Source organism: Arthrobacter sp. MDT1-48-3 (assembly GCF_054511015.1).
This window is the reverse complement of the sequence record NZ_JBTNDL010000002.1, coordinates 56968-112150: the sequence shown is the minus strand read 5'-3', so window position 1 is coordinate 112150 and position 55183 is coordinate 56968. Positions and strand designations below refer to the sequence as shown.

General features: G+C 66.7%; 61 protein-coding genes and 1 pseudogene (2 of these 62 running past the window's edge). 34 read left to right on the top strand and 28 right to left on the bottom strand.

Going from position 1 to position 55183, the window contains the following annotated elements:
- Together ACX80L_RS05535 and ACX80L_RS05530 are read left to right on the top strand one after the other, a co-directional pair.
- On the top strand, positions 1-779 hold the 3' portion of the coding sequence (locus ACX80L_RS05535) for a serine/threonine protein kinase (protein ID WP_459288230.1). Its footprint begins 595 nt before the window's first position; only the last 779 of its 1374 coding nucleotides appear in the window; its start codon lies beyond the left edge, outside the window; its stop codon occupies positions 777-779.
- Positions 776-1477 (top strand): hypothetical protein, encoded by a 702-nt coding sequence (locus tag ACX80L_RS05530; RefSeq protein WP_459288228.1) that lies wholly within the window; start codon positions 776-778, stop codon positions 1475-1477. Before ACX80L_RS05535 ends, ACX80L_RS05530 begins: the two co-directional genes overlap by 4 nt.
- 42 nt (positions 1478-1519) lie before the next feature.
- Here ACX80L_RS05530 and ACX80L_RS05525 read toward each other — a convergent pair whose 3' ends face one another.
- The 4 genes from ACX80L_RS05525 to ACX80L_RS05510 all read right to left on the bottom strand — a co-directional run bounded on the left by ACX80L_RS05525 (position 1520) and on the right by ACX80L_RS05510 (position 6645).
- Positions 1520-3352: an acetyl/propionyl/methylcrotonyl-CoA carboxylase subunit alpha gene (locus ACX80L_RS05525; RefSeq protein WP_459269267.1), complete on the bottom strand. Its 1833-nt coding sequence runs from the start codon at positions 3350-3352 to the stop codon at positions 1520-1522.
- A 108-nt stretch (positions 3353-3460) separates the two neighbouring features.
- A complete protein-coding gene (locus tag ACX80L_RS05520) occupies positions 3461-4093 on the bottom strand; it encodes a Maf family protein (protein ID WP_459288226.1) in 633 nt (210 codons plus the stop codon).
- 94 nt (positions 4094-4187) lie between these two features.
- Positions 4188-4745, bottom strand: a complete 558-nt coding sequence (locus ACX80L_RS05515; protein WP_208740707.1) for an AMIN-like domain-containing (lipo)protein — start codon at positions 4743-4745, stop codon at positions 4188-4190.
- Positions 4746-4923: 178 nt separating this feature from the next.
- Positions 4924-6645, bottom strand: coding sequence for a DUF885 domain-containing protein (locus tag ACX80L_RS05510; RefSeq protein WP_459288224.1), 1722 nt, complete (start codon positions 6643-6645; stop codon positions 4924-4926).
- A gap of 245 nt (positions 6646-6890) precedes the next feature.
- On the opposite strand from ACX80L_RS05510, the gene ACX80L_RS05505 reads away from it, so the two are divergent.
- Together ACX80L_RS05505 and ACX80L_RS05500 are read left to right on the top strand one after the other, a co-directional pair.
- Positions 6891-7313 (top strand): hotdog fold thioesterase, encoded by a 423-nt coding sequence (locus ACX80L_RS05505; protein ID WP_459269271.1) that lies wholly within the window; start codon positions 6891-6893, stop codon positions 7311-7313.
- Between the two features lie 107 nt (positions 7314-7420).
- Positions 7421-8602 carry a serpin family protein gene (locus tag ACX80L_RS05500; protein ID WP_459288222.1) on the top strand — a complete coding sequence of 394 codons (1182 nt, stop codon included), beginning with the start codon at positions 7421-7423 and terminating at the stop codon, positions 8600-8602.
- Between the two features lie 18 nt (positions 8603-8620).
- On the opposite strand, the gene ACX80L_RS05495 is transcribed toward ACX80L_RS05500, so the two are convergent.
- Positions 8621-8860, bottom strand: a complete 240-nt coding sequence (locus ACX80L_RS05495; RefSeq protein WP_459288220.1) for an acyl-CoA carboxylase subunit epsilon — start codon at positions 8858-8860, stop codon at positions 8621-8623.
- Positions 8857-10440 carry an acyl-CoA carboxylase subunit beta gene (locus ACX80L_RS05490; protein ID WP_133082280.1) on the bottom strand — a complete coding sequence of 528 codons (1584 nt, stop codon included), beginning with the start codon at positions 10438-10440 and terminating at the stop codon, positions 8857-8859. The genes ACX80L_RS05495 and ACX80L_RS05490 overlap by 4 nt, the downstream gene beginning before the upstream one ends.
- Before the next feature lie 237 nt (positions 10441-10677).
- Here ACX80L_RS05490 and ACX80L_RS05485 point away from each other — a divergent pair, with 237 nt between their 5' ends.
- The 11 genes from ACX80L_RS05485 (at position 10678) to ACX80L_RS05435 (ending at position 23160) form a co-directional block, all read left to right on the top strand.
- Positions 10678-11556 (top strand): SDR family oxidoreductase, encoded by an 879-nt coding sequence (locus ACX80L_RS05485; RefSeq protein WP_459288218.1) that lies wholly within the window; start codon positions 10678-10680, stop codon positions 11554-11556.
- Between the two features lie 49 nt (positions 11557-11605).
- The gene (locus ACX80L_RS05480; protein ID WP_133082078.1) at positions 11606-12487 is read left to right on the top strand and encodes a biotin--[acetyl-CoA-carboxylase] ligase; all 882 of its coding nucleotides are present in this window, start codon (positions 11606-11608) and stop codon (positions 12485-12487) included.
- Positions 12488-12489: 2 nt separating this feature from the next.
- Complete coding sequence (locus ACX80L_RS05475; RefSeq protein WP_459288216.1) at positions 12490-13086, top strand: PH domain-containing protein; 597 nt, start codon at positions 12490-12492, stop codon at positions 13084-13086.
- Complete coding sequence (locus ACX80L_RS05470) at positions 13065-14315, top strand: adenylate/guanylate cyclase domain-containing protein (RefSeq protein WP_459288214.1); 1251 nt, start codon at positions 13065-13067, stop codon at positions 14313-14315. Before ACX80L_RS05475 ends, ACX80L_RS05470 begins: the two co-directional genes overlap by 22 nt.
- A 152-nt stretch (positions 14316-14467) precedes the next feature.
- Positions 14468-15385 carry a PP2C family protein-serine/threonine phosphatase gene (locus ACX80L_RS05465; protein WP_459288212.1) on the top strand — a complete coding sequence of 306 codons (918 nt, stop codon included), beginning with the start codon at positions 14468-14470 and terminating at the stop codon, positions 15383-15385.
- Between the two features lie 61 nt (positions 15386-15446).
- A complete protein-coding gene (locus tag ACX80L_RS05460) occupies positions 15447-16619 on the top strand; it encodes an SseB family protein (RefSeq protein ID WP_459288210.1) in 1173 nt (390 codons plus the stop codon).
- A 118-nt stretch (positions 16620-16737) separates the two neighbouring features.
- On the top strand, positions 16738-18018 hold the full coding sequence (locus ACX80L_RS05455) for an AAA family ATPase (RefSeq protein ID WP_459288208.1): 1281 nt from the start codon (positions 16738-16740) through the stop codon (positions 18016-18018).
- Positions 18015-19484 carry a hypothetical protein gene (locus ACX80L_RS05450; RefSeq protein WP_459288206.1) on the top strand — a complete coding sequence of 490 codons (1470 nt, stop codon included), beginning with the start codon at positions 18015-18017 and terminating at the stop codon, positions 19482-19484. Before ACX80L_RS05455 ends, ACX80L_RS05450 begins: the two co-directional genes overlap by 4 nt.
- 42 nt (positions 19485-19526) lie before the next feature.
- Positions 19527-21809, top strand: coding sequence for an NAD-dependent DNA ligase LigA (gene ligA / locus ACX80L_RS05445; protein WP_459288204.1), 2283 nt, complete (start codon positions 19527-19529; stop codon positions 21807-21809).
- Positions 21806-22699 carry an inositol monophosphatase family protein gene (locus ACX80L_RS05440; RefSeq protein WP_459288202.1) on the top strand — a complete coding sequence of 298 codons (894 nt, stop codon included), beginning with the start codon at positions 21806-21808 and terminating at the stop codon, positions 22697-22699. The genes ligA and ACX80L_RS05440 overlap by 4 nt, the downstream gene beginning before the upstream one ends.
- The gene (locus ACX80L_RS05435; protein WP_133082086.1) at positions 22696-23160 is read left to right on the top strand and encodes a DUF2087 domain-containing protein; all 465 of its coding nucleotides are present in this window, start codon (positions 22696-22698) and stop codon (positions 23158-23160) included. The genes ACX80L_RS05440 and ACX80L_RS05435 overlap by 4 nt, the downstream gene beginning before the upstream one ends.
- A 185-nt stretch (positions 23161-23345) precedes the next feature.
- Here ACX80L_RS05435 and ACX80L_RS05430 read toward each other — a convergent pair whose 3' ends face one another.
- Together ACX80L_RS05430 and ACX80L_RS05425 are read right to left on the bottom strand one after the other, a co-directional pair.
- Entirely contained in the window at positions 23346-24056 is a 711-nt protein-coding gene (locus ACX80L_RS05430) for a fasciclin domain-containing protein (RefSeq protein WP_459288200.1), read from the bottom strand.
- Between the two features lie 263 nt (positions 24057-24319).
- Positions 24320-25045 carry an SDR family oxidoreductase gene (locus ACX80L_RS05425; RefSeq protein ID WP_459288198.1) on the bottom strand — a complete coding sequence of 242 codons (726 nt, stop codon included), beginning with the start codon at positions 25043-25045 and terminating at the stop codon, positions 24320-24322.
- Between the two features lie 128 nt (positions 25046-25173).
- Here ACX80L_RS05425 and ACX80L_RS05420 point away from each other — a divergent pair, with 128 nt between their 5' ends.
- The gene (locus tag ACX80L_RS05420) at positions 25174-25566 is read left to right on the top strand and encodes a MerR family transcriptional regulator (RefSeq protein ID WP_459288196.1); all 393 of its coding nucleotides are present in this window, start codon (positions 25174-25176) and stop codon (positions 25564-25566) included.
- Positions 25567-25676: 110 nt separating this feature from the next.
- Here the strand turns inward: ACX80L_RS05420 and ACX80L_RS05415 are convergent, their stop codons facing one another.
- The 3 genes from ACX80L_RS05415 to ACX80L_RS05405 form a co-directional block, all read right to left on the bottom strand.
- Positions 25677-26564 (bottom strand): AraC family transcriptional regulator, encoded by an 888-nt coding sequence (locus ACX80L_RS05415; RefSeq protein WP_459288194.1) that lies wholly within the window; start codon positions 26562-26564, stop codon positions 25677-25679.
- A gap of 204 nt (positions 26565-26768) precedes the next feature.
- Positions 26769-27137, bottom strand: a complete 369-nt coding sequence (locus tag ACX80L_RS05410) for an SdpI family protein (RefSeq protein ID WP_459288192.1) — start codon at positions 27135-27137, stop codon at positions 26769-26771.
- Between the two features lie 199 nt (positions 27138-27336).
- Positions 27337-27687, bottom strand: coding sequence for a hypothetical protein (locus ACX80L_RS05405; RefSeq protein ID WP_459269192.1), 351 nt, complete (start codon positions 27685-27687; stop codon positions 27337-27339).
- A gap of 145 nt (positions 27688-27832) precedes the next feature.
- On the opposite strand from ACX80L_RS05405, the gene ACX80L_RS05400 reads away from it, so the two are divergent.
- Entirely contained in the window at positions 27833-28441 is a 609-nt protein-coding gene (locus tag ACX80L_RS05400; protein WP_459288190.1) for a DUF1349 domain-containing protein, read from the top strand.
- 181 nt (positions 28442-28622) lie between these two features.
- On the opposite strand, the gene ACX80L_RS05395 is transcribed toward ACX80L_RS05400, so the two are convergent.
- Entirely contained in the window at positions 28623-29492 is an 870-nt protein-coding gene (locus ACX80L_RS05395) for an EamA family transporter (RefSeq protein ID WP_459288188.1), read from the bottom strand.
- Between the two features lie 92 nt (positions 29493-29584).
- Between ACX80L_RS05395 and ACX80L_RS05390 the strand changes: the two genes are divergently transcribed.
- Complete coding sequence (locus ACX80L_RS05390) at positions 29585-30439, top strand: LysR family transcriptional regulator (protein ID WP_459288186.1); 855 nt, start codon at positions 29585-29587, stop codon at positions 30437-30439.
- 30 nt (positions 30440-30469) lie between these two features.
- Here ACX80L_RS05390 and ACX80L_RS05385 read toward each other — a convergent pair whose 3' ends face one another.
- Positions 30470-30766, bottom strand: a complete 297-nt coding sequence (locus tag ACX80L_RS05385) for a hypothetical protein (RefSeq protein WP_459288184.1) — start codon at positions 30764-30766, stop codon at positions 30470-30472.
- 39 nt (positions 30767-30805) lie between these two features.
- On the opposite strand from ACX80L_RS05385, the gene ACX80L_RS05380 reads away from it, so the two are divergent.
- Positions 30806-31216 (top strand): hypothetical protein, encoded by a 411-nt coding sequence (locus tag ACX80L_RS05380; RefSeq protein WP_459288182.1) that lies wholly within the window; start codon positions 30806-30808, stop codon positions 31214-31216.
- A 365-nt stretch (positions 31217-31581) separates the two neighbouring features.
- On the opposite strand, the gene ACX80L_RS05375 is transcribed toward ACX80L_RS05380, so the two are convergent.
- From ACX80L_RS05375 to ACX80L_RS05365, 3 genes are all read right to left on the bottom strand, one after another.
- A complete protein-coding gene (locus ACX80L_RS05375; RefSeq protein ID WP_133082098.1) occupies positions 31582-32019 on the bottom strand; it encodes a hypothetical protein in 438 nt (145 codons plus the stop codon).
- 137 nt (positions 32020-32156) lie between these two features.
- The gene (locus ACX80L_RS05370; RefSeq protein ID WP_459288180.1) at positions 32157-32633 is read right to left on the bottom strand and encodes a GNAT family N-acetyltransferase; all 477 of its coding nucleotides are present in this window, start codon (positions 32631-32633) and stop codon (positions 32157-32159) included.
- A gap of 112 nt (positions 32634-32745) precedes the next feature.
- Positions 32746-32955, bottom strand: coding sequence for a DUF4177 domain-containing protein (locus ACX80L_RS05365; RefSeq protein WP_459269200.1), 210 nt, complete (start codon positions 32953-32955; stop codon positions 32746-32748).
- A gap of 184 nt (positions 32956-33139) precedes the next feature.
- Here ACX80L_RS05365 and ACX80L_RS05360 point away from each other — a divergent pair, with 184 nt between their 5' ends.
- Complete coding sequence (locus ACX80L_RS05360; protein WP_459288178.1) at positions 33140-33463, top strand: hypothetical protein; 324 nt, start codon at positions 33140-33142, stop codon at positions 33461-33463.
- 143 nt (positions 33464-33606) lie between these two features.
- The gene (locus ACX80L_RS05355; RefSeq protein ID WP_459288176.1) at positions 33607-34263 is read left to right on the top strand and encodes a hypothetical protein; all 657 of its coding nucleotides are present in this window, start codon (positions 33607-33609) and stop codon (positions 34261-34263) included.
- Between the two features lie 636 nt (positions 34264-34899).
- Here ACX80L_RS05355 and ACX80L_RS05350 read toward each other — a convergent pair.
- Positions 34900-35217, bottom strand: a complete 318-nt coding sequence (locus ACX80L_RS05350; RefSeq protein WP_459288174.1) for a hypothetical protein — start codon at positions 35215-35217, stop codon at positions 34900-34902.
- Positions 35218-35739: 522 nt separating this feature from the next.
- Between ACX80L_RS05350 and ACX80L_RS05345 the strand changes: the two genes are divergently transcribed.
- Together ACX80L_RS05345 and ACX80L_RS05340 are read left to right on the top strand one after the other, a co-directional pair.
- Entirely contained in the window at positions 35740-36090 is a 351-nt protein-coding gene (locus ACX80L_RS05345; RefSeq protein WP_459288172.1) for a hypothetical protein, read from the top strand.
- A 149-nt stretch (positions 36091-36239) separates the two neighbouring features.
- A complete protein-coding gene (locus ACX80L_RS05340; protein WP_133082104.1) occupies positions 36240-36902 on the top strand; it encodes a hypothetical protein in 663 nt (220 codons plus the stop codon).
- Between the two features lie 62 nt (positions 36903-36964).
- On the opposite strand, the gene ACX80L_RS05335 is transcribed toward ACX80L_RS05340, so the two are convergent.
- The 6 genes from ACX80L_RS05335 to ACX80L_RS05310 all read right to left on the bottom strand — a co-directional run bounded on the left by ACX80L_RS05335 (position 36965) and on the right by ACX80L_RS05310 (position 40410).
- Positions 36965-37414 carry a hypothetical protein gene (locus ACX80L_RS05335; protein ID WP_133082105.1) on the bottom strand — a complete coding sequence of 150 codons (450 nt, stop codon included), beginning with the start codon at positions 37412-37414 and terminating at the stop codon, positions 36965-36967.
- Positions 37415-37980: 566 nt separating this feature from the next.
- Positions 37981-38571: a hypothetical protein gene (locus tag ACX80L_RS05330; RefSeq protein ID WP_459288169.1), complete on the bottom strand. Its 591-nt coding sequence runs from the start codon at positions 38569-38571 to the stop codon at positions 37981-37983.
- A 95-nt stretch (positions 38572-38666) separates the two neighbouring features.
- Positions 38667-38888: a hypothetical protein gene (locus tag ACX80L_RS05325; protein ID WP_133082107.1), complete on the bottom strand. Its 222-nt coding sequence runs from the start codon at positions 38886-38888 to the stop codon at positions 38667-38669.
- A gap of 185 nt (positions 38889-39073) precedes the next feature.
- On the bottom strand, positions 39074-39589 hold the full coding sequence (locus ACX80L_RS05320) for a hypothetical protein (RefSeq protein ID WP_459288167.1): 516 nt from the start codon (positions 39587-39589) through the stop codon (positions 39074-39076).
- Positions 39590-39706: 117 nt separating this feature from the next.
- Positions 39707-39955 (bottom strand): hypothetical protein, encoded by a 249-nt coding sequence (locus ACX80L_RS05315; RefSeq protein ID WP_133082109.1) that lies wholly within the window; start codon positions 39953-39955, stop codon positions 39707-39709.
- 197 nt (positions 39956-40152) lie between these two features.
- Entirely contained in the window at positions 40153-40410 is a 258-nt protein-coding gene (locus tag ACX80L_RS05310) for a hypothetical protein (RefSeq protein WP_133082110.1), read from the bottom strand.
- A 244-nt stretch (positions 40411-40654) separates the two neighbouring features.
- Between ACX80L_RS05310 and ACX80L_RS05305 the strand changes: the two genes are divergently transcribed.
- A complete protein-coding gene (locus tag ACX80L_RS05305; RefSeq protein ID WP_459288164.1) occupies positions 40655-41155 on the top strand; it encodes a hypothetical protein in 501 nt (166 codons plus the stop codon).
- Positions 41156-41481: 326 nt separating this feature from the next.
- Here the strand turns inward: ACX80L_RS05305 and ACX80L_RS05300 are convergent, their stop codons facing one another.
- Positions 41482-41742 carry a hypothetical protein gene (locus ACX80L_RS05300; protein ID WP_133082112.1) on the bottom strand — a complete coding sequence of 87 codons (261 nt, stop codon included), beginning with the start codon at positions 41740-41742 and terminating at the stop codon, positions 41482-41484.
- Between the two features lie 277 nt (positions 41743-42019).
- Here ACX80L_RS05300 and ACX80L_RS05295 point away from each other — a divergent pair, with 277 nt between their 5' ends.
- Positions 42020-42331, top strand: a complete 312-nt coding sequence (locus tag ACX80L_RS05295; protein WP_133082113.1) for a hypothetical protein — start codon at positions 42020-42022, stop codon at positions 42329-42331.
- Between the two features lie 900 nt (positions 42332-43231).
- Here the strand turns inward: ACX80L_RS05295 and ACX80L_RS05290 are convergent.
- Positions 43232-43606, bottom strand: a complete 375-nt coding sequence (locus tag ACX80L_RS05290; RefSeq protein ID WP_459288162.1) for a hypothetical protein — start codon at positions 43604-43606, stop codon at positions 43232-43234.
- Between the two features lie 354 nt (positions 43607-43960).
- Here ACX80L_RS05290 and ACX80L_RS05285 point away from each other — a divergent pair, with 354 nt between their 5' ends.
- On the top strand, positions 43961-44461 hold the full coding sequence (locus ACX80L_RS05285) for a DinB family protein (RefSeq protein WP_459288160.1): 501 nt from the start codon (positions 43961-43963) through the stop codon (positions 44459-44461).
- A gap of 124 nt (positions 44462-44585) precedes the next feature.
- Here the strand turns inward: ACX80L_RS05285 and ACX80L_RS05280 are convergent, their stop codons facing one another.
- On the bottom strand, positions 44586-45308 hold the full coding sequence (locus ACX80L_RS05280; protein ID WP_459288158.1) for a hypothetical protein: 723 nt from the start codon (positions 45306-45308) through the stop codon (positions 44586-44588).
- Between the two features lie 744 nt (positions 45309-46052).
- Here ACX80L_RS05280 and ACX80L_RS05275 point away from each other — a divergent pair.
- From ACX80L_RS05275 to ACX80L_RS05245, 7 genes and pseudogenes are all read left to right on the top strand, one after another.
- On the top strand, positions 46053-46586 hold the full coding sequence (locus ACX80L_RS05275) for a GNAT family N-acetyltransferase (protein WP_459288156.1): 534 nt from the start codon (positions 46053-46055) through the stop codon (positions 46584-46586).
- Positions 46587-46687: 101 nt separating this feature from the next.
- A complete protein-coding gene (gatC, locus tag ACX80L_RS05270) occupies positions 46688-46984 on the top strand; it encodes an Asp-tRNA(Asn)/Glu-tRNA(Gln) amidotransferase subunit GatC (RefSeq protein ID WP_459269215.1) in 297 nt (98 codons plus the stop codon).
- Between the two features lie 3 nt (positions 46985-46987).
- Positions 46988-48502, top strand: a complete 1515-nt coding sequence (gene gatA / locus ACX80L_RS05265) for an Asp-tRNA(Asn)/Glu-tRNA(Gln) amidotransferase subunit GatA (RefSeq protein WP_133082125.1) — start codon at positions 46988-46990, stop codon at positions 48500-48502.
- On the top strand, positions 48502-50016 hold the full coding sequence (gatB, locus tag ACX80L_RS05260; protein WP_133082126.1) for an Asp-tRNA(Asn)/Glu-tRNA(Gln) amidotransferase subunit GatB: 1515 nt from the start codon (positions 48502-48504) through the stop codon (positions 50014-50016). The genes gatA and gatB overlap by 1 nt, the downstream gene beginning before the upstream one ends.
- A gap of 25 nt (positions 50017-50041) precedes the next feature.
- The gene (locus tag ACX80L_RS05255; protein WP_459288154.1) at positions 50042-50932 is read left to right on the top strand and encodes an aminoglycoside phosphotransferase family protein; all 891 of its coding nucleotides are present in this window, start codon (positions 50042-50044) and stop codon (positions 50930-50932) included.
- Between the two features lie 147 nt (positions 50933-51079).
- A pseudogene (tdh, locus tag ACX80L_RS05250) lies at positions 51080-52123 on the top strand (L-threonine 3-dehydrogenase).
- Between the two features lie 15 nt (positions 52124-52138).
- A complete protein-coding gene (locus ACX80L_RS05245) occupies positions 52139-53404 on the top strand; it encodes a glycine C-acetyltransferase (RefSeq protein ID WP_459288152.1) in 1266 nt (421 codons plus the stop codon).
- Positions 53405-53435: 31 nt separating this feature from the next.
- Here the strand turns inward: ACX80L_RS05245 and ACX80L_RS05240 are convergent, their stop codons facing one another.
- Both ACX80L_RS05240 and ACX80L_RS05235 read right to left on the bottom strand, forming a co-directional pair.
- On the bottom strand, positions 53436-53819 hold the full coding sequence (locus ACX80L_RS05240) for a YchJ family protein (protein ID WP_133082130.1): 384 nt from the start codon (positions 53817-53819) through the stop codon (positions 53436-53438).
- Positions 53820-53853: 34 nt separating this feature from the next.
- Positions 53854-54876 carry an NADPH:quinone reductase gene (locus ACX80L_RS05235; RefSeq protein WP_459288150.1) on the bottom strand — a complete coding sequence of 341 codons (1023 nt, stop codon included), beginning with the start codon at positions 54874-54876 and terminating at the stop codon, positions 53854-53856.
- Positions 54877-54993: 117 nt separating this feature from the next.
- On the opposite strand from ACX80L_RS05235, the gene ACX80L_RS05230 reads away from it, so the two are divergent.
- A protein-coding gene (locus ACX80L_RS05230) for an NAD(P)/FAD-dependent oxidoreductase (protein WP_459288148.1) crosses the window boundary here: on the top strand, positions 54994-55183 show its start. It continues 908 nt past the right edge of the window; 190 of the gene's 1098 nt are visible here — the first part of the coding sequence; its start codon is at positions 54994-54996; its stop codon lies off the right edge, out of view.

Here is a 55183-nt window from a genome sequence, read left to right as displayed (position 1 = left end):
ATTCGCTGGGGCTCGTGATGATCGAGGCGCTGACGGGTGAGAGGGCCTTCCCGGGCACGGGCGTCGAGAGCGCGCTGGCTCGCCTCCACCGGAGTCCGTCCATCCCCCATGGCGCCGGCTCGGCGCTGTCCGCGCTCCTGGTCTCCATGACCCTCGATGATCCCGCGGACCGGACCGACGCCGCGGGAGTGGTACGGGCACTGACGGCGATGGGTCCCCAGCGGCCGGCGGAGGCCCCCGCGACCCGGGCCGCCCCCGTCGACGACCCGCCGACCGCAGCCATGGCGTTGCCCGGCGCCGTCGGCTCCGGTACGGGGCCGGCGGCATCGTCGCCGGGAACCGTCGACGGGACGGCGCGGATCCCGCAGGCTGTCACCGCGACGCGCGTGGCAGGTCCTCCCACGGGTACGACGGCTGAGCCGGAGCGAGCCGTGGCGCACACCGCTCCGACGTCCGCTGCGGCTCTGGCTCCAGGAACGGGGCCATCCCCTGGTCGCACGGCGCGCGGTCTGTCCGGCCCGGTCGGGACGGACCCGGCGGAGCCGTCGAGGCGAGCGGACGGCGAGGTGCCGTCGTCCGTGCACCGGCCGGCCGGGCGTCGTCGCCCAGCCCTTCCGGTGCTGTTCGCCGTGCTGCTGCTCGCTCTGGTGGCGGCGGGGATCTGGGCCTTCATGACCCTGTCCGGCGGCACGTCGTCGCCCGACGTCGAACCGCTGCCGGCCGTGTCCGGTGAGCCCGGCGAGAAACTCCAGGAACTCTACGAAAGCGTGCAGCGATGAGGATGGGCCTCGAGACCAGATTCGCCGTGCTGGCCGCTGGAGTACTCCTGCTGGCGGGGTGCGGAAGCGAGGCCATCGACGCCGGGACGGCCGGGGACTTCCAGGCCGAGGTGCGGACCATCGCCTCGACGGCTGCTGCCGGTGACCCCGCCGGCGCGATCGTCCTCGCGCAGAGGCTGAAGGGCGAGGTCGACGACGCCCGTGCGGCAGGCGCCGTCACGGAGGACAGGGCCACGCTCATCGGGATGCGGATCGACGCCCTTGTAGCGTCCCTCGACGCCGGACAGGTCCCGGCGGACGCGACACCTCCTGTCCCGGCGCCGAGCGACGACGCTTCTGACGGGGAAGCACCTGAGGATGGAGCGACCGGCGAGGATCCTGCCGAGCAGGCGCCGGCAGACCCGGCCCCGGCGGAGGAGCCCGCTGATCCCGCACCCGCGACCGCACCGGCCGAGACCACGGAACCGACGGCACCGGTACCCGCCCCCGTCGAGGAGGGTGACGGGGAGGGCGACGGGGAGAGCGGGGATACGGGCTCGGAGGACACCGGGGCGGATCCTGCACCGGGCAACAGCGGAGGCAATGCGGCGGACCCGGCCGAGCAGCAGCGCAAGGCCGAGGAGAAGGCCAGGGAGGCTGCCGAGAAGGCGGCGGAGAGGGCCCGCGACAAGGGCAAGGGCGAGAACGGAGGCAACTGACCTCCTCCGGTGACGGGTCCTCCCCGACTCCTCTCCTGCCGGTCAGTCCCGGATCGAGGCGATGACCGACCCGGCGGAGACCGTGTCTCCGGGCGCTGCCGCGAGACCTGTCAGCGTTCCGGCCTTATGGGCCGTCAGCGGCTGCTCCATCTTCATGGCTTCGAGCACCACGATCAGGTCGCCCTCGGCCACGACGTCGCCGTCAGCTGCCGCGACCTTCACGATCGTCCCCTGCATGGGGGAGGTCAGCTCGTCGCCGCTCACGGCGGTGGACTTGCCGCCACGCGCACGCGAGGACTTCTTCGACTTCGCCGGGGCGCCGGCCTTGCCGTTCGACGCTGCGCCGAGCCCGGCTGGCAGGACCACTTCGAGGCGGCGCCCGCCGACCTCGACGGTGACGCGCTGCCGGAGATCCTCGTCGGACGCCGGGTCGGGCGCACCCTGCCAGGGCTCGATGGTGTTGGTGAACCCGGTCTCGATCCAGCGGGTGTGGACCGAGAAGGGCCCCTCGGCCGGTGCGAAGGCGGGGTCGGCGACGACGGCGGCGTGGAAGGGGAGCACGGTGGGCATGCCCTCGATGACCATCTCGGCGAGGGCGCGGCGCGCACGCTGCAGCGCCTGCTCACGGCTGGCGCCGCTGACGATCAGCTTGGCGAGCATGGAGTCGAAGTTCCCGCCGATGACCTCGCCGGCCTCGATGCCCGAGTCCACGCGGATACCCGGACCCGTGGGCAGCGTGAGGGTCTGCACCGTACCGGGCGCCGGCATGAAGCCGCGGCCGGCGTCCTCCCCGTTGATCCGGAATTCGAAGGAATGTCCCCGCACCTCGGGGTCGCCGTAACCGAGCTCCTCGCCGCGGGCGATGCGGAACTGCTCGCGCACGAGATCGAGGCCCGTCACCTCCTCGGAGACGGGGTGCTCCACCTGGAGGCGTGTGTTGACCTCGAGGAAGGAGATCGTTCCGTCCTGGCCCACGAGGAACTCGCAGGTGCCGGCGCCCTGGTAGCGGGCCTCGCGGAGGATCGCCTTCGAGGATTCGTAGAGCCGCTCGTTCTGCTCGTCCGAGAGGAAGGGCGCGGGTGCCTCCTCGACCAGCTTCTGGTTGCGGCGCTGGAGCGAGCAGTCACGGGTGGACACGACCACCACGTTCCCGTGCGCGTCGGCGAGGCACTGGGTCTCGACGTGCCGTGGGGCGTCGAGGAACCGCTCCACGAAGCACTCACCGCGGCCGAACGCGGCTGTGGCCTCGCGGACAGCCGAGTCGAACAGCTCAGGGATCTCCTCGTGGCTGCGAACCACCTTGATCCCGCGACCGCCGCCACCGAAGGCGGCCTTGATGGCGATAGGCAGTCCGAACTCCTGCGCGAAGTCGACGACTTCCTGCACGGACGCCACGGGATCCTTGGTGCCGGGTACCAGGGGAGCACCGACCCGGGCCGCGATGTGGCGGGCTTGGACCTTGTCGCCCAGCTGGGAGATCGAGTGCGGGGACGGGCCGATCCAGGTGATCCCGGCGTCGATGACGCGCTGCGCGAACTCCGCGTTCTCCGACAGGAAGCCGTAACCGGGGTGGATGGCATCGGCACCGCTGCGCTGCGCCGCCTCGAGGATCCGGTCCATCACGAGGTAGGACTCCGCGGCCGTCTCCCCGCCGAGCGCGAAGGCCTCGTCGGCCATGCGCACGTGCAGCGCGTCGCGATCCGGGTCCGCGTACACGGCGACCGACGCGATGCCCTCGTCCCGGGCTGCGCGAATGACGCGCACGGCGATCTCCCCCCGGTTCGCCACCAGGACCTTCGTCACCCGGTGGTGCAGCCGCCCGTCGGGCTCACTGTCGGGTAGGGCGGGGGACGGGGCAGGGGGGGACTGGCTCATGGGGCGTCGAACTCCTTCTTCTCAGTCCGGAGCCTAGCCCGGTTTTGGAGCTTCCGCCCAGAAATCGTGGCGATGGGGAGTGTTGTCCGCCATTCTTTTGTAGGGAACCTACAAGGTCACGGACGGCGCCCACAGGTCCGTGATCGCTACTCCCGCGGACTGCAGGAGGGCGCGCAGCGTGGAGATGCTGAGCCCGACCACGGCGTGCGGGTCGCCGTCGACGCGGTCGATGAAGGCACCGCCGAGCCCGTCGATGGTGAATGATCCGGCACACTGCAGCGGCTCGCCGCTCGCGACGTACGCTTCGACCTCCGCGTCCGACATCGCGCCGAAGTGGACCGTCGCGGAGGAGACGGCGCCGATCGTGGCACCGGATCCGCCGTCGCGCGTGTCCACGAGCCAGTGGCCCGTGTGCAGGACGCCGGACCGCCCGCGCATGCGGCGGATCCGCTCCACGGCGACCGACGGCTCGTAGGGCTTGCCGTGCGCCTCGCCGTCGAACTCGAAGACGGAGTCGCAGCCGATGACGAGGGTGTCGTCGGCCTCGGGCAGTGCCGCGACGGCCTCGGCCTTCGCGCGTGCCAGGAGCAGGGAGGTGTCGTGGGCGTCGAGCGTCCCGTAGGAGGCGACGACGGCCGGTTCGTCCACGTCGGACACCAGGACGGAGTGCCGGATCCCCGCCTCGGCCAGCAGCTTCGTGCGGGCGGGGGACTTCGAGGCGAGGATCAGGCGGAGGGTCATGGACCAAGCCTAGGCGGCAGTGCACGGGGCGGGTGGAACGGTGGCGTGCCTGCCGGTCCCGGCACTGCAGCGGGACGGGACCGGCAGGAATCTGTCACCAGTAGTGGGCGACGTCGACCACCACCCTCGAGGCGGTGCCGGAACCGGGTATGACGAAGGCACGGAAGGGGAGCCGTGCCCTGACCCCGAGTGCGAGCGTCGTCTGCCCCTCGAAGCTTCCAGCCCATGCGACCTGGCGGAAGGTGGAGTAGCCCGTCACGTTCACGAGCTCGCGGCCGTTGGCGAAGGTGTACGTAGCGACCCCGTTCCGATAGGCGGGAGCTTTCACGACCACGGAGAGGCGAGCCCCGCCGCGCACCGGGACGACGAACCCGGATCCGTCGCTACGGACTGCGTCGACGTATCGGACGGTGTAGCCGTTCACAGGCCCACTGACGTCGATCACGAGCCGATCGAAGCAGTCGTGCCGGCCGGAACGGACGTTGATGATGGGAGCGGAGGACAGGGTGCCGGCGGTCTCCGCCGTCGAACCCCAGGTGATGCCGCAGTATGCGGCGGATGCCGGCGGTCCCCCTGCGAGGCCGAGGCCTGCAGCGAGGGCGAGTGCGGCGAGTGTGGCGGAGAATCTCCCCGTCAGGCGCGATCTGTTCATAGCGCACCACCTTGTAGAGCTGGATAGGTGCACCCATAGTGCGCCTGCCCTCAGGGAAAAGCGCCGCCGTCGCGCTGAACGCCGCCCAATCGTTAGGGGTACACCGAATCGTTAGCCGGAGCCGCCGGACGGCTGTGCCCGGCGGGCGGAGGTGATCCCGCCCGCCGGTCACGGGGAACTACGAGGCGGACACCAGTACCCGGCGCAGCGTGTCGAGTCCCACGGAGCCGAGGTTCAGGGCGCGCGTATGAAAGGCCCGCAGATCGAAGGCGTCGCCCTCGCTCGCGCGCACCTCGTCACGGATCTGCTCCCACAGGCGCTGGCCGATCTTGTACGACGGCGCCTGTCCCGGCCAGCCGAGGTAGCGCGTGTACTCGAAGTTCAGCTGGCCCTCGCTGATGGCGATGTTCTTCTTCAGGAAGTCGTAGCCCTTGTCCGGCGTCCAGGTCCCCTCGCCCCAGCGTTCCGGGATCTCCAGCTCGAGGTGCACGCCGATGTCGAAGACGACGCGGGCGGCGCGCATACGCTGCGCGTCGAGCATCCCGAGGCGGTCTCCCGGGTCGGCGAGGAAACCCAGTTCCTGCATGAGCCGCTCGGAGTAGAGCGCCCAGCCCTCGCCCTGCCCCGACACCCAGATGGCATTGCGGCGCCAGGGGTTCAGGAGTGCACGCTGGTAGGTCGCCGTGGCGACCTGCAGGTGGTGGCCCGGGATGCCCTCGTGGTAGACGGTGGTGGTCTCCTTCCACGTGGTGAAGGAGTCCTCGCCCTCCGGCACGGACCACCACATGCGGCCCGGGCGGGAGAAGTCGTCGCTGGGGCCCGTGTAGTAGATGCCGCCCTCGTTGGTCGGGGCGATCCTGCACTCGAGCCGGCGCATCACGTCCGGGACGTCGAAGTGCACGCCGGCCAGCGCGTCGACGGCCCTGTCCGAGAGATCCTGCATCCATGCCTGAAGCGCGTCGGTGCCGTGCAGCTGGCGGGCGGGATCCTCGTCGAGGATCCGCATGGCCTCCTCGATCGACGCACCCTCGCGGATCTCGTTCGCCACGGCCTCCTGTTCGGCGATGACGCGATCGAGCTCCTCGACGCCCCACTGGTACGTCTCCTCGAGGTCGACGGCGGAACCGAGGAACACGCGCGACATCAGGGCGTAGCGCTCGCGCCCGACGGCGTCCTTCTCCGGTGCGGTGGGCAGGAGGTCGTCCTGCAGGAACGATGCGAGGGAGCGGTAGGCGCCACGGGCGGCTTCCGCTCCGGCGCGGAGCTGCTCGCGCACCGGCGCCGGCAGCTCGCCGTCGTCCCCACGCTCCGTGGTGCCGAGCGAGTCGAAGAATCCGCCGTCCTCCGCGTACTTGGCGGACTGCTCGATGACGATTTCCACCTGGCGCCGGGCAGCGACGTGACCGCGCTCGCGGCCCGCGCGCAGGGACAAGATGTACCCCTCGATCGCGCCGGGGACGTTGGCCATGCGGCCGGCGATGTTGCCCCAGTCCTCCGCGGTGGCCGTGGGCATGAGGTCGAAGATCGCCCGGATGTCCTGGGCCGGGCAGGCGATGTTGTTCAGTTCGGCGAAGCTGTAGCCCGCCTCGTGGATCTCGAGGTCCAGCCCGAGCCGTTCGCGCATCGCGTCGAGGGTGACGGCGTCGACGTCGTCGGCGGGCTGGAGGCCCTCGAGCAGTCGCAGGGTGTTGCGGGCGGCCTCGGCGAGGGCTTCGATGCCGGCCGGCGAGTAGTCCTGGTATTCGGTCTCGTGGCCGGGGATGCCCAGTTCGGTGGCGAAGTTGGGTATCAGCTCGAGGAGGGTCTCGTAGTACGAGGTGGCGACGGCGTCGATGGCCGTGGACCGCCGTGCTGGCTGCTCGCTGGAGGAGGGGACGGGAGCTGAGGTGTTCTGGGTCACGTCCAGAGCCTAGCGCCAGCCGGTTGCCGAAGGCCACCGAGTGCCGGGTGCGCGGCACCGTCGACCGGATGATCGCCGAGGGACTCGCGACGTAGGGTGCAGGAATGACCACAGCAGGTGCACGTCCTGACGCACCCGATCGGCGCTGCAGCGAACGGGGACCTCGTCGGGCGGACAGCGGGCAGGCCGGCCTCCTGCCCGTCCGGGAACCGAACACCTCCACCACCCTCCGAAGGGACCCGTCGATGCCGCACACCCACCCCATCCTCGAGCAGGACAGAGCTTCGCAGTGGCTCGGTATCGACGTCGACCGGGCCCTGTTCGGTGACGCGCAGATCTCCATGATCGTCCGGGAGGAGATGGTGAACGGCTTCGGCATGGCCCATGGCGGCATCATCTTCGCCTTCGCCGACACGTGCTTCGCCCTCGCCTGCAACGATCCGGAGGCCGATCGCGACGCCGGTCCCGCGACCATCACGGTGGCCTCCGGTGCCGACATCAACTTCGTGGCACCCGCCTTCGAGGGCCAGACCCTGACGGCCGTCGGCAGGGAGGTGAGCCGGAGTGGCCGCAGCGGGATCTACGACATCCGTGTCACTGCCGGCCACACCCTGATCGCCGAATTCCGGGGCCGCAGCCGGACCATCCCGAAGCCCGCGCGCGACTGAACCAGGGAGTGCCGTCGTCGGGCCGACGTGACCGGATGGTTCGCCGATACCCATGGCCCTCGGCAGGAAGTGCACCTACCGTGGGGACATCACACGAGGGGGAGCGGATGGACCATCAGCGCGAGCAGCAGCCGGCGCCCGTCGATCGGGTCGCCATCGACGGGCGCCGCTTCCCCGAGGCGCAGGACGCTCTCCTGCGGTCCTCCTTCGGCCTCGGTGCCGCGATGACCGCCGATCCCGCTGCCGACCAGGTCACCAGCCCGCTCGGTGCGCTCCACGCCCTGTCCCTGCTGCGGGCCGGAGCCGGGAGCACGACGGCCGCGGAGATGGATGCCGTGCTCGGGCTGCCGGCCGAGCACCACGAGGCGATGAACGCCCTCCTGGCGCGCATGGAGAGCTTCGACGGTGATCCGGGGAGCGTCGACGAGGAGGATCCCCCCGAGAAGCCCCTGGTGCACCTCGCGAGTGCGATGTTCGTTCCCGCGGCCGGAACCACCGGCGAGCGCTTCCTCGACACGCTCGCGCGGCACTACGGGGCAGGCGTCCATGAAGTCGATTTCGGAGACCCGTCGACGGCGGCACGCATCGACGAGTGGGTGTCGAGGGAGACGGGCGGACGGGTCGGGAAGGCCCCGCTCGAGGTCGGTGCGGCCACAACGCTGTCCCTGCTCACCACCGTCTACTTCGCGGCGGCCTGGGACGAGCCCTTCGATCCGTCCGGAACCTTCGACCAGGACTTCCTGCTGGCCGATGGCAGCGCAGTGGGGGTCCCGATGATGCACGGGACGCGGACGGTGCGGTACGTGGCGGCGGATGGCTGGTCCGGGCTCGACCTGCCCTATGGCCAGGGCTTCTTCCTGCGGCTCCTGCTGCCCGCGGACGGATCACCGGCGCGATGGACCGGGCAGGAGTTCCTCGACATGGCGGAGCTGCTCGATGCAGCCGAGGTCGTCCGGGTGGACGTGGCGCTGCCGAGGTGGGACCACGGGTTCGAGCTGGACCTCCGGGAGTCGCTGGCCGCTGTCGGGCTCTCCGAGTCCTTCGGGCCCGACGCCGATTTCCATGCCATCCAGCCGGGCTCCGTCGTCGCGGGCGCTGCGCAGGTGGCCACCATCACGGTGGCGGAGAAGGGGACGGTCGCCGCGGCGGTGACGCAGTTCGCGATGGCGACGAGCGCTCCGATGCCGCCCGAGGCGAGGATCTCCTTCGACCGGCCCTTCGGTTACCAGATCGTCCACGAGGAGACGGGGCTGCCGCTGTTCCTGGGGACGGTCTCCGACCCGCGCTAGGGCCAGGTCTCGACAGCGTCAGCGCACGCTCCGCCGCCACGATCCCGGACCCGGCGTCGGGCCCAGCCGCAGCATGGCCCGGCGGACCCACGAGCGACCGTGGTCCGGCGCGCCGTCCGCGTCACCGGCGCCCTGCAGGGCGACGACGACGGCGGTGAGCGCGGCGAGCTCCTCCTCGGTCGGCCGGCCGGACACCACGGACAGGAGTGCGGGGCTCTCCCCGGTGACGCCGTCGGGCGTGCCATCGCGGGGCGTCACAGCGGGATGTTCCCATGCTTCTTGGCGGGGTTGGCCGCCCGCTTGTCGCGCAGCGCGCGGAGCCCCCGGACGATCTGCAGCCGTGTCTCGGACGGCGCGATCACAGCGTCGACGTAGCCGAGCTCGGCCGCCTGGTACGGGTTCAGCAGCTCCTCCTCGTACTGCTGCACGACGTCGGCGCGGGCGGCCTCGACGTCCCCGCCGGCGTCGGCCACTGCCTTGAGGTGGCCGCGGTAGAGGATGTTGACGGCCCCCTGCGCACCCATGACGCCGATCTGCGCCGTGGGCCAGGCCAGATTGAGGTCCGCGCCGAGCTTCTTGGAGCCCATGACGATGTACGCGCCGCCGTACGCCTTGCGCGTGATGACCGTCAGCTTCGGCACGGTGGCCTCGGCGTAGGCGTAGAGCAGCTTGGCCCCCCGCCGGATGATGCCCTGGAACTCCTGGTCCTTGCCGGGCAGGAAACCGGGCACGTCCACGAGGGTCAGGATCGGGATGTTGAAGGCGTCGCAGTGCCGCACGAAGCGGGCAGCCTTCTCCGAGGCGTTGATGTCGAGGGTGCCGGCGAACTGCAGGGGCTGGTTGGCCACGATCCCGATGGTGTGCCCCTCGACGCGCGCATAGCCGGTGACGACGTTGGGTGCGTAGAGCGCCTGCATCTCGAGGAAGTGGCCGTCGTCCACGATGGCGGCGATGACCGCGTGCATGTCGTACGGTTGGTTCGCCGCGTCGGGGATGAGGTCGTCGAGAGCGAGGTCCTCGTCCGTGATGTCGGCCTCCTCCACGAACGCCGTCAGCGGGGCCTCCGCGAGGTTGTTCGAGGGCAGGAAGTCGAGCAGCTCACGGACGAAGCCGATCGCATCGGCCTCGTCCGTCGCGAGGTAGGCGGACGTGCCCGTCGTCGTGTTGTGCTGCCGCGCCCCGCCGAGGGTCTCCATGTCCACGTCCTCGCCCGTCACGGTCTTGATGACGTCGGGACCCGTGATGAACATGTGCGAGGTCTTGTCCACCATCACCACGAAGTCGGTCAGCGCGGGGGAGTAGGCGGCGCCACCGGCGCAGGGTCCCATGATGAGCGAGATCTGCGGGACCACGCCCGAGGCGTGGACGTTGTTGCGGAAGATGTCGGCGAACATGGCGAGCGATGCCACACCCTCCTGGATGCGGGCGCCGCCGCCGTCGTTGATGCCGACCACCGGGCAGCCGTTGCGCAGGGCGAACTCCTGCACCTTGACGATCTTCTCGCCGTTGACCTGGCTGAGCGAACCGCCGTAGACGGAGAAGTCCTGGCTGTAGATGGCGATCAGCCGGCCGTCCACGGTCGCGTAGCCGGAAACCACGCCGTCGCCCAGCGGCTTCTTCCTCTCCATGCCGAAGGCGGTGGACCGGTGGACCGCGAGGGCATCGAACTCGACGAACGAACCCTCGTCGACGAGGAGATCGATCCGTTCCCTGGCAGTGTTCTTGCCGCGCGCGTGCTGCTTGTCGATCGCCTCGGGACCGGAGGGCTGCTCGGAGAGCGCCTTGCGCCTCCTGAAGTCGGCGAGCTTCCCGGCCGTCGTGGTGAGGTCGGGTTGCAGGTCCTGGTGCATGGAATCTCCGGTCGGCGGGTGGCTGGGGGCGGGCGCGGGCCTTGACTGGAGGATTCCGACAAAGCACGGCGCTTTTCCCCCAGTCTAGTGAGGATCCCGGGGCCCACCGTTGTAGGACGTCTACAGTTTCCGCTTCCATCACTTAGCCGCCGCACCGATGTTACTCACGAGTAACATCGGTGCGTCGCACGCCGTCGGGAAGGCCCCGCTGCTTACAGTGGGGCCATGACTGCACGCAATGAAGCTCAGGAATCCGCGGCGCCGACGGGTGCGGGTACGGCGTCGACCCTCGCCGGGCGCACTCTCCTCATGTCGGGCGGAAGCCGCGGCATCGGCCTCGCCATCGCACTGCGAGCCGCACGCGACGGCGCCAGGGTGGCCATCCTGGCCAAGACGGGGGAGCCCCACCCGAAGCTCGAAGGCACCGTCCACACCGCTGCGGAGCAGATCGAGGCCGAGGGCGGATCCGCCCTTCCCCTCGTGGGCGACGTGCGGAACGACGACGACGTCCGGGCCGCGGTCGAGGCGACCGTGAGCACCTTCGGCGCGATCGACATCGTGGTGAACAATGCCTCGGCGATCGATCTGTCGAAGACACCGGACGTGGACATGAAGCGCTACGACCTCATGGCCGACATCAACGTCCGCGGCACCTTCATGCTGAGCAAGTTCGCCCTGGACGCCCTCCGGCAGTCCGGCAACCCGCACATACTGACCCTCTCGCCCCCGCTGAACCTCGAGCCACGGTGGGCCGGCATGCACCTGGCCTACACCATGGCGAAGTACGGCATGAGCCTGACCACGCTCGGGCTCGCCGAGGAGCTCCGGGCCGACGGCATCGCCGTGAACTCGCTCTGGCCGGCGACCCTCATCGACACGGCGGCCATCCGCAACATGCCCGGCGGCAGCCGGATGGTGCGCGCAGCCCGGAGTTCCGCGATCGTCGCCGATGCCGCACACGCCGTCCTGGTCAGGGACGCCCGCACCTGCACCGGCAACTTCTTCACCGACGAGGAAGTGCTGCGTGCAGAGGGCATCACGGACCTCACCCGGTACAGTCTGGGCGCTCCGGAGGACCAGCTCGTCCCCGACATCTTCCTCTGAGCCGCGGTCCCCGAGGAGCGGAGGCGCCGGGCCGGATAAGATCAATGCCATGTCCTCCCGCTATTCCAATCTCGAGCGCCCGGGCCTGGACCTCGGCGCACTGAGGACAGCCCTGTGCATGCCGTCGGGGCCCTTCTCGAGGCTGGACATCGTGGCCCGGACGGGATCGACGAACACCGACCTGGTCGACGCCGCGCAGCGGGAAGCGGCAGGCTGGCCCGACCTCAGCGTCCTCGGCGCCGAGGTCCAGACCGCCGGCCGCGGGCGGCTCGATCGCGCCTGGGTGGCCCCGGAGCGGTCCTCGCTGTTCGTCAGTGTCCTGCTGCGGCCGTTCAACCGCCAGGGGCGACCCGTTCCCACCGCGGCCTACTCCTGGTTCTCGCTCCTCGCGGCACTCGCGCTCGCGGAGAGCGTCGAGGACCGTACGGAGATCGCGCCGCAGCTCAAGTGGCCCAACGACGTCACGGTGGACGGACGGAAACTCGCCGGGGTCCTCGCCCAGTTCGTGCCGGGGGCGGGTGCGGAGCCGCCCGCCGTCGTCGTCGGCGTCGGGCTCAACGTCAGCCTCACGGACGAGGAACTCCCCGTGCCCACGGCCACGAGCCTGCTCCTCGAGTACGCCGGCACCACGGACCGGAACATCCTGCTCAAGTCCTTCCTGCGCACCTTCGCCGACTCCTACCGCGCCTTCTGCGACGTCGACGGCGATGCCGGGGTGGACTGGGACAACGGCCCGTCCCTGCTCACGCGCGTCGGCGCCCGCATGGCCACCCTCGGGCAGGACGTCCGGGCGGAGCTGCCGGGCGGGGTGGCGCTGAGCGGCCGCGCGCTCGCCCTCGATCCGCACGGCGCGCTGATCGTGCGCGACGAGGACGGCGAGCGGCACACCGTCTCGGCGGGCGACGTCGTGCACCTGCGTCCGCAGGAGTAGCCATGCGGATCAAGCTGCTGCCCGGGGAACGCGTCCTCGTGCGCACCCGGCCCAACCCCCTGCCGCTCGTGGGACCGGTGATCGCGGGCTTCGTCCTGTTGGCGGTGGGCGGCTTCGGCCTGGGCTACCTGGGTCGGCGGGACCTGCCCGACGGGCTCGCCGAGTGGCAGCCGGTGCTGCTGCTGGGAGCACTCGCCGTCGTGGCCCTCCTCCTGCTCCGCGTCGTGGTGCGGCCGCTGGTGCGGTGGTCCAGCAACCGCTACGTCCTCACGAGCATGCGCCTCATCCACCGGCGGGGAGCCACCCGGAGGACCGAACACCAGATCAACCTGTCCGCCATCTCCCAACTGCAGACGGAGCAGGGTCTGCTGCAGCGGATGGTGGGCAGCGGGACCCTCATCGCGGACCTGGGGTTCGACCGCGCGCATGCCTACCGGCACGTTCCGCAGATTGCGACGTTCAAGGAGTACGTGGTGCAGGCGATCGGCGACCTACCGCTGACACGCATGTTCGACGGTGTGGACATGGAGATCGATCCGCAGTACGCCCGTGGCGGACTGCCCCGGACACAGCAGGAATGGAGAAGCGAGCAATCGTGACAGTCGAGGACCGCCACGAGCCCGGGCAGCCCGGCCGAACCGACGCCGGCCCGGTCGGGGAGACCGCGGTCGGCCGCGGACAGTCCGACGACGCCCCCGAGGCCTCCGCGTCCAAGACCGTCTGGCAGCTGCAGGCGGACATGGCCACGGGAGGCGGTGCCGACGCGGCGCCGCCGGCCGGCCCGATCGAACTCGACCGCGAGACGATCCGGCGCCTCGAACGCGAACTCCTCGGGGCCGAGCGCACCCTCAAGCGCCGCGACATCGCCGCCGGCGCGGGGGTGTCCCTGCTGTCCGCGCGCAAGCTGTGGCGCGCCATGGGCTTCCCCAACATCGGGGACGACGACGTCGCCTTCACCGAGAAGGACCTCCTCGCGCTGACGACGATCATCGACATGGTGCGCCAGGAGCAGCTCACCGAGGACGCCGCCATCTCCATCACGCGCGCCGTGGGCCAGATGACCGACCGCATGGTGGTGTGGCAGATCGAGGCCATCGTCGAGGAGATGGTGGCCCAGCGCGGGTTCACGGACGCCGATGCACGGAAGACCCTCGTCTCCGAACTCCCGGACCTGATCGAACCGCTCGAGAAGACACTCGTCTACGCGTGGCGCCGCCAGATGAACGCCGCCGTGCAGCGGCTGGCCCTGCGCGCGGAGTCGGGGCTGGCGTCGAGCGAGGCAGGGCGCGACGGCGACGAGCAGGACGCGCCGCTGCCGCTGGCCCGAGCGGTGGGGTTCGCCGACCTCGTCTCGTACACGTCGCTGTCGCGGCGCATGAACGAGCGGACGCTCGCGCAGCTCGTGCAGCGGTTCGAGAACAAGTGTGCCGAGATCATCTCCGTGGGCGGCGGGCGCCTCGTGAAGACGATCGGCGACGAGGTCCTGTACATCGCCGAGTCGCCGGAGGCCGGAGCCGAGATCTCGCTGGCCCTCGCGAAGGCCTTCACGGAGGACGAGTTCCTTCCCTCGGCGCGGTGCTCCCTCGTCTGGGGCCGCGTCCTGTCCCGGCTCGGGGACATCTACGGGCCCACCGTCAACCTGGCCGCACGGCTCACGGCGCTCGCCGAGCCGGGAGAGGTGCTCGTCGATTCCGCCACGGCCGCGACCCTCGAGAACAACGAGAAGTTCATCCTGGCTCCGCACGAGCCGCGGCAGGTGCGCGGCTTCGGCGAGGTCCGCCCGGTGACGCTCGCCCGGGGGACCGGTACGGGGATCATCCTGGACTGACGGCCGAACCGCAGCGACGCGGATCGGTGCCCGGGCGGACAAAGGGCAGAATGGGGACATGACAGACCAGCAAGCCCGCCTCCGCGCGGCCGCACGCTCCCTCCCGGTTCCTGCCCAGCCGGGCTGTGCAGGACGGGTGCCCGGAGGTCGCGATGCGTGAGCCGACGGCCAACGGGTCCCACGCGGTCGACCTGCGCGCCGGGGCCGGCAGTACGGAGGACCCTCCCGCCCAGCAGCACCAGGGCGTGGCACCGGGGCTGGGCATCCGGCTCACCTGCGGGTTCGGCACCGACCGGGGGCTCCGCCGTGAACTCAACGAGGACTCCTTCATCGCGCTCGAGCCCGTCTTCGCCGTCGCCGACGGCATGGGCGGACACGAGGCAGGCGAGGTGGCCAGCAGCATCTGTGTCCGGACCCTCGCGGACAGCAGCATCATCGGCACCAGGACCCCGCACTTCCAGGCGGGCGACCTCGAGGAGCTCATCCGACAGGCCGACGCGCGGATCCGCCGGGAGGCCGGCGGCCATGCCGGTACCACCCTGACCGGGGTGGTGCTGGTCGAGGAGTCGGGAGCCCCCTACTGGCTCTTCTTCAACGTGGGCGACTCCCGGACGTACCGACTGAGCAACGGCACCTTCGGGCAGATCTCGGTGGACCATTCCGAGGTGCAGGGGCTCGTGGAGATCGGGCAGATCACGGAGGAGCAGGCACGGACCCACCCCCGCCGGCACGTCGTCACCAGGGCCCTGGGCACGGGGGACGACGCCGAGGCGGACGTCTGGCTCCTGCCCGTCGAGCCGGGGGACCGCATCCTGCTCTGCTCGGACGGACTGAGCGGGGAAGTGGCGGACGACGGCATCTACGCCGTCCTCAGCGAGGTCGCGGACCCGCAGGAGGCCTGCGACGCGCTGATCGCCGCAGCGCTCCGGTCGGGCGCCCGGGACAACGTCACCGTCATCGTCGTGGACGTCACCGACCCGGGCGAGGAGCCTGCCGGGCCGGCACCTGCGTCCGCGGGCGGACTCTTCGCGGCCGATTCGGACCGACGCCCCCCGGGGGACCGCCCGTGAGATATTCCACCGCCCGGACCGATCTCCGCTCCATCCCTGGATCGGAGCTGCTCCGGTGCGGGTGAGCGTCACCCGTGACGGCCTGGAGCTTCCCGACGGTGTTGTTCCGCAGCTCCGGGAGTTCGACGTCGAGGAGTACACGCCGCTGACGACGGTCCTGGAAGGATGCGGTCTCCCCCTCTCCTTCGTCGACGACGCGGGACTCTGGACGGTCGTCGCCGGCGGGGGCGAGTCGGTCGTGGCGGTGGTCCGTCAGGTCCCGCGCGCGGACGGCAGGGGCTTCCTGCCGGAGGTCCTGTTCGCCCTCGACCGGTCGTGCGGGGAACTCGCGGCGGAGGACGGCATCCTCAGGCTCGCCTTCCGGTCGACGCCGGGACCGCTCGCGGACGTCCTGGCGCCGGCCAGGGACGGACGGCTGTGGCGCCCGTCCTCGCGCGGCGGGGCGGTGGACAACACACCGGTCGCCGACGCGGTCGCCCGGTTCTCCGAGCGACCGGGACAGCGGACGATGATCGAGGTCCTGAGGACCTGCCTGTCGGGCGAGCTGCTGATGGACGTCACGGGTTCGGATCCGTCCGCCCCCGCGGTGCGGAGCTTCGCGGGCTCGGACGGCGCCCGGGCGCTCGGCGTCTTCACCAGCCAGGCGGAGCTCTCCAGATTCCTCGAGGGCGGGCCGACCGCAGGCCCGCCGCAGTCCCTGGCGCTGCCCGGCGTGGTCGCACTGGAGACTGCGCTGATGGATCCGGCGGTCGAGCGGGTGTACGTGGATCCGGCCGGCCCGACGTGCGGGCTGGTCCGCGACGACCTGGCGTTCGCACTGCAGGGCCCACCCAATGCCCTGCTCCGCGACGTCGTGGTGCGACAGGGGTCGCAGCAGGAGCTGTTCACCGCCATGCTCGGCGAGAGCGTGCTGTTCCTGGCCGAGTCGGAACGGGACGGTCGGCGGGAACTCGTGACGGTCCCGGGCGAGGGCACCGGATCGACCGGCGTGCACCTCGCCGTGTTCACCTCCGCGGCGGAGGTCGTTGCCTTCGACCCCGAGGTCTCGGCGCGGGCTTCCTCGACCGGCTGGGTGGCGGAGCTGGTCTTCGGGCGGCGGCTGGGCGGAATGGTGATCGACCCGGCCGGTCCTTCGGCGTCGATCGGCGCGTTCCAGCTGTGGCACATCCTGGCCAACCCGTCGCTGGACCGAGGGATGGAGCATTCCGGGCAGGAGCGACGGACCGGGGCATGATGGAATGTGTGCCGGGCAGGTGCGGTGGTGCCCGGCTCATCGACAAGCACAGGGGGAGAGTTGACCGACCAGAAGTCCTTCACCCGGGCGCGCAGCAGCCGGCAGCACGGGAGCACCGATGACTGATCCTGTCATCGCCAGCCTCAGGAGGGCCCTCGAGGCCCACCCGGGCGACGTCGTCCTGCGGATCCACCTCGCGCAGACCCTGCTGACCGGCGGCGACCCGGCCGCTGCCATCGCCGAGGCGAGCCTCGCCCTGCAGGCGGACCCGGCGAACGACCAGGCGCGGCTCCTCCTGGGTACCGCCGCAACAGCACTGAGCTCGCCGCCCGGCGCAGCCGAGCCCGATGACGCGCCGGGCGGCGGAGCAGCGCCGGGCGCTCCGGCCGGACCCGCCGCCTTCGACTGGGACAAGGCGGAACACGAGGTGGGGAGCGCCGTACCGCCTCCCTTCGTAAAGGCGCGCCCCGTGCCCGTCGGCCCGGCGACGGACGACGGCGACGGCACCGCACCGGTCGAGGTACCACGCGAGGCCGTGACACTGTCCGACGTCGGTGGGCTCGACGACGTGAAGCGTCGCCTCGAGGAGTCCTTCCTCGCGCCGATGCGCAACGCCGAGGTGGCCCGGGCGTTCGGCAAGTCCCTGCGCGGCGGCCTGCTGCTGTACGGTCCACCGGGCTGCGGCAAGACCTTCCTGGCCCGTGCCGTCGCGGGTGAACTCGGTGCGACCTTTTTGTCCGTGTCGATGACCGATGTGATCGGGTCCTTCATGGGCGAGACGCAGAAGAACCTCAAGCGCGTCTTCGACGAAGCCCGGGCCCAGGCCCCCACGGTGCTCTTCATCGACGAGATCGACTCTCTCGGGATGCGGCGGGGCGCCCTCTCGGGCGGAGGAGCCGCCTGGCTGCGCCAGATGGTGAACGAGCTGCTGCTGCAGCTGGATTCCATGAGCGGAGACAACGACGGCCTGTACGTCCTGGCCGCGACGAACAACCCATGGGACCTCGACGAGGCGCTCCTGCGCCCCGGCCGGCTGGACCGCTCGATCCTCGTGAGTCCGCCCGACCACGAGGCGCGGGCGTCGATCCTTCGCCATCACCTGAAGAACCGTCCGATCGCGGGCATCGACGTGCAGCACCTCGCCACCGTGACGGAGGGTTTCTCCGGAGCTGATCTCGAGCACGTGGCCGTCACGGCGGCGGAGAAGGCCATGATGCAGTCGATCGCGCAGGGGGCGATCAGCCCGATCACCATGGACCACCTCGGTGACGCGCTGCGGGAGATCAGGCCGAGCACCGTCGCATGGCTCGAATCGGCGCGCAACGTGGTGCGGTTCTCCAACGCGAACGGCCGCTACGACGACCTCGCGGCCCTGCTCGACGGCAAGAAGCGCCGGTGAGCGAGGTCGTCGACCTCGACGTCCTGTCCAACCGCTTCGAGATCCTCGCCGCCCAGCAGCGTGCCCGTGACGCGGTCGACCTGCTGGAAGGGCAGGCGGCGTACCACGGGGACGAGCCCCTCTACTGGGCGCTCCTCGGGCGGGCACTCGTGATGGACCAGCGGTTCGTCGACGCCGAACACGCCGGGCGCCGGGCCGTGGAGCTCGAGCCGAACGCCGCCGGGACGCAGATCATCCTGCTGCTCGCGCTCCTCGGTCAACGCCGGACCGACGAGGCCGTGGCACTCGCCTGGTACGTCGTCGAACAGCATGCCGAGGAGCCCGACGCCCACTACTGGCTCAGCCGGGCGCTCCTCGTGCGCCGGCGCGACCACCAGGACCTGGTGGTCGCCCATCAGGCCGCGCGCCATGCGCTGTCCCTGAACGCGGATGCGGCAGCGTTCACGCAGGCGGCGCAGACCGCGTCGCTGCTCGACGACGACGGCGAGGCCCGGGCTCTGCTGGCCGCCGGTCTCGCGCAGTTCCCCCAGGACCGCGAGCTCCTCCTGCTCAGCGGGCGGATCCGGGGCGGGGAGAGGGTGGTGGGGCCACGCGAGGTGCTCGTCGGCGGGATCCTGAGGATGAGCCCCCTGGACACCTCCGCGGAGGCGGATCTCGCCTCGAGCCCGCTGCGCTGGGTGCGCGGCCGCCTCTTCCTCCTCTGGTACCACGTCCTGGCGTTCGCCCTCCTGGCGGTCGTCCTGCTGCCGGTGCCCGTGCTGGTCGCCGTCACCCTGACGGCCGCCGGAGTCCATGCCGCGCTGATCGTCCGGAGCTACAGGAAGCTGGACGCGGTCCTCCCCGGAGGGTACCTGCGGGAGCAGCTGGCGGATCCGGGGCGCGGCAGGAACAGCGTCGCTTCCGGCGCGGTGGCCGCCGTCCTGGTCCTCGTCGGCACCGTCCTCGCCGCCCTCCACCCGGATCCCGGTCCTGGTGTCGGCGACGGGAGCCTCGTCCTGGCCGCCGTCGTCTTGGCCGCTGGACTGCTGGCGGTGGAGCGGGCCCTGGCGCGCCTCTCCGTGACAGGCCGGTCCGAGGACCGCCGGCGGCAGGACTACCACCTCATCCGCTTCGGGGACAACGCATCCTCCTACCGACGCTACTGGCTGGCCGCGCTCGCCGGGATCGTCCCGGTGATGGTCACGGCCAACACCGGGGGAGACGCGACGGCCGGAGCCGGGATGCTCGCCGTCGGGATCCTGTGGACCGTCAAGACCCTCGACCTGCTGGTCCATTCGCGGGCCGTGGCCGGAGGCGAGAACCCATGGGTGACGGGCGCCGCGCTCAGCCGGGCCGGGAAGGGCCGGCAGGCCGTGCGGGGCCGGCTCCTCGGCGCCCGGTTCCTGCTGATCATGCTCTTCGTGTGCTTCTTCACCTGCTCTCTCGGATTCGGCATCTTCATCGGCGGGTTCATCGAGGGCGCCTGACGTCGGTGGCCCGTGTCAGGGGTGTAGGGCAAGATAAGGACGGTGACCACAGGAACCGAAGACGCAGCCCAGACCGCCGGATCCGGAGACCGTCAGCCGCCCGGGGACGAGCTCAGGGCAGAGTATGCGCAGCTCGCCGAGGAGGTCCGCGCACACCGCACCGCGTACTACCAGGACGCCGCCCCCACCATCTCCGACGCCGAGTTCGACACCCTCTTCCGGCGTCTCGAGGAGCTGGAGGCGCTCCACCCCGAGATCGTCGCCAACGACTCGCCCACCCAGGAGGTGGGTGGGGAGGTGTCCGCCGCCTTCGCCCCCGTGGACCACCTCGCCCGCATGTACAGCCTGGAGGACGTCTTCTCCCTCGACGAGCTGAAGGCCTGGCTGGACCGCGCGGCCGCCGGCGTCGAGCAGCGCAGCCCGGGCGCGGCGGTCGCCTGGCTGACGGAGCTCAAGATCGACGGCCTCGCCGTGAACCTCCTGTACCGCGACGGTGAACTGGTCCGCGCCGCCACCCGCGGCGACGGCGTCACGGGGGAGGACATCACGCACAACGTCCTCACCATCGCCTCGGTCCCGAAACGCCTTGCCGGTACCGGCCACCCGGAGGAGGTGGAGATCCGCGGCGAGGTCTTCTTCCCCACCAGGGAGTTCGCGCAGCTCAACGAGCGGATGGTCGCCGCCGGCAAGGCCCCGTTCGCCAATCCCCGGAACGCCGCCGCCGGTTCCCTGCGGCAGAAGGATCCCGCCATGACGGCGGAGCGTCCCCTCGACATGTACGTCCACGGCATCGGCGCCCGCACCGGCCTGGCGGCCGAGACGCAGTCGGAGACGTACGACCTCCTGAAGGCCTGGGGGCTCCCCACCTCGCCGTACTACAGGGTCCTCGCCACCCAGGACGAGGTCGTCGACTTCATCGGTCACTACGGGGAGCACCGCCACGACCTCCTGCACGAGATCGACGGCATCGTGGTGAAGGTCGACAGCTTCGCCCTGCAGCGCGCGCTCGGCCACACCTCCCGCGTGCCGCGCTGGTCCGTGGCGTACAAGTACCCGCCGGAGGAGGTGAACACGAGGCTGCTGGACATCCTCGTGAACGTGGGCCGGACCGGCCGTGTCACGCCCTTCGGCCTCATGGAGCCCGTCAAGGTGGCCGGTTCCACCGTCGGTATGGCCACGCTGCACAACCAGGAGGTCGTCAAGGCCAAGGGCGTGATGATCGGGGACATCGTGGTGCTGCGGAAGGCCGGCGACGTCATCCCGGAGATCGTCGGCCCGGTCATGGCCCTGCGCGACCCCGAGAAGGTCCGCGCGTTCGTCATGCCCACCGAGTGCCCCTCCTGCGGCACGCCGCTCCAGCCGGCGAAGGAGGGCGACGTCGACATCCGCTGCCCCAACGCCCGGTCCTGTCCCTCCCAGTTGCGTGAGCGCGTGTTCCACCTCGCCGGGCGCGGCGCCTTCGACATCGAGGCCCTCGGCTGGGAGGCGGCGATCGCGCTCACCCAGCCCGCGGAACCAGCGGTCCCGCCGATCACCACCGAGGCGGAGATCTTCGACCTCACGCCGGAGAAGCTGGCGGACGTGAAGATCGAGCGGGACAAGAAGGTCAAGGGCGTCGTCACGGGCAGGGAACTCGTGCCCTACTTCTATTCGAAGGGAACGGCGAAGAAGCCCTCGGAGCCAAGTGCAACGACCCGGAAGCTCTTCACGGAGCTGGAGAAGGCGAAGAAGCAGCCGCTCTGGCGCGTGCTCGTGGCGCTGTCCATCCGCCACGTCGGCCCGACGGCGTCACGCGCCCTCGCCACCGCCTTCGGCTCGATGGACCGCATCCGTGCCGCGAGCGAGGAGGAACTCGCGCACGTCGACGGCGTGGGCCCCACCATCGCCGTCGCCCTGAAGGAGTGGTTCGCTGAGGACTGGCACCGCGAGATCGTGGACCGCTGGGCGGCAGCGGGCGTGCGCATGCAGGACGACGTCGACGAGAGCACGCCGCGCACCCTCGAGGGCCTCACCGTCGTGGTGACCGGATCCCTGGAGCAGTACAACCGGGACGAGGCCAAGGAGGCCATCATCACCCGTGGTGGCAAGGCCGCCGGTTCGGTGTCGAAGAACACCAGCTACGTGGTGGCGGGCGAGAACGCCGGAACCAAGCTCGAGAAGGCCGAGGCGCTCGGCATCCCCGTGCTCGACGAGGAGGGCTTCATCGCACTCCTCGAGAACGGACCCCTGATGCCCGAGCGCGATCCCGACGACGAGGACGACGAGGTGGCCGCGGAACCCGGGTCCGGAGCGGGAACGGGCCCCGACACCCCGGAGGCCCCGTGACGACCGGGCCGGCAGGTCCTTCGGGGGACGGCCGTGCGCCGACCCCGGAGGCGCTCCTGCACCTGGCACGGCAGGCGGCCGCCGCCGGTGCCGAGGTCCTGGCCCGGCGCGACCCCGCTGCCCTCGATGCCACCAGCAAGAGCTCGGACAGTGACTGGGTGACCGCGTTCGACGTCGCCGCGGAGCATGCGGTGCGCCGCGTCATCCTGGACTCGCGGCCGCACGACGCCATCACCGGCGAGGAACTCGGCACCACCGTCCCTGCCGGGTCCGGCGCCGCAGGTATCCGCTGGTCGATCGACCCGCTCGACGGCACCACGAACTTCATCCGAAACATCGTCTACTACGGCACGTCCGTGGCGGCGGCCGACGCGGACGGCACCTGGCTGGCGGGCGTCGTGCACGCCCCGGCGCTGCGCCGGATCTACTGGGCGTCCCGCGGCGGCGGAGCGTGGCTGAGCGACCAGGGCAGGGTGCGGCGCCTCGCCGGGCCCGGTACCGACCGGGGGAGGATCCTCGGCACCGGCTTCTCGTACGACGCCACGACGCGGGCGGGGCAGGTGGACGACCTCGGCGCGTTCCTCCATGGCTTCGGCGACCTGCGGACGCTCGGTTCTGCGGCTCTCGATCTCTACATGGTCGCGGACGGCTCCCTCGACGCCTTCGTGGAGCGCGGGCTGCACGAGCACGACATCGCGGCGGGCGCGCTGATCGCCGAGGAGGCGGGCGTCGTCGTCCTCCGGCCGCCGCTGCGGTCCGTGCTCGACGGCGGGCCCACGGAGGCCGAGCGCCTCGCGGCCGTCACGGCGGCCGGGACGCCCGGCTTCCTCGCGGCCGTTCGGGGGTCTGCAGCACCGACCTCGGCACCGACCACGGAAGGGGCATCATGACGCGGTCCTGGCAGAAGATCCTCTCGACCCTCGCCGGAGCGCGTTCCCGTGAGATCTATGCGCGGGCCGTGCTCGGGGAGCCGCTCGACGCTGCGCCGAAGGAGATCCGGCGCCTCGTCGACGCGGGACTCCTCGCGGCCGACCACGCGGTCGACGGTGAGCTCTTCAAGGAGGTGCTCGCGGCCGCGGCGCCGGGAACGCCGAAGGGCGTGGACCGGTTCTTCCGGGACGGGCGGATCGACGGACTCCCGCGCGCCGGCCAGGACCGGGCCGACCTGCTGGCGCACCTCGCCGAGCGGCTCCTGCCCGCCGACGAGGAGCTGGGCGAGCCTGACGTCAACCGGCTGCTCGCCACGGTCACACGCGACGTCCCGACGCTGCGGCGGGCGCTCGTCGACCACGGCTACGTGGAGCGGTACCCGGACGGCACGGGCTACCGGCGCGTCACGGAGACGTCCTGACCTCACGGTGCGGCGGCACGCGACTCGTCGTGTCCACGGACGGTGCTCATGGACGGTGCTCATGGACACACCGGCGGGGACACCGCTGCCAGGTCGTCGAGCCTGCGGCGGGACCGTCCGGAACCCAGAAGGGCTCCCGCACCAGTGCGCGAGAGCCCTTCTGCCGAACGTGACCTGCGTGGTGCTTAGCCGGCGGGGGGTGTGAGGACGGTGTCGATGAGGTAGACGACGGCGTTGGCGGTCTGGACGCCGCCGCAGACGACGTTGGCGTCGTTGACCTTGAGGTCCTGGCCGGATCCGGTGACTTCGAGGTCGGCGCCCTGGACGGTGGTCTGGGTGGTGCCTTCGAGGTCGGCGGGCTGGATCTTGCCGGGGACGACGTGGTAGGTGAGGATGCTGCTCAGGCCCTCGGTGTCGGTCTTGAGTCCTTCGACGGTCTCGGGGGGCAGGGCGCCGAAGGCTTCGTCGACGGGTGCGAAGACGGTGAATTCGCCGCCGTTGAGGGTGTCGACGAGGTCGACGTCGGGGTTGATGCCGCCGGAGACGGCGGCGGTGAGCTGGGTGAGGATGGGGTTGTTGGAGGCGGCGGTGGCGACGGGGTCCAGGGCCATGCCGGCGACGGATCCTGCGCCGTCGGGGACGGTCTCGGCGTAGCCGGCGCAGCCGGGGCCGACGAGGTTCGCGGCGGGGTCCATCATGGCGTCGGCCGAGGCGGAGGGGGCCATGCTGGCTTCGGGGGAAGCGGACGCGCTCTCGGGGCCCGCCGTGCTGCTCTCACTGGCCATGCTGCCCGAGGTGGTCTCGGTCGCATCGGTGCCGCCACATGCTGCGAGACCGAACATCGAGACTGCTGCGATCCCGAGGATCGAGAGATTCCTGCGCTTGGTGAGTTCCATGCTTCTCCTTGATAGGTGGGCGGGAACTGATCGCCGCCCTCTGTGTCCGACTTCCCGACGCTGCACTCCACGCCGATGTCTTACTGGTCCTTCGGTGACACCTTCCGGGCAGATGGGTGCCGGACCGAGGTGACGCGCGACACAGCTGCCCGCCATCAGCGGGTGGTGACCTGTCCTACCGCATCCGGGGTCGCGCTAGGACGGTACTGGCCGACGTGCCTGCTGCTGCCTGCCGACCAGTACCTGCTGTCAGTGCCCTGCTGTCAGTGCCCTGGGAGCTGCGCGTAGAGAGCGGCGGGGTCGTGGGCCAGTGACGCCTTGACCATCGCGCTCCACTCGTCGACGACCACCTCGATCGCGCCCACGGCCAGTCCGTCGAAGGACGCACGGGGTACGAGTGCCGGGTCGATCATCGGTCCGTCGTAACCGGCCATGATGTCGGTGTCCGCCGCACCGAGGTGGACGCCCTGAACGAGCGTGCCCTGCGCCGCGAGGTCCTGCCGCACGCCGTTGGTCATGTTCCACTCGGCAGCCTTCGCGGACGCATAGCCTCCGTTCCCGGGATAGGAGAACCAGGACAGCGCCGACAGCACATTGACGATTCCCCCTCCGCCGTTCGCCGCAAGGGTCGGAGCGAACTCGCGGATCATGTCCAGCGTGCCCCAGAAATGCGTGTCCATCTCGCAGCGGAGCGCGTCGAGGTCGCCCGTGACGAGGGGCGTCGAGGTGGCGATGCCGGCGTTGTTGATCAGCAGCGTGACGTCCGACGCCGTCCGTGCCGCTGCCACCACCGCGGCGTGATCGGTGATGTCGAGCCGGAGCACCTCGACGCGGTCCAGGGCCGCGAGATCACGGGCCTCGGGGGTGTCGGTGCGTCGTGTCGTGGCGTAGACCTTCCGGGCTCCCCGTGCAAGGAGTTCGTCGACGAAACGGCGCCCGATGCCTCGGTTGGATCCGGTGACGAGGGCGATCTGGTCGGTGATGTCCATGTGTGGCGTTCTCCATTCTCGCGGCCGGGCCTCGTGCCCTGCCTGCTCGGCTACAGTAGGACTTCACGTTGACGTCAAGGGCAAGTCCGGCCCGGATGTCGAAGGAAAGTCGGAGGAGAGGAGCGCTTGTGCGCATCGGAGACATCGCCGAGCGGACCGGGGTCAGCACCCGGGCTCTGCGCTACTACGAGGAGCAGGGACTCCTGCCGGCGGATCGGACGGCGCGGGGCCAGCGCGTGTACGAGGAGGGAGCCGTGGAGCGGGTCCAGCTGATCCAGCAGCTCTTCTCTGCAGGACTTGCCAGTCGCACGATCGTGGACCTGCTTCCGTGCGTCGACAGGGGTGAGGCGAGCGACGAGGCACTGGCCCTGCTCCAGCGTGAGCGCAACCGGATCACCGAGAGCATCGCCGAACTGGAGAAGGCGCGTGCCCAGCTCGACCGCGTCATCGAGATCTCCCTGCACCCCCACCCGGAGCACTGTCCCGCTCTCCGCGACGAGACGTCATCCCTCCCGGCGTGAGTCTTCCGGTCGGCATCGGACCCAGGCAGTAACGCTGCCCGCCCTCATGAACGGGCGATTCCGTCCGCACAGGACCCCCGATCCCTGTGCGGACACGCAGCCCCGGCGCATCAGGGTTGGCGGTCGGTCCAGTCTGCGTGTTCTACCGGCAGCCATAGTTCGCAGGTGGCCGTGCTGAAATCCTCGGCGTGATCGAGGACCGCGACGATCGATGGTCCGGGGCGGAGGCGCCACGGGTTGGAAGGGAACCAGTCCGTGGCTGTGGCTGCCCAGACCGCCTGCAGGGTAGCCGGGTATTCACCCTCGGTGCGGAATACGGCCCATGTGCCGGCAGGAACATCGGCCGTCCACAGATCGTCGGAGGTCCGGGTCGTGTCGGTGACGGCGACGCCGTGCACGTAGGTCAGCTCGCTGCCCTCGACGTAGTCAGGGTCGACGTCGAGGCTCACCTGGAGCAGCCCGGTCGGCTCGGTGTTGCTCAACTCCTTGAGCCGGGCGTGCTCTGCGGCAGGCACGGAAGCGATGTGCGCCTGGATGTGGGGATTGGCGCCCTGATGGATGAGGGGCACGCGCATGGCGTGGCCCACGAGATTGAACGCCGGCCGCTCTGTGATGCGGGTGTCCATGGTGATGTTCCCTTCGACGGTCAGGCGGAACCTGAGCTGTGACTGAGTACGAAGGGGACCACCGTCTCGGCGGACAGCGCTGGGCCCGACGCCGTGGACGGAGCGGAACGCTCGGCCGAATGCTTCAGTCGATCCGTAGCCATGGCGCACCGCGATGCTCAGCAGGTCATCGTCGCCGAGGACCTCGGCCGCGGCGAGTGTCATCCTGCGGCGCCGGATGTACTCGGACAGCGGCATGCCGGTCAGCGACGAGAACATCCGCCGGAGGTGGTATTCCGTCGTCCCGAGTCCGGTTGCCAGAGCATTGACGTCCAGGTCGCCCGTCAGACGGTCCTCGAGCAACTCGACGAGTCTGTTGAGTGCAGCGATCACGGCTCTCCCTTCACCAGCCATCCTTCCAAGCCGACGCGATCGGCACCCTACTATCGCGGTCCGATTCGATCGCCCCGGCCCTCGGCGTCCTGCCGGTGGGCCGGCCGCCCAGCAGCTCCGCAGGCGACTGGGCATGCATGGTGAGACTGGCCGGCAGGCCCGTAATCACTGAACCAGACCGCCGCTGAGTGCTGCCACACCCGATCACCTGGGTGCCGTGCGTGCAGCACGATTGGCGGCCGCGGTCGACCTGAAGAGGACCACGGTCTGCGCGATGAGCGCCGCGAAGGCCGTCAGAGGTCCGGCCTGTCCGCCGGCCAGGAGTTGTGCGCCCACCGCGGAGAATATTCCGATGACAGCGACGAGCCTCATCTTCTTCAGTGCTGGGAGGGCGGCCTGATGACCGGCGACCCATGCTTCATCGGATGCCTGCGTGTACCTGGTGCGGATTCCCGCTGCTGCGTTCCGAACGATCAATCCCTCAGCGGCTTGGCGCACGACGAACAGGCAGACGGCCGGCAGGAGGACCATGGTGAGGAGCAGGATGGCGAGTGCGACGGACTCCTCAGACACGCAGATACCAGGTGGCGTTCTGAAAGGACATCACTGGGATGAGGGCGAATACAGCGCCCAGGTTGCCCTGCACCGCAGCGTCACGTTTCACAGCGCGAGTTCTTCCTTCTGCGTGCTGCTTGATGGTTCGTCCCCCTCGCCATGCCCTCGAGTCTAGCCAGAGCCATCCGCCACGTTGCCAGTAATGATCTGCGTGCTGTCAGGACGTAGCTGGCCAGGGCAGGTCGCGGGGGACACGAAGCTGTCCCCACCCGAAACGACTCTCGGCAATGAAGTCTTGAAGCTCACTCTGCACGAAACGAATGAGCGCATCTTCGCCATCCTCAGGGCGGAGACTGCCGGATCCGCCCTCTTCGCCAAGCACCTGCCACCTGACCCACGTGTCGTTCGTCGTGATGATGGTGTCGCCAGGAAGCTCTCCGCCATTCCCACCGTCGGCGACCCGCTCCAGCCGGAACGTCGACGATTCCAGCTCTGCAGCGCTGAGCAGCGATTCGAAAATGGGCTCGAGGAGTCGCTTCACGTCTCGCACGTACTTCACCTCGGTCATGTGTACACGATAGAGACCTCGAAGCTGTCGGCGCCTGCCGTGATTGCCCGTATGCCGGTCGGTCAGCGGACCCTCGCCATGGTGTCGGATGTGACACTGCTTGAATAGAGCTTGCGAATCGAGCGATCGAGCGAGGGGATATGACGTGACACCAGCAACCGGAGAAGCTCACGATGACTGGGGCCGGGGGACATGGCGCAACCCGCCCGTAGGTGTGGTCGCTGATGGTCGGACTCTGCAGGTGACCGCAGCGGAGAAAAGTGACGCGTGGAGGCACACCTCGTATGGCTTCGTCCATGACAGCGCGCATGCCTTGCTGGCACCGCTACCTGCAGAAGGGGCGATGGAGGTCTCATTTCTGTTGGATTACACCGAGCAGTTCGACCAGGCAGGGATCTATCTTCACGTTTCGGAATCCGTGTGGATCAAAGCCGGTGTCGAGGTGTCCGACGGAATCCCCCAGGTGGGGGCCGTCGTCACACATGGGGTCTCTGACTGGTCCGTAGCACCTGTCCCTGAGTGGATCGGCCGGGAAATCACAGTGCGCCTCAGCAGGGCCGGTAACGCCGTCACTATCAGAGCCCGCGCTGGGGATGAGCCCTTCCGGCTCGTCCGCGTCGCCCCTCTTGACGAATCCGCGCGTGCTGAAGCCGGCCCGTTCTGCGCCTCTCCCACGCGGGCCAACCTCACGACCACCTTCACCCGATGGGTCGGAACCGATGCAGATGCGACGCTGCACCCTGGACAGGACTAGGGTCACAACCCCCGTCGGTGGGGTGTGCCCGAGATGGTGGAGGATCGCTGACCGGCGGACGTCCCGCCGAAGGTCGACCACAGGTGGCTGGTGCGACGCCTTGGCAGCACGTGCACTGATCGGTCACGGGGATGGTCAGCAACGCCTGTGACCAGTGACATCTTCGAGGATCGCGTGGTTCCTATCCGGGCCGTTGTGGGTTGCCGGGGAGGAGGAGGGCTGTGGTGTTCGCGGTGACGATGAGGGCTATGCCTACCCATTCGGGGGTGCCGAGGTGCTCATGGAGCAGTGTCGCGCCGATGAGGGCGGCCAGGACGGGGTTGATACTCATGAGGATCCCGAAGAGGTTTGCTGAGACCCTGCGTAGTGCGATGAGGTCTGCCACGAACGGGATCGTGGAGGCCAGGACACCGGAGCCGACGGCGTAGAGCACAGTGGGCGGTTCCGGGCGGGTGGTGACGAGTATCCAGGCGCCGATGGGCAGGAACAACGCGGCGGAGATCCCTATGGCCGTGGCGGTGCCCTGGACCCCTGGGATGCGGTGTCCGATGGTCCTGTTGAGCAGGATGTACGCGGCCCAACTGCACGCGGCGATGAGCCCGAGCCCGAGGCCCAGGTAATCGGTGGTGGGTTGGGGCCGCGTGATCGCGATGACGCCGGCACCGGCGATGACAGCGCAGAGTGCGTTGGTCCGGGTCCGGGAACTCAGCAGGGCCACCGCGAGGGGCCCGCAGAACTCCAGGGTCACCGCCAACCCGAGGCCGATGCGTTCGATGGCCAGGTACAGGGTGAGGTTCATGGTCCCGAAGACCAGTGCCAGGAGCACCACCGGCCACCACTGCGCCCGGGTCAACTCCCACACCCGCGGCCGAACGATCGGGAGCAGGATCAGCGCGGCGATGACCTGCCGGACGGCGACGACGCCGACCGGCCCGATGACCGGGAAGGCCAGGGACCCGCTGGTGGCTCCGAGCTGGTTCGAGAGCGCCCCTCCCAGTGCAACGCCGATACCCCTTGCCTGGCCTCTGCCCGTGTGTCCAGTTGTCGTCATTGTGGAAGTCTGACCACCATTGACTGCCTGCACATAATGCATGAATGCTCGTGTTGATGCGCTGGGCGCATGGATAGGCTGGAGGTGTGGATATGGAATTGCGTCACCTTCGATCCCTCGCGAGTGTCGTCGATTCGGGGACGTTCACCGATGCGGGGATCGAACTCGGGATCTCCCAGACCGCTGTCTCACGCAATATCGCAGCCCTGGAATCCGTCCTGGGTGTCCGGCTCCTGCACCGCACCACCCGCAGCGTGGAACTGACTCCGGCCGGGGAACGAGTCCTGCGCCATGCCCGCCGGGCCCTGGCTGTCGTCGCTGATCTACGCCAGGAAGCACTCACTGGTGTGAGCACGATCCGGATCGGGTACGCGTGGTCCGCCCTGGGCAAGCACACCCCTGAGTTCCAACGTCGATGGGCTGCAGCCCTCCCGCACCATGAGCTGCGTCTGGTCCGGACGAACACTCCGACCGCAGGACTGAATGAGGGCACCAGTGACCTGGTGATCCTGCGCCGCGTCCCTGAAGCAGTGAACCTCGAGCTGGCCCTGATCGGTGCGGAAAAACGCTACTGCGCGATGTCCGTCGATGACCCACTGGTCACCAAACGCACCGTCACCCTCGCCCAGGTAGCGGAGTCAGCGTTGGCGGTCGATCATCGAACCGGAAGCACCCAACTCGGCCTCTGGCCCGAGGACGGCCGACCACATCGCACTATCCCCACCAACGACGTCGATGACTGGCTCACCCTCATCAGCAGCGGCGCAGCCCGCGGCGTCACCGCAGAATCAACAGCACACCAATACCGCCGCCAAGGCCTCACATACCGGCGCGTCCGCGACGCACCACCCGTGCCTATCTATGTTGGTTGGGACAGAACTGACCCGCCGGCGATCCTGCGGGAGGTCATCACGCTCCTCGCAAACCTCTATCAATCACCCCGCTAAAAGCCTGCACGCAACGGGATCCGCTAGCGGTCACTGGCGGTCGCGGGCCGGGACATGGTCCGGCCAGGTCTCACCGATGCCTCCTGATTCGTACACGTGCTCGACGAACCCTCGTACTTCCGCCACGAGCTCTTCTCGTGTCATGCGGGCTGCATCGTCCGGGGTGATTTCTCCCGTCCCGAGCGTGGACCGTCCGACAGTGAAGCCGTATGTCCCACTGGCTGGTCCGTTGACCCACAGCAAGTCGTAGGACAGCGCCCCGCCGGGCTGGCGTCGCTCGCTGACGCGGAACACTTCGTGCTCGGCCGTGACGTCAAAGGGATCCATCCGGTGATCCTAGAACCCGCTCCTGCATACTGGGGCGGTATGGGGAAGAACTGGATGATTGCTGTCCTGGTGGGAGTGCCACTGATTTGTGTGGCGGGCATGATCTATTGGTTCTTGCACCCCCAACTCACCCTCACGCTCGAAGACGTGATGGACGCCAAACACATCGGGAAAGACGTCACTACCGACGTCGTGGAGATCACCGATACGGCGTGTAACAGCGACATCAAGTGCGTCGAGGCGTACAGCACGGCTGAAGCCAACTACTACCGCTTCCGGACCCACGCCTCGGCGACGGAATACGAGGCAACCCTCGACGACGGATTCAGCGTCAACTACTTCGTCATGGCCTTCGCTGGCAAAGACGCGTCCGTGGACGACCAGCTGTTCGCGATGCACATCCTGGCCGGCATGTGGAACGACTACGAAGGCGACTTCCCCACTCGCTGATCGATCCCTCGGCGCGCGTCTCGAAGCAAGCCAAGGGTCGGCTTCCATGCGCTATTGCTCGAGCGCGGCTCGTAGGAGGCGAATGGCTTTCGGTCCAACTCCGTGAAGCGCCTCGAGGTGATCAAGGCCGACGCCCTCCGCATCATCCAGGCTTCGTACCCCCGCCGCCGCTAGGGCCCTGACGGCGGGAGCACCAATGGCCGGGAGAGGTCGCGGGGCGTCCATAGATTGGAGAATACGCTTCGTATAGACCGCCCCGTAAGCCGATCGGCTACCGGGACAGCGTCTGTCGTGATCGAAGTTGCTAGTCAGTTAGAGGTGAGGAGTCGACCTTCCATCGCTGGCTTAGTTCAATGTAAAAGTCGTCAGCTAGGAGTCGTGGTGGAGCGAGTGTCATTTCTCAGATCAGCGTCGACGGCAGCTATCAGGCCGAGCATCACAGCCGAACCGGCGGCGGAACCGAAACCAACGAGAATCGCACCGATCATCCAGAGCCCGGTGACGTCTGCCGCGGCAGCTGTGGTGATCCAAGCGAAGGTGAAGCTAGCCGGCATCACCAAGAAGGCAACAGCGAAACGCAGCAGGCGTTGCGCCAACCAGAACACCGGGATGCTGCAAAGGAAGGCCCCGACACCCTGCCACACGGCATAGGGCCCGCCCATACGGCCCGTCGATCGATCGTACTGATACTCGGTGTCCCAGCCGAACCAGCCGTACCACAGCCCTGCTGTTAAGACTCCGATCAGGAGGACTAGGGCGACCTGCTGCTTGTCAGGTCGAACGGGATCATGGGTCAGACGCATGCTTCACAGTAGGCCAGGCAACCTTCTTAGAGTGCTTACCTGATCGTCCAAGTTCTCAGCAGTGTGAGTGTGGCCAGTGCAGCCGTCTCGGATACCGATCCTCAACCGCTCAGTATCGTGCCGCGGGGCGATGGAGCTCAGTCGACGAGTGCTTTTTCGAAGACTTCGTCGGTCTCGGTCGTCCACTGCTTCTGCCCGTCGTCGTCGACGTACTGGTAGGTCGTCGTTGTTGATCGTCCCGTAGAAGTGAAGCCCAAGCGCTCATAAAGCCGGCGTGCACTGTCGTTTTCGGTGCTGACGCTGAGGTAGAGCTTGTCGAATCCTGACTGTTCGACGTAGGTCTCTGTCCAGGCGCACAGGGCTGTCCCTACACCGGTGCCTCGAGCGGACTCCTGCACATAAAGATGCTTCAGCTCCGTAACGTAATCGGAAACGAGATCCAGCACGACGGTCCCGACAGGTTGGTGCTTGCACCAGGCCGCTGCGTAGACAACGGTGCTGGCGGCCTGGTGCTTCAGGAGATTGCGGGCGATGCCCGATCCCGGCGGCTCTATCGCTTCCAATGCGTCCAAGTCGCCGTCGACACACTGCCGAATCTGAATCTCGTCAGTCATGCTGCCCCCTTGCCTGGCGTCTCCCTCGAGCCTACTGAGGACAAGCCTCAATGCCTTTATTCCGTTGAGGATCCCTCAAAGAGCGTCCCGCTGAGGGACCAGATAAAGCGCTCTATGCAAGACTCTCGAACACCATCGTCGCTTGAATGCGGTCACCGCCACCAAGTCCTTTGCTCCCGCTGCTCGAGGTGGTGATGGTGTGGAGCCGGTAGCCCTTTGCGGCTTGATCGTTGATGGACTTCTCCAGCGAAGTCAGGTTGCCCGATCCAGTTCCAAGCAGCTTTTCTTTGAGGATTACCTGTAAGACGACGTAGTGCGGCATTGAATGAGATCCTCCCGTTGCTGGTCAATTGGGGCCATGCTACTCGGTGTGGCAGGCGCTTCCCTTGGGCAGGGTAGTAACACCATGAGGTTTCAGCCCGCCCGCAAGCCGATCGGCGAACGGGACAGTGAGCGTTTGCTGACTTCAGCCGCCTGCGGGGATGTAGGTGCCTACCGTGGGGAGCATGCAGGCATTTGAAACGGTCCACGCGGAGAACCACGATTTCGTTGACTCTCCGTTCTACCGGGTCAACTTCTGGGAACAAGCATCACCGCCGGCGGGCTGGATGCTCGAGGCTTTTGTTCTTAGCGACGTTGAGGATCTGACGCAGGTCCACCAGTGGATAGAAGAGAACGCTCGTGGACGTCGATTCGAGCTCTTCGTCGAGATGCAGCACGAGCCGGTTAAGGCCTTCGCGAGCCCACGTAAGAGCGGACTCATCCGGTTACTCGGTAACAACCCCAATGCCGGAGAACCGGTGTACATCTCGGCTTTCGCCCCGAGATAGAGAAACGCGGCTCGAAGAGTACGCAGCAGGATCCCTATCAGGCACCATCGTCACCACAGTGTCCGTGCGGTCATATTGACTGTTGTTCTGCTTGACTGGGCTCAATGCTGTCCACAGGGGGTTGTATGAAGGGGGATACAACCTTGAACTTCAGTTCTGCTTTAACCGGATGTGCTTTGGCAGCAGCCGTACTGGTCAGTGCATCAACAGCTGCAGTAGCTGCACCGGATTCGATCAATCTCGTTCCTCTGGACCAGGCCACCATAGTCGACCCGGATAGCGTTACCCAGGCAAAAGGTGGTCTGCTCACAGCGGACGGGACGAATCTGTGTGCTATCAGCCCGGGAAGCATTGCCTATCCGGATGGCACGTATCCCTGCTCCACGGGTGTCGAAGCCATTCCCGGCGGAAGGTACCCGATCACTCCCATCAGCCTTGTCCCCTTCAACGAAGCCACGGTCATCGACCCGGCCACCGTGACCATCGTCCCGGGCGGCGTGATCACCGCCGAGGGCACCGACCTGTGCACGCAGGCTCCGGGCAGCATCGTCTTCCCTGATGGCCGTTACCCCTGCTACATCAACTTCGTCCAGACATACGGCACGTTCCCGACACCGGAAGACGGTCTTTATCAAACACCTCAGGTGGCGCAGCTCCCGGTAGGAGGCGCCGACACCGGCGTCCCAGGTGCCGGTCACAATGACACGATCACCGGCCCCGCTCTCGGTGCAGGGTTGCTCGGCATGGGCGTGCTCACTGCCGGCGCCATGCTGGGAATGCAGGCCCGACACCGCCAGTAGGACAATTCTCCGACGAGCACAGGCTGCTTCCGGCATTTATCGGGACAGTCTGTGCTCGTCACGTCACCCAGCTCGGGTTGAGAACGTCAGTGAGTCGCTCACTAGTGATCCTGGTGCTACGCCCGCGAGAAGATGACCTGTTGGTCATCATTGGGGGTGATACGGCGTGAACAATCAAGTGTCGCGCTGCAGGATCGCTATACGGGCAGGAGTGATGGTGGTGTGGAAGCGGGCCTTGCTGCACTGTATAAAGGGGCCGGCCGGTATGAACCGGAGGCCAACGTAAGCGGTGGGGGTATGAGTGACGTCGGTGAGTATCAAACTCAGCTCTGACGAGGCTATGGTTCTGCACTCGTGGGTAGCTAGGTTCAACCGGGCTGAAGACAACCGGTTCGAGGACCAAGCTGAGCAACGCGTGTTGTGGAATCTCGAAGTTTTGCTCGAGAAGTCTCAGACTGAGCCGTTCGTGGAGGAGTACGACGCTCTAGTAGCTGGTGCTCGTGACCGCGTTAGAGATTCCGAGCACTAGGCGCACATTGGCTGCAATGGCTTGCCACTTTCGTCGGCGCCCGTTGAGGGATCTTTGGGCGGGCGCTAAGAAGACGCTCGCACCGCTCTTTGCTGAGTGACTTCCATCTAGAACGGAGCGAACCCAACGAAGAGGGAGAGAAACAGGGCACAGAAGAGCCAAATAAACCCTAGGCCTGCGAAAAGAGAGCTGCCCTGTGATGAACGATCTTTGAACACCGTCTGAGGCTTCAGGCAAAGGTAAATGAGGACAAGGAAGGGGGCGAAGAGTAGAGCTGCCGCGGCAACCATGAAGACTTGGAGACCAGCAGCAACCCCCAGCACGAAGCCCTGTTGAATCTTGATCCAGAACCAAGCCAGCAGTATGCCGGCAAACAGAATCGTCGCTGCTACTGAAGCCGGCTTCGCGACACCGGTTCTTCTCATGGGCTTCCCTTACGTTCCCCGCGCATGGCGGGCTCACTTAGAACTTATTGCGGAACGACCAGCCGGCCAGAAGGCGCGCGGTGCCGATCGAGGATCCTCCACCGGGATGCTCAGTGTCACTACTCTGAGCATGTGAATGAACGCATCATGTACGTCCAACTGAAGACAGGTCATGGAACAGATAGAGGACCGTCATAGATCTCGCGCGTGCGCTTCAGTAAGACCTGGCGCACTGCGTACTTTCAGGGGCGCACACTGCATCGGGTGACAGGCACCTCTCGCGCAAATTTCGACTCAAATTTCTACGACGTCGACTCGGGCGATGAATACTGGCTTTCAGGACCTAAACGTGACCGAACTGATGGTCGCTACAGCTCGCAGCAACCCTCTGTTGAAGAGGCTGCTCGCGAAGCATATGAAGCATTCCTGGGCGGTGCCCCACTTCCTGGACGCGAGAACGGGTAGAGCCAGCCCCCATGCCAGCTCCCCGTGTGAGGATCGTGTGTGGTGCACAATGACCGGATGAGCAGCTACAAGGTCGTCGATACCCAGTTCGAACTGCGCCGCGATGTCGTGAGCCTGGCACAGATCATTCACGCGCCGATCAAGCAGCCAACCGGTGAGGTGAAGACCTTCATTTTGAGCGCGAATATCAGCCGCCATAAGTCAGAGAAATGGGGATGGTCCAACGGCTCGGCTTCAGTCCTTGATTCCGACGGAGAGAGCTGGGGCGGAATAGTAAGCGTCAACACCGACGATGTAATCCGCCTCGTTCCGTCGCCAAAGCACAGCAATGTGGATCATCGAACTGCGCTTGAAGGCATTGCGGCAGGGCTGTTCGAACGAGCGATTCGAGTCCTGACCGTCGACTGAAGTTCTCGACTATCGACATCCGGTGGCCTCGTGCAGGCCGGGGTCTCGTCGGTGGTTCATGTCCTGCATCGGCGGCGTAGGCCGTCCGCGGACGGATCGGTTTGTGCATCATAGGCGGACAGTAGGGTGACCTTGACGGAAGGGTCGCCATGAGTTCTTTGCACCACGAGCTAGATACCCGAATTGCCGAGCCCCTGGCCGCTGCACTAGATCGCACTGGCAACCTCGTCACGTCAGTTATCCCGCCAGGCTATGAGCGGTATGTGCGCATCCTCAACCCCGTCGAGTTCAGTGATGGAACGATCATGCCGTGGTCGGACATCGTCGAACGCAACTGCCTGGAACCGAGTCCGTGGATGCAGTGGGATGAACTCATGGCCCACCTCGGCACCGTCCTGTCGCCCGACAATGCAGAACCTGCTATGGGTGACCCTCATCCGAGTCTTGCAACGCCACTGATCCGCGAGCTCCGAGCTAACGAAAACCGCTACTACTTTGCGAGCTGGGTCGGCTACGGCGAAGCAAGCAGCGAAGCGACCATCGAGTTCTCCCCCTCCGCACGAGAAATGGCGCTTTACTCAGGCATCCTGATCGACGAGACGGGATCCGCGGTTGTTCCCGTCACCGACGCCGGTCGGATTCCCATGTACTGGTGGCCGAAGGACCTTCAGTGGTGCGTCGGCCAGGACCTATACGCACGAAGCCTCATCATCGGCTGTGACCTCGCCACCGCCGGCAGGATACTTGCCGCCCCCGACCTGGACTCCTACCTCATCCGCGCAACAGACATGGTCACCTCAGAAGATTTGTAAAGCCCACCTACCACCGTCCGTTAGAGGATCTCTCTGCGGGCGCTGGTTCGTGTTCAAATACATCAGTTTGCGCGGGTGGACAGACTGGGTTGAGGCGGATCTCCAGCGCGGTTATGCCTGCGGATGTTCACTATGAGCCAGATGGTGCCCAGGATTGGCAGTAGGGGGAACACGAAGTTGTCGTTCGACAGGATTACCCAGAGTGCCAAGCACCAGAATGCGATCATGAAGGCGCCGAAGCCGATCAGTGAGCGTCGAGTGGGGATTTTGGGGAGGGGCGCCTCGCCGCGCTGCCGAAGGTCATTGAGCTCCTTCATCGCAGCGAGTGACAGTGGGATGAAGATCGCGAGAAGTAGCCCCACGCCGACGATGTTGTACACCACATCCGGAATCTCGAGGGTGTCCGCCCCGATGAGGAGAACGGTCCGGATAAGCAGTAGCCATATCACCGCGGCGATGATCAGGCGTCGGCGTGCTGGCCGGGGACGTTTCGTTCGAATCTGGTCGGTCACTACGACAGCGAACCACAGATCACCAGGAGCGGATGACTCATGCCAATCTGCGATCTAGGCTCAGTAAGGGCTGGATGGCAGCGAGCCCTGTGACCAAGACTGGCGACTTGCTGGTTGCCGTGAATCTGCCAGAGCGTCTGTTCTGGTGTCGAGGAGCTTACGACGGGCCCCTATTCCAGAGTTGCAATAAGGCACGGCAGGCACCTAGTTGGAGGATGTAGTGAGTAAATCGGCGTGGATGCGAGTGCCGTCAAAGCTTGCCCTTAGTGGAGTGATATTAACCTACTTAGGATTTGTCGCTTCGCGATTCTTCGAGAATTCAGGGGCTCCGGGGGTGTGGATTGGGCCCACGGCTATAGCTTTGGGTTTTGTTCTTTTCATGATCGGTGTCATCAGATTGGTTCGACGTCAACGCGATGACTACTGGAGGGAACGCGGGCGCGATCCAAAAAATCCAAGCGAAACCCTACCGGGACCACCATCCCCTTAGGCCGCTAGCTGGCGTATGCAGCCAGCACCGGCGGACGACACCAGCGGAACGGGCTTACTGGCCGTAAGTCGATGGGTTACCGGGCGTTGTCCGCAGGGCCGCCAGCGGTGGGGAACTGGGCGATGAGTGCAAGTAGCTTTTTCCGGCGTCGACGGGTCCAGATGGGGTACCAAGCTCCGACGGAGAAGAAGAAGATGGTTGCAAGTATCCAGAACCAAGGGTGTTCGGGATTGTCGATGATCAAGTAGATTCCCATGACCCCGAACGCCCCGAACAACAGGGGGCCAATCCAGGCCATGACTCGGTCCGCGCGGATCGCCTTACGGAGCTCGGGAACCCATTGTTCGGCTGATGCGTCGTCCGGGATCCGGCGTGTGGACATTGCTCGTTCGACGTTGGTCTGTGTAGGCGAACCCGAGGGCTTCTTCTTTTCCCTGGCACTCTTCCACCGGTTGACCCAAAAGATGACAGCGGAGAGCGCAAGGCCTGAGAGAACGGCGAGGGCAACGTCGGCCAACACGACCGTCTCGCCGGTAAGAAGATCCTTTCCCAGCAAGAAGACTGCATACAACACAGCAATGACGAGGAAGATGATCCAGTTCGGAGTGCGTCGGAGAGCTCTGACCCAGAAGCCCTTCTTTCTGACATCTTGTTCTGTGGAAGTCACACCCACAGTCTGTCAGTCCAGGTACCACTCTGACCGATAAGCGGATGCTTCTGCGAACCTATGCCCTAGGTTCCGTGCTCAACGATTGCTGAGTGTCATCGAGTTAGAAGATCAGCCGCAACGATCACGAGCCCGCCTGCGAAGAGCATCACCGACACAGCCACCCATACCGTAGCCAGGCCAGCTGCAATTTCGGGCTGCCGGTCCGCGCCGATGTTGAAGGCTTGGAGCAGCACGTTAGCCTGGAAACGCCCAATGACCTTTCTTCCACGGAATGCAGCAACCGCGAGCAAGATCATTACAAAACCAGCGCCCACGCGCTTCACCTTGCTTTCGCTAAAGCGCTCATATGGTGAAGGTACCAGCCTGAGCGGAGAGGGATCCGCTTACGTGCGGCGTGTGCTGCGTAGGGTGTACCCCGACGTAGCGGTAAGAGATTCATGACTGATAACCATGACTGCGAGGCTTAGGCTGGGCCTTTGGTCGCCTAGGCTGCCGTCTGTCAGGGCAAATTAACGTATGCCCCTAGGCCCTCTGATACGTTGAAAAGCCGAACGCCGATTGCATCAAGCTCCTCTAATCCATGCAGGGTTGATTCCCGCGCCGAACTTGGTCCGTTGGGCACGGACCCCTTTTTCCGCCGGTAAAAAACCGATTTATCGTCGAACATAATTTCTCCCACACTCGCGTGCAGGATTTGGTTTCGTTGCATTAAAGCTTCTTTCGCTTCCACCAGTGTTGCCGTGACGTAGGACTTATCCTCGTCGCTAAACAACTTTGATGTAGTAACCAGTTTTTTCGCAAGGTCGGCCATTGCTGACGCACTCATGTTTGCAGTCACGGTATAGCCAATATGGAAGTTGTCGGCGTTGATCAACTGTGCACATAGACGCACTATGTTCTCTTCAACACGTGCTGCCCAGATAGCAATGCGGCCTACAGCAGCTTCTCCTTCGGCTGGCATACCGGTCCAAGTACGATGCCCCTGTACTACCGTCGCTTCTTCCTCTGCGTCCATTACTGGGAGCCTTTCCGTCGGCCGAGTTCCTAAACTTGTCATACGGCAGCGCAGCCTACGCCTGGGCCCGGCCCTCGACCATGAAACGCCGCAAGCTCAAGGTGCATAGGTCATCCCTTACCGGTTAGGTTCGGTTTCTCCAACGGTGGTGGCATCCTCTCGACGGCGTTCTGTCCAAATAACGGCCAGTAGTAAGACGATCCAGGCCACAAGGACAACGCCGAGCACGATCAGCATCGTGGTGAAACCAGCAAAAACGTTCAATGGAATCGCGATGAACACCATCACTGGAGCCGCCCATACCGCCAAGCGCTGGCTCATGGTCATTCTCCGGTGGTGTTCGCCTTCCTGTGCAGTGCTGCTCATGGAGTCCTCTCGCGTATTTACTCGTCAGCCTAGGGGACAAGCATTGACGCTCCGAATGCGGTGATGTACGAACTGCCCGTAAGTCGATCCTCGAGTGGGACGGCCAGCGATTCCTGTCCGGGACAGCCAGAAAGATGAAGTACAACCCGTCTATCGCGTTCCCGAAGTGCGGGCGCCGGTACAGCGATCCCTGAGGGCTATTGCCGATCCCAGCCGTGTACGCGGTCGGTCACGCCGACGAAGATGAGGAGAAGGCCGAAGAGCACCGTCCCGATGCAGAATCCGATGTAGTTCCTGATGCCGTGCGCCTTGAAGACGGTCAGAGCCCTCTTGGGGGCGGCGGGCTTCCTGAGTGTGGCACGGAACCGGTTGATCCGTGGGATCAGCAGGGCGCACAGGACCCCGACGCCGACGAAGGCTGCGCCGATGACCGCGGTGATGATCCGTTCTTCCATTTACACAGCCTGCCACCGGAAGCCGCGATCATCACACAGGGCGGCGCTGTTCCCTCCGACGGGCGTCAGCGCAGAGCGTCCTTGCGCATCTGCTCGATGTCGCGGCGCATAGCGTGTAAATATGATCGCGGACGAAACCACTAAGAGTCGATCGGCGGCTTCGTATTGAGCGAGATGAGGTATCACTCTGGGCTAGAACGCTAACCGACGTCCGCTGATCGATGCTCTAGCGGGAAGGGTACTGATGGTCGAGCAGGCGTTGGCCCTGTACTTTGACCCAGAAGGGAAAGGGCCCTCAGTGCGCACCAGTGGAAGATCAACGTACGCAGCGGTAGGCGTCATCGGGACCCTTTTGACTGCAGCCTGTAATGCGCCGCTGCTGGAACATGAGTCTCTCGATGTCCTTGGTACTGCGTCGACGGCCGCCGACAGTCCGCCAAGTGAGTCGGGGATCACCTACCTCGATGCAGGATCGAGCCGCTTGCTCACTGAGACTGCAGGGCTGCGCTTTGTTGCAGGCATAGAGACGACAGAGTTTGGATCAAGCACTTGCCTGGTCGTCGTCGCTCCGGGTTATGAACAAACTACTGGCGGCTGCGGCTTCAACGCTGGTGAGAAAGAAAGTGGCTCCTACATCGCCTTCGGCATTGAGGCCAGACTCATACCTGATGGAGCCAAGGCCGAGACCTACATTGCAGATGGCTGGGACCAACCACACCCGAACCTTGTTATTCGAGCGGACTAGAGATAACAGCGGCTAGCTACTGTGGGACACCTTTCACGTACCGCAAAAGGATCCTTCCGCGTTCGTCAGTTCGGATACGGATGGCAGACTCGCACCATGGGGTTTTGGACGAAGTTTCAGCAGTACCTTGGTCTCGACTGGGTGCAGGTTTTTGATCAGTATCGACGATCAGAGCGCAACGCGCGTCTGATCTGCAGTAGGTGCGGGGCTTTCGTCGCACCTGAGAGTCAAACATTGCAAACGGAGTGGCACCGCACGACGGAACGCTAGGTCAGTATTGGTCATGACCGGCGTCCGATAGCGGATCCAGTACCGGAGGATGCAGCTCAGCTTAAGGTCCTGATGTTTCGCCTGGTGGCCTTACGGAGGATCCAGGCCAGCACCAGCAGAGCGAGAGCAACAACAGCGAGCCCTATCGCGATGGAGCCGGCGAGGAGAATGACTGTGGGAGGGCCGTCGATCGGCAGGCCTGCTGCTTCTGTCATGTTGTACTCAACAGCTGATGCGATTGTTGCCCCGATGTATAGGACGATCGCCACAGCACCGAAAACAACGCCAACTCTGGCTACACGCTTCGATGAATCCACCGTCTGTACCCCCGTGTCAGTTGGAGTCTCAAACGGTACCCGCTCGGTGAACTGTGGACTTCACCTTCAAGACCCGTGCCAACCCTCGGCTGGATTAGCTGATGCGGCACAAGCTGCCCGCACAGGGATCCCTCACCGCACTCAGCCATGGGACGTACGGCTAACAGGTGGGTTTCGATCCCGCGGAAGCGTTGATGTGGTAACTACCTGGGTCCACACTTAGGCACATGGGGTTCCGCTTCTTGGAACAAAGACGTAGGTCGAACTAAGGAGTGACATGTCTGGTGCAACGCTGGCGAAGTCCACGATGACGTTCGGAGCGCGGTTCGGAGTCGCGGCAGTCGCTCTGCTTGTATTGGGCCCGCTCATCAATACGAACTTCGGCGTCGGAAACAGCTTGACCTTCCTGTCGCTACCCGAGATCTGGGATACCGCACCAGCAGCCGTGCTGGTATCGCTGATCTACGTGGTGCTCTTGTTTACTAGCTTCTTACTCTCCGTAGTCCTCGTTACAACCTCCCTCATCATTCGTCACAGCGAGACAAGCGAAGAATCATCCATGAAGGACGCTGCCTCCACCATTCGCTGAGCGCAGCTTCCCGCTCAGCGCCATTCCCGCAGGAGGATCCCTAAGCGGACACAACTCTGAATATCTTCACGCTGTTCATGAGACATAACTGGATTGACTAGCTACTTCTTGTCCTCGTCCTTCCCTCGGGACGACTTGCGGTCGATCAATACGATTATCACCAGAAAAGGAATGCAAAAAGCGAAGAACATGACAGGTTGACCTAGAACGAGAGTAAGAAGGAAAAGTCCGCCGACCATGACTGCCAGTATCAACCAGCTCAATGTTTTACTCACAGGACCACAGAAAGGGCATGTGGGGTTCATCAGCGTCGACTCCGCTGATCGCAAGACGGTCCTTAGGCGACAGCGTGATGGTCGGCTGTAGCACTATCAGGGCAACCAGTGGAACGATGACGACCATGGCGAGCTACCCGCGAAATCGACGCGAACGGCCCGAACCTCCGCAGCCAGACTTTGTGGTCGATCTTCATCAAACACTTGATCTCGCGGTCCTGCGAAATGAAGCTGCTGTCACTACCACTCGGTCATACACGGGGTGGGAGGAGGAACATGCAGCAGCGAATGGATGGCGTACCAGCATCGTGCAACGCGCAGGCTCGGGCAAGACGATGGAAATTTGGTACGACAACCTCGATGACGACGTCTGCGTTGTCGGTGATGTGGAGTACCGGGAGTGGATTTGGGATCTGGGTGATGACACGTCCGCTCGTGAATGCTTGGACGAACTCGACCAACTTGTGGACGCCTTCGCACGTGATCAACTACCAGGACCACCCCCGGCGAAGAGTAAGTATGCTCCAGTTCTCGTACTGAGCGTCCTCGCGGCAAGTGTCGCATTAGCGCGGCGCCATCGTCGCCCACGCTGACAAGCATGCCGAGCGCTCAGTAGCAGGATCCCTCAGCGGCCATCTGGCGAGGAAGCGCCGTTCGGACAAACAATCGGATCACTTGTCCGTGGTTGACCTGCGAGGTGATACCTTCGGATAGCCACTACTAGGAAAATAGTGCTGAGTATCGGCAAAAGCGGGAACACGAAGCGATCGCTCCAGAGCACGAACCACCCGAAGAAGCCCCAAAACAGGACGGTGAAGACGCCGAACCCGATCAGTGAGCGTCGGGTAGGAATCTGGGGAAGAGGTTCAAGTTCTTCTCGTCGTAGGTCATTGAGTTCCCTGGCTGCAGCGACAGAGAGTGGAATGAAGAGCGCGAGGAAGAGTGCGATGCTCACCAGCTCGCTCCAAGCGCCTGAAATTTCAAGTGCTTCTGCGATCACAAAGATGAGCGTCCGAATCACTACCGCCCAGATCACTATCGCAATGATCACCGTCGACGAGCGGTATGTAGCGACTTCTTTCGGAATTCAGGCATGAACACAGCAAACCACGAGTGACGGAAACCAAAGTCGTCCTCGTGAGGCTGGCTTGATTGGTATCAGTCGAGGCCGGGGCCTGGTCAGCGTCCCTACCGCCTTGCTTCTTCAGAGATGAAGGATCCCTCTGCGGAATCGCTGGCCGTCCCGCTCGAGGATCCGTCACCGGGAATCTTGTTCAGGCCGTTCCGTAGCTTTTGGCTAGTGGGGTTGGGCGCGCCTATGCCGTACCTCGACCCCCTTGACTAGCTTGGGCAGATGGACATCGACACTCGGACTGACCCGCCTACTGCAGCCGGAGAACGGGAATCTCTGACCGGCTTCCTGGATTACTTCCGAGCCACTGCAGTGATGAAAGCCAGTGGCCTCAGCGATGCCGACGGCGCTAAGCGGCTCGTGCCCTCGCTGACAACGGTGTCAGGGTTGGTGCAACACCTGACTGACGTTGAGCAGTTCTGGTTCCAGGACCGCATCGACGGCCGGCACGATGTTCCCACCCGATGGTCCATAGAGGATCCCGACGGGGAGTTCCGGGTAAGCGAACAGGACAGCCTGGCAGGCATCATCGACGACTACGAGGCTGCCTGCCGCCAATCCCGAGAAGTGCTGCAGCGGCATGAAATGGACGATCTCTGCCGCGGTGGAGACGACGGACAAAGCGTGCGTTGGGTTCTGCTGCATATGATCGAAGAAACGGGTCGGCATTGCGGGCACTTAGACATCCTGCGCGAACTGCTGGACGGATTCACCGGAGATTAGGCAAGGAATCTCCCAGCCCGCCTCAGCTCGGACACGTCGGCAGCGTGGGCGCACGAGGATCGCTGAACGTATCTCTTTGGTCTTGCAGGCTTGGACGTTCGGCCGTGATTCCGACTGTTGCTGGTCAAGCACGTCGAGGCTTCGACCAGTGTGGGTGCCGGTAGATCGACCTACGTCGGGGGCGTGAAAGCTCGACGATTTCAAGCACAGGACCGCCAAAAAGCGCCGACGGGTAAACATACGGCCGACCCGAGCGATCGTGAATGATCATTAGTTTCGAATCTTGGAGGTAGACATACCCACCAAGAAGTGTGCCACCCAATGAAGAACGGGGATCGCCGACGAGAATCTCGACTTTGTCCTCCACACCGATAAAGCGCATAAGTGCGGCTCGGGCTTCCGACTGCCATGCTTCCGGCCATGATATTGATTCCATGGCGTAACCGTTCGGTCTCTCAACGACTGGCGGAACCACGGCACGAGGGACTGGCTCAGGCTGATACTGCGCGGGGCGGTTCTTCTCCGGTCGGCGACGGGTGCGGACAAGCGGGCGCACTTCGCCCTCGTAGAAGGTGATCGCCGCGAAGGCGTCGACGTGACGGTGCGTTATATTCTGCCCGCTCATCGGCAGTGGGTAGGACGGATCCTCATACCATGCAGCGATCGCCTGAACATGTTCGAGGTCTTCATCAGAGATAAGCAGGGCCTGCTGGGCGAGCTCGTCCTCCCCGTAGTCCCACAGACTCGCCGCAAGTTGGCGTTTCGAGATGTGGACGAAAAAGTTGTGACGTCCCTGAAGGAGCTCCTCAAGCTCCGCACTGACCTTCCGGGGTACCGACGGACTCATTTGTCGAAGCTACACCGAAGAAGGCGCAAGTGACTCGAAATGCTTTTGCTCATCAAGATGCAAGCTGGTGAGGGGCGCCGGTCGATGGCCTCTTCGTCAAGCTATCCGCAAGCCGATCGCTAACAGACATGTGCGGCAGGTATTTCGCTGTGTCCGTCAAGATCGGCTAGGGGTTGTCACGATGCGTTCGTTCACTGTCCCAAACAAAGACTGCAAGACCAGCCCCCGCCACGACGGCGCAAACCAGTATCCACCAGTTGCCCTGAGTTGCGCCGAAGTAGACACCTGCAATAAAAAAGAACAGGACGGGAATCGCCCCGAGAACGCTTTGGATTCGAGCGCGATCACGATAAGTGACAATCCGACTGCGGTTTTTGTTCAAGGTTCTACCTTTCGGACGGTTGTAGTCACAGTACCCGGAGACCGGCAGGCCTTACGGCTACCGAACCAACAGCTCGAGTCTCCGAGTCGTTCCGTACCGCGCCCGTAAGTCGGTCCCTTACTCGGACAGTTGCAGATGAGCGGTCGGGGAAGGAGGCGGCCGCACAGACACTGCACTCAAGGATTCCCGTAACACCCGCCCGAGAACATGCCCGGTGAAGGTGCCTTATACGGACACCCTCCTGCCGCCTGTAGGCGGTCCACCGGAGGTGTCCGGGTGCCACTGCGGTCGAACGTCCGCCCGGGGCCGGGACATCACCTGGCCGGGCGTCGTCGAGCCCTGCCCCATGGCAAACTGAACCGGTGACTTCCGCTCCGTCCGGCAACGCCGTGTCCGACTCCCGCCTCACCATCCGTCCCGTCCAGCCGGAGGACTTCGACGACGTCCGTCGCATCACGCGCGGCGCCTACCTGGAGGCCGGCTACTTCGCCGACGATTCGCACCCCTACATGGCGGTCCTGTCCGACATCGAGCACCGCGCCCAGCACGCCGAGGTGTGGGTCGCCGAGCGGGACGGCGCCGTCGTCGGGTCGGTCGCGCTGACGTTCGCGGGCCAGCGGTACACGGACATCGCCGTCGAGGGTGAGCTCGAGTTCCGGATGCTGGCCGTGGACCCCGCCGTCCAGCGCGGGGGCGTGGGCCGGGCCATGGTCGAGCGCATCATCGAGCATGCGAGGACGCTTCCCGGGATCGAGGCGGTGAGCCTGACGAGCGGTTCGGACATGGTGCGGGCGCACCGCCTCTACGAATCCATGGGGTTCGTCCGCGTCCCCGATCGCGACTGGGAGGTCCCCAACGAGGACATCCTGCTCTGGGTCTTCCGCCTGCCGCTCTGAGACGGGGAAGCGTATGGGACGTCCCGCCGGATGCCGGGTGCCGGACGCGCCAGCACTAGACTGGAGGGCAGATACCCACTTCCGACTTCCAGGGGAGATCCATGGCTGAGATCAACCGGGACGACGTCGCGCACCTCGCGCGCCTCGCCCACATCGACATGACCGACGACGAGCTCGACCGCATGGCCGGTGAGCTCGCGGTGATCGTCGACTCCATCAAGACCGTGAGCGAGGTGGCGGGCGACGACGTCCCCGCGACGAGCCACCCCATCCCGTTGAGCAACGTGTTCCGCGACGACGTCGTGGGGGAGACCCTCACCAACGAGGAGGCGCTCCTCGGCGCCCCTGACAACGCGGACGGCCGCTTCAAGGTCCCTGCCATCCTGGACGGGGAGTAACCCATGACCGAGATCATCCACCTCTCCGCCGACACCCTCTCGCAGAAACTCGCGTCGAAGGAGGTCTCCGCCGTCGAGGCCACGCAGGCCTACCTCGACCGCATCGGCGCCGTGGACGGCGCGATCAACGCCTTCCTGCACGTCAACACCGACGAGGCGCTGCTCGTCGCCGCCGAGGTGGACAAGGCCAGGTCCGACGGCGACACCCTGCACCCCCTCGCCGGCGTGCCCATCGCGGTGAAGGACCTCATCGTCACCAAGGGCCAGCCCACCACGGCCGGGTCGAAGATCCTCGAGGGCTGGCAGAGCCCCTATGACGCCACCGTGGTCCGCAAGCTGCGCGCCGCGAGGATGCCGATCCTCGGCAAGACCAACTTGGACGAGTTCGCCATGGGGTCCTCCACGGAGCACTCGGCCTTCGGTCCCACCCGCAACCCGTGGGACCTGGACCGGATCCCCGGCGGGTCCGGCGGCGGGTCCGCAGCGGCCGTCGCGGCGTTCGAAGCCCCGCTGGCCCTCGGCACCGATACCGGCGGCTCCATCCGGCAGCCCGGCGCCGTCACCGGGACGGTCGGCGTGAAGCCCACCTACGGCGGGGTCTCCCGCTACGGTGCGATCGCCATGGCCTCCTCGCTCGACCAGATCGGCCCCGTGTCCCGGACGGTCCTCGACAGCGCCCTGCTGCACGAGGTCATCGGCGGCCACGACCCCCACGACTCGACGTCGCTGACCGATCCCGTCGGCGCACTCGTCGAGGCCGCCCGCCTCGGCCAGGTCGAGGGCATGCGCATCGGCGTCATCAGGGAGCTGCAGGGCGAGGGCTACCAGGCCGGTGTCCTGACGCGCTTCTCGGAGTCGCTCGAGCTGCTGCGTTCGGCGGGTGCTGAGATCGTCGAGGTCTCCTGCCCCAACTTCCAGTACGCGCTCGGTGCCTACTACCTGATCATGCCGTCGGAGGCCTCCAGCAACCTCGCGAAGTACGACGGGGTGCGTTTCGGGTTGCGTGTGGTGCCCGACGGCGCCCCGACGATCGAACGCGTCATGGGGGCCACCCGCGCCGCAGGCTTCGGGGACGAGGTCAAGCGCCGCATCATCCTCGGCACCTACGCGCTGAGCGCCGGCTACTACGACGCCTACTACGGCTCGGCGCAGAAAGTCCGCACACTCATCCAGCGCGATTTCGCCGCAGCCTTCGAGCAGGCCGACGTGCTCATCTCCCCGACAGCCCCGACCACGGCGTTCAAGCTGGGGGAGAAGCTCGACGATCCGCTGGCGATGTACCTGAACGACGTCGCCACCATCCCGGCGAACATGGCGGGCATCCCCGGCCTGTCGCTGCCGGGCGGCCTCGCGGACGAGGACGGGCTGCCGGTCGGCATCCAGCTCCTCGCGCCGGCCCGCCAGGACGCGCGCCTCTACCGGGTGGGCGCCGTCCTCGAATCACTGCTCGAAGACACGTGGGGCGGCCCGCTGCTGGCCCAGGCCCCGGCCATTCCAGGAAGCGCAGGTGGGAAGTAATGACTGCTGTAACCGATGAGGTCCTGACCTTCGACGAGGCCATGGAGAAGTACGATCCCGTGCTCGGGTTCGAGGTCCACGTGGAGCTCAACACGAGGACCAAGATGTTCTCTTCCGCACCCAACGCCTTCGGGGACGTGCCCAACACCAACGTGACGCCCGTGGACCTCGGCCTGCCCGGCGTCCTGCCCGTCGTCAACGGCGTCGCCGTGGAGTCCGCGATCAAGATCGGCCTCGCGCTGAACTGCAAGATCGCCGAGAAGTGCTACTTTGCCCGGAAGAACTACTTCTACCCGGACACCCCGAAGAACTTCCAGACCTCCCAGTTCGAGGACCCCATCGCGTACGACGGCTCCATCGACATCGAGCTCGCCGACGGCACCGTCTTCACGGTCGAGATCGAGCGCGCCCACATGGAGGAGGACGCCGGCAAGCTCACCCACATGGGTGGCTCCACGGGCCGCATCCAGGGCGCCGAGTTCTCGCTCGTGGACTACAACCGCGCCGGCGTGCCCCTCATCGAGATCGTCACCAAGCCGATCGAGGGCGCCGGATCGCGAGCCCCCGAGCTCGCGAAGGCCTACGTCGCCGCGATCCGCGAGATCGTCAAGAACCTCGGTGTCTCCGACGCCCGCATGGAGCGCGGCAACGTCCGCTGCGACGCCAACGTCTCCCTCCGCCCGCACGGCCAGGAGAAGTTCGGCACCCGCACCGAGACCAAGAACGTGAACTCGCTGCGCGCCGTCGAGCACGCGGTCCGCTACGAGATCCAGCGGCACGCCGCCGTCCTGGACTCCGGCACGCCGATCCTGCAGGAGACGCGCCACTGGCACGAGGACACGCGTTCGACGACATCAGGGCGCCCCAAGTCCGACGCCGACGACTACCGCTACTTCCCCGAGCCCGACCTCGTGCCCGTCGTGACGAACGATGCGTGGATCGAGAAGCTGCGCGCCGAGCTCCCCGAGCCCCCGGCCGAACGCCGCAAGCGCCTGCAGGCCGACTGGGGCTACTCCGACGCGGAGTTCCGCGACGTCGTCAATGCCGGCGTGATGTCCTCGATCGAGGACACCGTGGCCGCCGGCGTGAGTGCCGCCGTCGCCCGCAAGTGGTGGATGGGCGAGATCTCCCGCCGTGCCAAGCTCGCCGACCTCGAGCCCGCCGAACTGGGCGTGACGCCCGAACTGATCGTGGAGCTGAACGCGCTCATCGAGTCCGGCAAGATCAACGACAAGCTCTCCCGCGACGTGCTCGACGGCGTTCTCGCCGGCGAGGGTACGCCGGCGGAGGTCGTCGAGCAGCGCGGGCTCGCCGTCGTGTCCGACGACGGCCCGCTGCTCGAGGCGATCGACGGCGCCCTCGCGGCCCAGCCCGATGTCGCCGACAAGATCCGCGGCGGCAAGGTCCAGGCCGTCGGCGCGATCGTGGGCGGCGTCATGAAGGCGACGCGCGGACAGGCCGACGCCGGCCGCGTCCGTGAGCTCATCCTGCAGCGCCTCGGCGTCGAGGGATAGCTCCAGCAGGATCCGGGAGGGTGCGATGGCGGTTCTGCCGAGGGCGGAGATCGACATCCCACCCTCCCTCGTCGTATCGCTGCTGGCAGACCAGCACCCGGACCTCGCGGACCGCGCCCTGCGGCCCGCGGGCCACGGCTGGGACAACGAGCTCTTCCGGCTCGGACCGGACCTCGTGGTGCGGCTGCCCCGGCGGCAGGTCGCCGACGCGCTGATGGTCGCCGAACAGCAGTGGCTGCCCGTTATCACGGCGCGGCTGGCCGTGCCGACGTCGGCGCCGCTCCGGTGCGGTGTGCCCGGTCCCGGCTACCCCTGGCACTGGTCCGTCGGTCGGTGGATCGAGGGGGAGTCCGGCATCACCGTGCCCCGCGCCCGTCGCCTGCCGGCGGCCCGCCCGCTCGCACGGTTCCTCGCGGAGTTCCAGCAGCCCGCTCCGCCCGGTGCCCCTGTCAGCCCCGTGGGCCGGGGCGGGCCGCTGGCGGCGCGGGACGACGTCCTGCGGGACCGGCTCGCATCGCTGCCGAACGCCCCGGAGGGCCTGCTGCTCCGGGTATGGGACGAGGCCCTGGCCGCTCCGGCCTGGACGGGCCCGGACCTCTGGCTGCACGGCGACCTGCACCCGGCGAATCTCGTGCTCGGACCGGACGGCGTGCTGGCCGGCGTCGTCGACTTCGGGGACCTGTGCTCCGGTGATCCGGCGACCGACCTCGCCGCCGCATGGCTCGTGTTCGACGCGGCGGGCAGGTCGGTCTTCCGCACGGAACTCGAGGCCCTGCGGCCGGTCGACGCCGCCATCTGGGCGCGGGCGCGGGGCTGGGCGACGAGCATGGGCAGCGCCCTGGCGGCCTCGTCCGACGACGCCCCGGAGTTCCTCGCCCTCGGACTCGAGGTCCTTTCGGCGGTGCTCGAGGACTGACGGCGGCCCCGCCGTGCGCTCGAGCCCACGCGTGCCCGCCGTCGTCCGCTGATAGTGTTGCTGCCGGGCATATCCCGCCCGGCACTCGTACCGCACAGGCCCGGCCCATCCCGCCGGAGGCCCGGAGCGGCATGGAAGGAATGTCCAGTGAAGGCGCTGTACAAGTCCGGGGCGCACCCCGGTTTCGAACTCGTGGATCGACCCGAGCCCGAGGCAGGGTGGGGCGAGGTCAAGATCCGCGTGATGACCACCGGCATCTGCGGCACCGACCTCCATATCGAGAGCTGGGACCCCTGGGCGCAGGGCATGATCTCGGCACCGCTGATCCCCGGCCACGAGTTCTACGGCGAGGTCGTGGCCCTCGGCGAGGGTATCCGCGGCGTCCGTGTCGGCGACCGGGTGTCGGGGGAGGGCCACATCGTCTGCGGCGTGTGCCGCAACTGCCGGGCCGGCCGCCGACAGATGTGCATCCACACCTCGAGCGTCGGTGTGCAGCGCGACGGCGCCTTCGCGGAATTCGTCGTCGTCCCCGAGACCAACGTATGGGTGCACGACGCAACCATCACCCCCGAACTCGGCGCCGTCTTCGACCCCTTCGGCAACGCCGTCCACACCGCGCTCAGCTTCCCGCTCGTCGGCGAGGACGTCCTCATCACCGGGGCCGGCCCCATCGGTCTCATGGCCGTCGCCGTCGCCCGCCACGCCGGGGCCCGGAAGATCGCCATCACCGACGTCTCCGCCCCGCGCCTCGAGCTCGCCCGCGGCGTGGGCGCCGACATCGCCGTCGACGTCAGCCGCATGCGCATCGCCGAGGCCCAGCACGCACTCGGCATGAAGTAGGGCTTCGACGTCGGGATGGAGATGTCCGGGCACGCCACGGCCCTGCCCGAGATGATCGACAACATGAACCACGGCGGGCGGATCGCCATGCTCGGCCTGCCCTCGGGGCCCATCTCGATCGACTGGGGCAAGGTGGTCACGCACATGCTCACCCTCAAGGGCATCTACGGGCGGGAGATGTTCGAGACCTGGTACGCCATGAGCGCCATGCTCCAGTCCAACCGGACGCTGCGCGAGGCGGTGTCGTCGGTGGTCACCGACTGCCTGCCCGCGGGCGAATGGCAGCGGGGCTTCATGACAGCGCGCGACGGCGCGAGCGGCAAAGTGGTCCTCGACTGGACGACCTTCTAGGGAAACGGGAACACCATGTACTCAGCAGTCCGCGGCCAGCTCGCCGATGAGCTCGACGCCATCCGAAGCGCAGGCCTCTTCAAGCGCGAGCGGCGCATCTCCTCGCCCCAGTCCAGCACCATCACAGCGGGAGCCCTCGGGGCAGGTGACGCGCGGGTGCTCAATTTCTGTGCGAACAACTACCTCGGCCTCGCCGACCATCCGCAGATCATCGCGGCGGCCAAGACGGCCCTCGACGAGCGGGGCTTCGGCATGGCCTCGGTCCGCTTCATCTGCGGCACCCAGGACCTGCACCTCGACCTCGAGCGGCGCGTCTCGGAGTTCCTCGGCACCGAGGACACCATCCTGTTCTCCTCCTGCTTCGACGCGAACGGCGGTGTCTTCGAATCGCTCCTCGGCGCGGAGGACGCCGTGATCTCCGACGCACTCAACCACGCGTCGATCATCGACGGCATCCGCCTGTCCAAGGCCCAGCGCTTCCGCTACGCGAACCGGGACATGGCGGACCTCGAGGCGAAGCTGCAGGACGCCTCGGGGGCCCGACGCCGCCTGATCGTCACGGACGGCGTCTTCTCCATGGACGGCTACCTGGCTCCCCTCGAGGCCATCTGCGACCTGGCCGAGCGGTACGACGCGATGGTCATGGTCGACGACTCGCACGCCGTCGGCTTCATGGGTGCGACCGGCGCCGGGACCCCGGAGCACGCGGGTGTCGCGAGCCGGGTGGACATCTTCACCGGGACCTTCGGCAAGGCGCTCGGTGGTGCGTCCGGCGGCTATGTCGCCGCCCGCGCCGAGATCGTCGCCCTCCTGCGCCAGCGGGCCCGCCCGTACCTGTTCTCCAACTCCCTCGCGCCGTCCATCGTCGCCGCGACCCTGACGGCACTGGACCTCGTGCAGAACAGCGGGGAGCTCCGGGAGACCCTCGCCCGTAATGCGGCCCTCTTCCGCCGCCGCATGACCGAGGAGGGCTTCGAGCTCCTCGAGGGCGAGCACGCGATCATCCCGGTCATGTTCGGCGACGCCGTGCTCGCCGCCCGCACCGCCGACGCCATGCTCGCGCACGGCGTGTTCGTCACGGCGTTCAGCTACCCCGTGGTGCCGAAGGGCGCCGCCCGCATCCGCGTGCAGCTCTCCGCAGCGCACACCGGCGAGGACATCGAGGCCTGCGTGCAGGCCTTCGTCGCCGCGCGCGCCGAGGTGGACGCGGGCAGTCCGGGAGCGGATGGCGGGCAGGCGTCCGACGCCGGCGCGCCGGGCGCGCACGTGGGTGGCGCGTAATCCGGCACCACCTCGCGGGGTGCTGCAGGTCCTAGGCGCGCACGTCCCCGTCGACATACATCCAGCGCCCTTCCACCCGGACGAATCGGCTGCGCTCCTGCAGCAGCCCCGACCGCCCGGCTCTCCGGAACGATGCTCGGTACTCCACCACGCCGGCGTCGTCGCAGTCGCCGCCGAGGACCGTGTCGACGATCTGCAGGCGACGCCACTCGACGTCCCCGTCGAGATCGACGGTATCCGGACGTGTCGATGGGTCCCACGAATCGAGCAGGTACCTCTCGAGCCCGAGAGCGAACGCCGAGAACCGTGAGCGCATCAGTGCTGACGCCGTCGAAGCTGCCCCTCCCCGGTGGAGCGGCCCGCAGCATTCCCCATACGGCAGAACGGTTCCGCAGGGGCAGTCGTCGAGCGTCATACGCTTCCTTTCCTGACCGGGAAGGGTCGATCGCTCAGGAGTTCTCGTCGGAGACGCGAATGATGACCTTGCCGGTCACACCGTTCTCGACGGCGTCGTGAGCGGCGCCGGTCTCCTCGAGCGGAAACCAGGAGAGGGGGAGTCCGGCAGCCTTCCCGACAGGCAATACCCCGCTGCTCAGCGCCGCCGTGATGTCCTCCGCCGCAGCGGCGAGCGCATCCTGACCCACCGTGTAGAGCAGCAGGCCCTGCCAGCGGACGTTCTTTGCGAAACTCGCGACCACGGGGGCGGTGAAGTCGTCACCATTGTTGTTCGCGTAGTACGCGATGGAGCCATGGTTGGCGATCACCTCGACGTCGAGCGCCGCGTTCTGCCCGGGAGACACCTCCACGACATGGTCGACGCCGCCCGGAGCAACCTCGCGGATGTGGTGGGCGAGGGAGTCGTCGGGGTAGCGGAGCACGTGGTGGGCCCCCGCAGCGAGACCGAGCTCGGCCTTCGCGTCGCTGCTGACCGTTGCGATGACGGTTGCGCCCGCCCAGGCGGCGAGTTGGATCGCCGCGTGGCCGACGGCTCCGGCGCCGCCCTGGACGAGGACTGTGCGTCCCTCGAGGGCGCCGGGAGCGAGTCGCGACGGCCCCTGCTCGTGGACGGTCAGGGCGCGGTGCGCCGTCATCGCCGGTACACCCAGGCTGGCTGCCACATCGAGATCGACGCCGTCCGGCAGGCGGACAGCCCGTTCGGCGGGAATCACGGTGAACTCCTGGGCGGTGCCCGTCGGGCGGCCGTGAGCAGCGAGGTAGATCCATACCCGGTCGCCTACCTGCGGCTCGATGACGCCCTCCCCGACCGCGTCGACGACTCCGGCGCCGTCCTGGTTGGGGACTACCTCGGGGAACGGGAGGTCGCCGTCAGCGCGGGCCTTCCAATCTGTGGGATTCACGCCGGAGTTGACGATGCGGACCCGCACTTCGCCCGGACCGGGCGTCGCTACGTCGCGGTCGACGAGAGAGAGAACGGAGGAGGGACCGGTGGAGGAGTAGACGATTGCTTTCACGACTAGCCGGAACTATCGGTGCCCGGACGGTATTCCCTGGGCTCGGGGTCCGCCCTATCGACGGGGAGAGCACACCGGACGCCCCCGGATGGGGGAGCGCCATCCTAGGATGACGGGATGAACCCCCTCGAGTGCGACGTCCTGATCATCGGCGGAGGCATCGCCGGCCTGTCGCTGGCGTCCGCCCTGGCGCCGTTCGCCGGCGTGGTGCTCGTCGAAGCGGAGTCCTCGCTCGGGTACCACACGTCGTCCCGGTCGGCGCGCCAGCTCATCCCGAGCTACGGCCCCGGGCACGTCGTGGACCTCA

Bases quoted from the DNA above. Each gene is read 5' to 3' on its own strand.
- ACX80L_RS05530 (WP_459288228.1), top strand. From the start codon at position 776: ATGAGGATGGGCCTCGAGACCAGATTCGCCGTGCTGGCCGCTGGAGTA.
- ACX80L_RS05525 (WP_459269267.1), bottom strand. From the start codon at position 3,352: ATGAGCCAGTCCCCCCCTGCCCCGTCCCCCGCCCTACCCGACAGTGAG.
- ACX80L_RS05520 (WP_459288226.1), bottom strand. From the start codon at position 4,093: ATGACCCTCCGCCTGATCCTCGCCTCGAAGTCCCCCGCCCGCACGAAG.
- ACX80L_RS05515 (WP_208740707.1), bottom strand. From the start codon at position 4,745: ATGAACAGATCGCGCCTGACGGGGAGATTCTCCGCCACACTCGCCGCA.
- ACX80L_RS05505 (WP_459269271.1), top strand. From the start codon at position 6,891: ATGCCGCACACCCACCCCATCCTCGAGCAGGACAGAGCTTCGCAGTGG.
- ACX80L_RS05500 (WP_459288222.1), top strand. From the start codon at position 7,421: ATGGACCATCAGCGCGAGCAGCAGCCGGCGCCCGTCGATCGGGTCGCC.
- ACX80L_RS05485 (WP_459288218.1), top strand. From the start codon at position 10,678: ATGACTGCACGCAATGAAGCTCAGGAATCCGCGGCGCCGACGGGTGCG.
- ACX80L_RS05480 (WP_133082078.1), top strand. From the start codon at position 11,606: ATGTCCTCCCGCTATTCCAATCTCGAGCGCCCGGGCCTGGACCTCGGC.
- ACX80L_RS05475 (WP_459288216.1), top strand. From the start codon at position 12,490: ATGCGGATCAAGCTGCTGCCCGGGGAACGCGTCCTCGTGCGCACCCGG.
- ACX80L_RS05470 (WP_459288214.1), top strand. From the start codon at position 13,065: ATGGAGAAGCGAGCAATCGTGACAGTCGAGGACCGCCACGAGCCCGGG.
- ACX80L_RS05465 (WP_459288212.1), top strand. From the start codon at position 14,468: ATGCGTGAGCCGACGGCCAACGGGTCCCACGCGGTCGACCTGCGCGCC.
- ACX80L_RS05455 (WP_459288208.1), top strand. From the start codon at position 16,738: ATGACTGATCCTGTCATCGCCAGCCTCAGGAGGGCCCTCGAGGCCCAC.
- ACX80L_RS05435 (WP_133082086.1), top strand. From the start codon at position 22,696: ATGACGCGGTCCTGGCAGAAGATCCTCTCGACCCTCGCCGGAGCGCGT.
- ACX80L_RS05430 (WP_459288200.1), bottom strand. From the start codon at position 24,056: ATGGAACTCACCAAGCGCAGGAATCTCTCGATCCTCGGGATCGCAGCA.
- ACX80L_RS05425 (WP_459288198.1), bottom strand. From the start codon at position 25,045: ATGGACATCACCGACCAGATCGCCCTCGTCACCGGATCCAACCGAGGC.
- ACX80L_RS05405 (WP_459269192.1), bottom strand. From the start codon at position 27,687: ATGACCGAGGTGAAGTACGTGCGAGACGTGAAGCGACTCCTCGAGCCC.
- ACX80L_RS05395 (WP_459288188.1), bottom strand. From the start codon at position 29,492: ATGACGACAACTGGACACACGGGCAGAGGCCAGGCAAGGGGTATCGGC.
- ACX80L_RS05390 (WP_459288186.1), top strand. From the start codon at position 29,585: ATGGAATTGCGTCACCTTCGATCCCTCGCGAGTGTCGTCGATTCGGGG.
- ACX80L_RS05385 (WP_459288184.1), bottom strand. From the start codon at position 30,766: ATGGATCCCTTTGACGTCACGGCCGAGCACGAAGTGTTCCGCGTCAGC.
- ACX80L_RS05380 (WP_459288182.1), top strand. From the start codon at position 30,806: ATGGGGAAGAACTGGATGATTGCTGTCCTGGTGGGAGTGCCACTGATT.
- ACX80L_RS05375 (WP_133082098.1), bottom strand. From the start codon at position 32,019: ATGCGTCTGACCCATGATCCCGTTCGACCTGACAAGCAGCAGGTCGCC.
- ACX80L_RS05370 (WP_459288180.1), bottom strand. From the start codon at position 32,633: ATGACTGACGAGATTCAGATTCGGCAGTGTGTCGACGGCGACTTGGAC.
- ACX80L_RS05365 (WP_459269200.1), bottom strand. From the start codon at position 32,955: ATGCCGCACTACGTCGTCTTACAGGTAATCCTCAAAGAAAAGCTGCTT.
- ACX80L_RS05360 (WP_459288178.1), top strand. From the start codon at position 33,140: ATGCAGGCATTTGAAACGGTCCACGCGGAGAACCACGATTTCGTTGAC.
- ACX80L_RS05350 (WP_459288174.1), bottom strand. From the start codon at position 35,217: ATGAGAAGAACCGGTGTCGCGAAGCCGGCTTCAGTAGCAGCGACGATT.
- ACX80L_RS05345 (WP_459288172.1), top strand. From the start codon at position 35,740: ATGAGCAGCTACAAGGTCGTCGATACCCAGTTCGAACTGCGCCGCGAT.
- ACX80L_RS05340 (WP_133082104.1), top strand. From the start codon at position 36,240: ATGAGTTCTTTGCACCACGAGCTAGATACCCGAATTGCCGAGCCCCTG.
- ACX80L_RS05320 (WP_459288167.1), bottom strand. From the start codon at position 39,589: ATGGACGCAGAGGAAGAAGCGACGGTAGTACAGGGGCATCGTACTTGG.
- ACX80L_RS05315 (WP_133082109.1), bottom strand. From the start codon at position 39,955: ATGAGCAGCACTGCACAGGAAGGCGAACACCACCGGAGAATGACCATG.
- ACX80L_RS05310 (WP_133082110.1), bottom strand. From the start codon at position 40,410: ATGGAAGAACGGATCATCACCGCGGTCATCGGCGCAGCCTTCGTCGGC.
- ACX80L_RS05305 (WP_459288164.1), top strand. From the start codon at position 40,655: ATGGTCGAGCAGGCGTTGGCCCTGTACTTTGACCCAGAAGGGAAAGGG.
- ACX80L_RS05295 (WP_133082113.1), top strand. From the start codon at position 42,020: ATGTCTGGTGCAACGCTGGCGAAGTCCACGATGACGTTCGGAGCGCGG.
- ACX80L_RS05285 (WP_459288160.1), top strand. From the start codon at position 43,961: ATGGACATCGACACTCGGACTGACCCGCCTACTGCAGCCGGAGAACGG.
- ACX80L_RS05280 (WP_459288158.1), bottom strand. From the start codon at position 45,308: ATGAGTCCGTCGGTACCCCGGAAGGTCAGTGCGGAGCTTGAGGAGCTC.
- gatC (WP_459269215.1), top strand. From the start codon at position 46,688: ATGGCTGAGATCAACCGGGACGACGTCGCGCACCTCGCGCGCCTCGCC.
- gatA (WP_133082125.1), top strand. From the start codon at position 46,988: ATGACCGAGATCATCCACCTCTCCGCCGACACCCTCTCGCAGAAACTC.
- gatB (WP_133082126.1), top strand. From the start codon at position 48,502: ATGACTGCTGTAACCGATGAGGTCCTGACCTTCGACGAGGCCATGGAG.
- ACX80L_RS05255 (WP_459288154.1), top strand. From the start codon at position 50,042: ATGGCGGTTCTGCCGAGGGCGGAGATCGACATCCCACCCTCCCTCGTC.
- ACX80L_RS05245 (WP_459288152.1), top strand. From the start codon at position 52,139: ATGTACTCAGCAGTCCGCGGCCAGCTCGCCGATGAGCTCGACGCCATC.
- ACX80L_RS05240 (WP_133082130.1), bottom strand. From the start codon at position 53,819: ATGACGCTCGACGACTGCCCCTGCGGAACCGTTCTGCCGTATGGGGAA.